Annotated in this window: 54 protein-coding genes (2 of these 54 cut by a window edge); 19 read left to right on the top strand and 35 right to left on the bottom strand. The window is 71.9% G+C overall.

Annotated features, from left to right (window positions below; all coding sequences use genetic code 11):
* A protein-coding gene (locus AB0C27_RS46010) for an MMPL family transporter (RefSeq protein ID WP_357859052.1) crosses the window boundary here: on the top strand, positions 1-1,343 show its 3' portion. Its footprint begins 658 nt before the window's first position; only the last 1,343 of its 2,001 coding nucleotides appear in the window; the start codon falls outside the window, past its left edge; the stop codon is at positions 1,341-1,343.
* On the opposite strand, the gene AB0C27_RS46005 is transcribed toward AB0C27_RS46010, so the two are convergent.
* On the bottom strand, positions 1,312-2,805 hold the full coding sequence (locus AB0C27_RS46005; protein ID WP_357859050.1) for a wax ester/triacylglycerol synthase domain-containing protein: 1,494 nt from the start codon (positions 2,803-2,805) through the stop codon (positions 1,312-1,314). The genes AB0C27_RS46010 and AB0C27_RS46005 overlap by 32 nt on opposite strands.
* Before the next feature lie 184 nt (positions 2,806-2,989).
* Between AB0C27_RS46005 and AB0C27_RS46000 the strand changes: the two genes are divergently transcribed.
* Complete coding sequence (locus AB0C27_RS46000; protein ID WP_357859047.1) at positions 2,990-3,835, top strand: phosphatase PAP2 family protein; 846 nt, start codon at positions 2,990-2,992, stop codon at positions 3,833-3,835.
* Positions 3,836-3,840: 5 nt separating this feature from the next.
* Here the strand turns inward: AB0C27_RS46000 and AB0C27_RS45995 are convergent, their stop codons facing one another.
* On the bottom strand, positions 3,841-4,227 hold the full coding sequence (locus AB0C27_RS45995) for a RidA family protein (RefSeq protein ID WP_357859044.1): 387 nt from the start codon (positions 4,225-4,227) through the stop codon (positions 3,841-3,843).
* A gap of 73 nt (positions 4,228-4,300) precedes the next feature.
* Between AB0C27_RS45995 and AB0C27_RS45990 the strand changes: the two genes are divergently transcribed.
* Complete coding sequence (locus AB0C27_RS45990) at positions 4,301-5,200, top strand: LysR family transcriptional regulator (RefSeq protein ID WP_357859041.1); 900 nt, start codon at positions 4,301-4,303, stop codon at positions 5,198-5,200.
* 85 nt (positions 5,201-5,285) lie between these two features.
* Here AB0C27_RS45990 and AB0C27_RS45985 read toward each other — a convergent pair whose 3' ends face one another.
* The 6 genes from AB0C27_RS45985 to AB0C27_RS45960 all read right to left on the bottom strand — a co-directional run bounded on the left by AB0C27_RS45985 (position 5,286) and on the right by AB0C27_RS45960 (position 9,778).
* Positions 5,286-5,672 carry a hypothetical protein gene (locus AB0C27_RS45985; RefSeq protein ID WP_357859038.1) on the bottom strand — a complete coding sequence of 129 codons (387 nt, stop codon included), beginning with the start codon at positions 5,670-5,672 and terminating at the stop codon, positions 5,286-5,288.
* An 84-nt stretch (positions 5,673-5,756) separates the two neighbouring features.
* Positions 5,757-6,014: a hypothetical protein gene (locus AB0C27_RS45980; protein ID WP_357859035.1), complete on the bottom strand. Its 258-nt coding sequence runs from the start codon at positions 6,012-6,014 to the stop codon at positions 5,757-5,759.
* Between the two features lie 109 nt (positions 6,015-6,123).
* Positions 6,124-6,975: a GNAT family N-acetyltransferase gene (locus AB0C27_RS45975; RefSeq protein ID WP_357859032.1), complete on the bottom strand. Its 852-nt coding sequence runs from the start codon at positions 6,973-6,975 to the stop codon at positions 6,124-6,126.
* Between the two features lie 82 nt (positions 6,976-7,057).
* Positions 7,058-8,230 carry a hypothetical protein gene (locus tag AB0C27_RS45970; protein ID WP_357859029.1) on the bottom strand — a complete coding sequence of 391 codons (1,173 nt, stop codon included), beginning with the start codon at positions 8,228-8,230 and terminating at the stop codon, positions 7,058-7,060.
* Complete coding sequence (locus AB0C27_RS45965) at positions 8,196-9,530, bottom strand: beta-ketoacyl-[acyl-carrier-protein] synthase family protein (RefSeq protein ID WP_357859026.1); 1,335 nt, start codon at positions 9,528-9,530, stop codon at positions 8,196-8,198. The genes AB0C27_RS45970 and AB0C27_RS45965 overlap by 35 nt, the downstream gene beginning before the upstream one ends.
* Positions 9,530-9,778: a phosphopantetheine-binding protein gene (locus tag AB0C27_RS45960; protein WP_346112972.1), complete on the bottom strand. Its 249-nt coding sequence runs from the start codon at positions 9,776-9,778 to the stop codon at positions 9,530-9,532. Before AB0C27_RS45960 ends, AB0C27_RS45965 begins: the two co-directional genes overlap by 1 nt.
* Before the next feature lie 280 nt (positions 9,779-10,058).
* On the opposite strand from AB0C27_RS45960, the gene AB0C27_RS45955 reads away from it, so the two are divergent.
* A complete protein-coding gene (locus AB0C27_RS45955; RefSeq protein ID WP_357859024.1) occupies positions 10,059-11,249 on the top strand; it encodes a pyridoxal phosphate-dependent aminotransferase family protein in 1,191 nt (396 codons plus the stop codon).
* A gap of 41 nt (positions 11,250-11,290) precedes the next feature.
* Here AB0C27_RS45955 and AB0C27_RS45950 read toward each other — a convergent pair whose 3' ends face one another.
* Positions 11,291-11,446, bottom strand: coding sequence for a hypothetical protein (locus AB0C27_RS45950; protein ID WP_357859021.1), 156 nt, complete (start codon positions 11,444-11,446; stop codon positions 11,291-11,293).
* Between the two features lie 65 nt (positions 11,447-11,511).
* On the opposite strand from AB0C27_RS45950, the gene AB0C27_RS45945 reads away from it, so the two are divergent.
* Positions 11,512-12,525, top strand: a complete 1,014-nt coding sequence (locus AB0C27_RS45945) for a nitronate monooxygenase (protein ID WP_357859018.1) — start codon at positions 11,512-11,514, stop codon at positions 12,523-12,525.
* Here AB0C27_RS45945 and AB0C27_RS45940 read toward each other — a convergent pair.
* Both AB0C27_RS45940 and AB0C27_RS45935 read right to left on the bottom strand, forming a co-directional pair.
* Positions 12,500-12,772, bottom strand: a complete 273-nt coding sequence (locus AB0C27_RS45940) for a hypothetical protein (RefSeq protein ID WP_357859015.1) — start codon at positions 12,770-12,772, stop codon at positions 12,500-12,502. The genes AB0C27_RS45945 and AB0C27_RS45940 overlap by 26 nt on opposite strands.
* Positions 12,751-12,984 carry a DUF1275 family protein gene (locus AB0C27_RS45935; RefSeq protein ID WP_357859012.1) on the bottom strand — a complete coding sequence of 78 codons (234 nt, stop codon included), beginning with the start codon at positions 12,982-12,984 and terminating at the stop codon, positions 12,751-12,753. Before AB0C27_RS45935 ends, AB0C27_RS45940 begins: the two co-directional genes overlap by 22 nt.
* Before the next feature lie 203 nt (positions 12,985-13,187).
* Between AB0C27_RS45935 and AB0C27_RS45930 the strand changes: the two genes are divergently transcribed.
* Complete coding sequence (locus tag AB0C27_RS45930) at positions 13,188-14,099, top strand: aldo/keto reductase (protein WP_357859009.1); 912 nt, start codon at positions 13,188-13,190, stop codon at positions 14,097-14,099.
* A gap of 106 nt (positions 14,100-14,205) precedes the next feature.
* On the opposite strand, the gene AB0C27_RS45925 is transcribed toward AB0C27_RS45930, so the two are convergent.
* The 4 genes from AB0C27_RS45925 to AB0C27_RS45910 form a co-directional block, all read right to left on the bottom strand.
* Positions 14,206-16,257 carry a hypothetical protein gene (locus AB0C27_RS45925; RefSeq protein WP_357859006.1) on the bottom strand — a complete coding sequence of 684 codons (2,052 nt, stop codon included), beginning with the start codon at positions 16,255-16,257 and terminating at the stop codon, positions 14,206-14,208.
* Entirely contained in the window at positions 16,254-17,543 is a 1,290-nt protein-coding gene (locus tag AB0C27_RS45920) for an extracellular solute-binding protein (RefSeq protein ID WP_357859003.1), read from the bottom strand. Before AB0C27_RS45920 ends, AB0C27_RS45925 begins: the two co-directional genes overlap by 4 nt.
* A 64-nt stretch (positions 17,544-17,607) precedes the next feature.
* Complete coding sequence (locus AB0C27_RS45915) at positions 17,608-18,378, bottom strand: carbohydrate ABC transporter permease (RefSeq protein ID WP_357859079.1); 771 nt, start codon at positions 18,376-18,378, stop codon at positions 17,608-17,610.
* A 70-nt stretch (positions 18,379-18,448) separates the two neighbouring features.
* Positions 18,449-19,267, bottom strand: coding sequence for a sugar ABC transporter permease (locus AB0C27_RS45910; protein WP_357859076.1), 819 nt, complete (start codon positions 19,265-19,267; stop codon positions 18,449-18,451).
* Between the two features lie 457 nt (positions 19,268-19,724).
* On the opposite strand from AB0C27_RS45910, the gene AB0C27_RS45905 reads away from it, so the two are divergent.
* Together AB0C27_RS45905 and AB0C27_RS45900 are read left to right on the top strand one after the other, a co-directional pair.
* Complete coding sequence (locus AB0C27_RS45905) at positions 19,725-20,819, top strand: LacI family DNA-binding transcriptional regulator (protein WP_357858999.1); 1,095 nt, start codon at positions 19,725-19,727, stop codon at positions 20,817-20,819.
* A gap of 138 nt (positions 20,820-20,957) precedes the next feature.
* Positions 20,958-21,923, top strand: a complete 966-nt coding sequence (locus AB0C27_RS45900) for an NlpC/P60 family protein (protein ID WP_357858996.1) — start codon at positions 20,958-20,960, stop codon at positions 21,921-21,923.
* 41 nt (positions 21,924-21,964) lie between these two features.
* Here AB0C27_RS45900 and AB0C27_RS45895 read toward each other — a convergent pair whose 3' ends face one another.
* Together AB0C27_RS45895 and AB0C27_RS45890 are read right to left on the bottom strand one after the other, a co-directional pair.
* Complete coding sequence (locus tag AB0C27_RS45895) at positions 21,965-23,020, bottom strand: ferritin-like protein (RefSeq protein WP_357858994.1); 1,056 nt, start codon at positions 23,018-23,020, stop codon at positions 21,965-21,967.
* Between the two features lie 3 nt (positions 23,021-23,023).
* On the bottom strand, positions 23,024-24,829 hold the full coding sequence (locus tag AB0C27_RS45890; protein ID WP_357858992.1) for a hypothetical protein: 1,806 nt from the start codon (positions 24,827-24,829) through the stop codon (positions 23,024-23,026).
* Positions 24,830-25,184: 355 nt separating this feature from the next.
* Here AB0C27_RS45890 and AB0C27_RS45885 point away from each other — a divergent pair, with 355 nt between their 5' ends.
* From AB0C27_RS45885 to AB0C27_RS45875, 3 genes are all read left to right on the top strand, one after another.
* Positions 25,185-26,018 (top strand): N-acetylmuramoyl-L-alanine amidase, encoded by an 834-nt coding sequence (locus AB0C27_RS45885; protein ID WP_357858989.1) that lies wholly within the window; start codon positions 25,185-25,187, stop codon positions 26,016-26,018.
* Between the two features lie 74 nt (positions 26,019-26,092).
* Complete coding sequence (locus AB0C27_RS45880; protein WP_357858986.1) at positions 26,093-27,391, top strand: alpha-glucosidase/alpha-galactosidase; 1,299 nt, start codon at positions 26,093-26,095, stop codon at positions 27,389-27,391.
* Complete coding sequence (locus AB0C27_RS45875; RefSeq protein ID WP_357858983.1) at positions 27,388-28,179, top strand: DeoR/GlpR family DNA-binding transcription regulator; 792 nt, start codon at positions 27,388-27,390, stop codon at positions 28,177-28,179. Before AB0C27_RS45880 ends, AB0C27_RS45875 begins: the two co-directional genes overlap by 4 nt.
* A gap of 9 nt (positions 28,180-28,188) precedes the next feature.
* On the opposite strand, the gene AB0C27_RS45870 is transcribed toward AB0C27_RS45875, so the two are convergent.
* On the bottom strand, positions 28,189-29,457 hold the full coding sequence (locus tag AB0C27_RS45870) for an alpha-glucosidase/alpha-galactosidase (protein WP_357858980.1): 1,269 nt from the start codon (positions 29,455-29,457) through the stop codon (positions 28,189-28,191).
* Positions 29,454-30,458, bottom strand: a complete 1,005-nt coding sequence (locus AB0C27_RS45865) for a carbohydrate kinase family protein (RefSeq protein ID WP_357858978.1) — start codon at positions 30,456-30,458, stop codon at positions 29,454-29,456. The genes AB0C27_RS45870 and AB0C27_RS45865 overlap by 4 nt, the downstream gene beginning before the upstream one ends.
* A 117-nt stretch (positions 30,459-30,575) precedes the next feature.
* Here AB0C27_RS45865 and AB0C27_RS45860 point away from each other — a divergent pair, with 117 nt between their 5' ends.
* The 3 genes from AB0C27_RS45860 to AB0C27_RS45850 are packed head-to-tail and all read left to right on the top strand — an operon-like array spanning position 30,576 to position 33,636.
* On the top strand, positions 30,576-31,874 hold the full coding sequence (locus AB0C27_RS45860) for an ABC transporter substrate-binding protein (RefSeq protein WP_357858975.1): 1,299 nt from the start codon (positions 30,576-30,578) through the stop codon (positions 31,872-31,874).
* Positions 31,875-31,876: 2 nt separating this feature from the next.
* Entirely contained in the window at positions 31,877-32,818 is a 942-nt protein-coding gene (locus tag AB0C27_RS45855) for a sugar ABC transporter permease (RefSeq protein WP_357858972.1), read from the top strand.
* A complete protein-coding gene (locus AB0C27_RS45850; protein WP_357858969.1) occupies positions 32,818-33,636 on the top strand; it encodes a carbohydrate ABC transporter permease in 819 nt (272 codons plus the stop codon). The genes AB0C27_RS45855 and AB0C27_RS45850 overlap by 1 nt, the downstream gene beginning before the upstream one ends.
* A 12-nt stretch (positions 33,637-33,648) precedes the next feature.
* Here the strand turns inward: AB0C27_RS45850 and AB0C27_RS45845 are convergent, their stop codons facing one another.
* Positions 33,649-34,785, bottom strand: coding sequence for an epoxide hydrolase family protein (locus tag AB0C27_RS45845; protein ID WP_357858966.1), 1,137 nt, complete (start codon positions 34,783-34,785; stop codon positions 33,649-33,651).
* Positions 34,786-34,847: 62 nt separating this feature from the next.
* Between AB0C27_RS45845 and AB0C27_RS45840 the strand changes: the two genes are divergently transcribed.
* The 4 genes from AB0C27_RS45840 to AB0C27_RS45825 all read left to right on the top strand — a co-directional run bounded on the left by AB0C27_RS45840 (position 34,848) and on the right by AB0C27_RS45825 (position 37,090).
* A complete protein-coding gene (locus tag AB0C27_RS45840) occupies positions 34,848-35,798 on the top strand; it encodes a transcriptional regulator (RefSeq protein WP_357858963.1) in 951 nt (316 codons plus the stop codon).
* 86 nt (positions 35,799-35,884) lie between these two features.
* Positions 35,885-36,235, top strand: a complete 351-nt coding sequence (locus tag AB0C27_RS45835) for a hypothetical protein (protein ID WP_357858961.1) — start codon at positions 35,885-35,887, stop codon at positions 36,233-36,235.
* Positions 36,232-36,600: a hypothetical protein gene (locus AB0C27_RS45830; RefSeq protein ID WP_357858958.1), complete on the top strand. Its 369-nt coding sequence runs from the start codon at positions 36,232-36,234 to the stop codon at positions 36,598-36,600. The genes AB0C27_RS45835 and AB0C27_RS45830 overlap by 4 nt, the downstream gene beginning before the upstream one ends.
* 46 nt (positions 36,601-36,646) lie before the next feature.
* Positions 36,647-37,090, top strand: a complete 444-nt coding sequence (locus tag AB0C27_RS45825; protein ID WP_357858955.1) for a DNA-binding protein — start codon at positions 36,647-36,649, stop codon at positions 37,088-37,090.
* A 104-nt stretch (positions 37,091-37,194) separates the two neighbouring features.
* Here the strand turns inward: AB0C27_RS45825 and AB0C27_RS45820 are convergent, their stop codons facing one another.
* The 12 genes from AB0C27_RS45820 to AB0C27_RS45765 all read right to left on the bottom strand — a co-directional run bounded on the left by AB0C27_RS45820 (position 37,195) and on the right by AB0C27_RS45765 (position 50,894).
* Positions 37,195-38,283, bottom strand: coding sequence for a Gfo/Idh/MocA family oxidoreductase (locus tag AB0C27_RS45820; RefSeq protein ID WP_357858952.1), 1,089 nt, complete (start codon positions 38,281-38,283; stop codon positions 37,195-37,197).
* Positions 38,268-38,975 carry a ThuA domain-containing protein gene (locus AB0C27_RS45815; RefSeq protein ID WP_346111904.1) on the bottom strand — a complete coding sequence of 236 codons (708 nt, stop codon included), beginning with the start codon at positions 38,973-38,975 and terminating at the stop codon, positions 38,268-38,270. The genes AB0C27_RS45820 and AB0C27_RS45815 overlap by 16 nt, the downstream gene beginning before the upstream one ends.
* A gap of 261 nt (positions 38,976-39,236) precedes the next feature.
* Positions 39,237-41,111: an ABC transporter ATP-binding protein gene (locus tag AB0C27_RS45810; protein WP_357858949.1), complete on the bottom strand. Its 1,875-nt coding sequence runs from the start codon at positions 41,109-41,111 to the stop codon at positions 39,237-39,239.
* Positions 41,108-41,998, bottom strand: a complete 891-nt coding sequence (locus AB0C27_RS45805; protein WP_357858947.1) for an ABC transporter permease — start codon at positions 41,996-41,998, stop codon at positions 41,108-41,110. Before AB0C27_RS45805 ends, AB0C27_RS45810 begins: the two co-directional genes overlap by 4 nt.
* Before the next feature lie 4 nt (positions 41,999-42,002).
* Positions 42,003-42,908 (bottom strand): ABC transporter permease, encoded by a 906-nt coding sequence (locus AB0C27_RS45800; RefSeq protein WP_357858944.1) that lies wholly within the window; start codon positions 42,906-42,908, stop codon positions 42,003-42,005.
* Positions 42,905-44,512, bottom strand: a complete 1,608-nt coding sequence (locus AB0C27_RS45795; protein WP_357858941.1) for an ABC transporter substrate-binding protein — start codon at positions 44,510-44,512, stop codon at positions 42,905-42,907. Before AB0C27_RS45795 ends, AB0C27_RS45800 begins: the two co-directional genes overlap by 4 nt.
* Positions 44,509-45,603 carry an MsnO8 family LLM class oxidoreductase gene (locus AB0C27_RS45790; RefSeq protein ID WP_357858939.1) on the bottom strand — a complete coding sequence of 365 codons (1,095 nt, stop codon included), beginning with the start codon at positions 45,601-45,603 and terminating at the stop codon, positions 44,509-44,511. The genes AB0C27_RS45795 and AB0C27_RS45790 overlap by 4 nt, the downstream gene beginning before the upstream one ends.
* Positions 45,600-46,640 (bottom strand): LLM class flavin-dependent oxidoreductase, encoded by a 1,041-nt coding sequence (locus AB0C27_RS45785; protein ID WP_357858936.1) that lies wholly within the window; start codon positions 46,638-46,640, stop codon positions 45,600-45,602. Before AB0C27_RS45785 ends, AB0C27_RS45790 begins: the two co-directional genes overlap by 4 nt.
* A complete protein-coding gene (locus AB0C27_RS45780; RefSeq protein WP_357858933.1) occupies positions 46,637-47,812 on the bottom strand; it encodes an LLM class flavin-dependent oxidoreductase in 1,176 nt (391 codons plus the stop codon). The genes AB0C27_RS45785 and AB0C27_RS45780 overlap by 4 nt, the downstream gene beginning before the upstream one ends.
* Entirely contained in the window at positions 47,809-49,128 is a 1,320-nt protein-coding gene (locus AB0C27_RS45775; RefSeq protein ID WP_357858930.1) for an NtaA/DmoA family FMN-dependent monooxygenase, read from the bottom strand. The genes AB0C27_RS45780 and AB0C27_RS45775 overlap by 4 nt, the downstream gene beginning before the upstream one ends.
* 43 nt (positions 49,129-49,171) lie before the next feature.
* Positions 49,172-49,684: a flavin reductase family protein gene (locus tag AB0C27_RS45770; protein ID WP_346111894.1), complete on the bottom strand. Its 513-nt coding sequence runs from the start codon at positions 49,682-49,684 to the stop codon at positions 49,172-49,174.
* Between the two features lie 355 nt (positions 49,685-50,039).
* Complete coding sequence (locus AB0C27_RS45765) at positions 50,040-50,894, bottom strand: amidohydrolase family protein (RefSeq protein ID WP_357858926.1); 855 nt, start codon at positions 50,892-50,894, stop codon at positions 50,040-50,042.
* Between the two features lie 70 nt (positions 50,895-50,964).
* On the opposite strand from AB0C27_RS45765, the gene AB0C27_RS45760 reads away from it, so the two are divergent.
* A complete protein-coding gene (locus AB0C27_RS45760; RefSeq protein ID WP_357858923.1) occupies positions 50,965-51,804 on the top strand; it encodes a PaaX family transcriptional regulator C-terminal domain-containing protein in 840 nt (279 codons plus the stop codon).
* A 61-nt stretch (positions 51,805-51,865) separates the two neighbouring features.
* Here the strand turns inward: AB0C27_RS45760 and AB0C27_RS45755 are convergent, their stop codons facing one another.
* The 3 genes in view from AB0C27_RS45755 to AB0C27_RS45745 are tightly spaced (at most 1 nt apart) and all read right to left on the bottom strand, a layout consistent with a single transcriptional unit that may run on beyond the window.
* Positions 51,866-52,762 (bottom strand): carbohydrate ABC transporter permease, encoded by an 897-nt coding sequence (locus tag AB0C27_RS45755; RefSeq protein ID WP_357858920.1) that lies wholly within the window; start codon positions 52,760-52,762, stop codon positions 51,866-51,868.
* Positions 52,759-53,715, bottom strand: coding sequence for a sugar ABC transporter permease (locus AB0C27_RS45750; RefSeq protein ID WP_357858917.1), 957 nt, complete (start codon positions 53,713-53,715; stop codon positions 52,759-52,761). The genes AB0C27_RS45755 and AB0C27_RS45750 overlap by 4 nt, the downstream gene beginning before the upstream one ends.
* 1 nt (position 53,716) lies before the next feature.
* Positions 53,717-55,013 carry the 3' portion of an extracellular solute-binding protein gene (locus AB0C27_RS45745; protein ID WP_357858914.1) on the bottom strand. 77 nt of this gene lie beyond the right edge of the window, so 1,297 of the gene's 1,374 nt are visible here — the last part of the coding sequence; its start codon lies beyond the right edge, outside the window; its stop codon occupies positions 53,717-53,719.

Below are 55,013 nucleotides of genomic sequence, written 5' to 3'. Positions count from 1 at the left end.
CCACGCCCGAGGTGTTCACCGTGCTGGTGTTCGGGGTGGCCACCGACTACGCGCTGCTGCTCGTGGCCCGCTACCGGGAGCGGCTGCGGGTGACGGCCGACGAGCGGGCCGCGCTGAAGGACGCGCTGTCGGGAGGCGTCCGCACGGTCGTCGCCTCGGCCCTCACGGTGGCGGGCGGCGTGGGCTGCCTGGTGGTGGCCGACACCAACGCGCTGCGCTCGATCGGCGCCGCCGCGGCCGTCGGCATCCTGATCACGATGGTGGTGATGGTGACGCTGCTGCCCGCGCTGATGCTGCTGGGCGGGCGGCGGGCGTTCTGGCCCAGCGTCCCGCGCCCCGGCGAGGCCGCCCGCGACGGATTGTGGCGGGGCGTCGCCGGTTTCGTCGGCCAGCGGCCCCGGCTGTCCTGGGCGGGCTCGGCGCTGCTGCTGACGCTGCTGTGCCTGGGGCTGACCACGCTGGACGCCTCGGGCATCCCGCCGTCGGCGCTGTTCACCATGCGTACCGACTCCGTGGCCGGCTACGACGCGCTGAAGCGACACTATCCCGCCAGCGCGCCCGTGGTGGTCCTGGCCAGGCAGGACAGGAGCGCCGCCGTGACCGAGGCCGCGCGGTGGTCGGAGGGGGTCGTCTCCGTGCGTCCTGGGCCGCCCGCGCGGTGGCGGAGCATCGACGTGGTGCTCGCCGCCGAACCGAACACGCCGGAGGCTCAGCGCCTGGTGGAGCAGTTGCGTGCGTCCGTCCACGGCGTCGCCGGCGGCGCGGCGCTGATCGGCGGGTTCACCAGCGAACTGCTCGACGTCAAGAACGCCGCCGTCGACGACGCCTACCTCGTCGTGCCGCTGATCCTGCTGGTCGTGGGGCTGATCCTGGTCGTCCTGCTGCGCTCGGTGGTGGCGCCGCTGCTGCTGATGGGCACGGTCGTGCTGTCGTTCGCCGCCACGCTGGGGCTCTGCTCGGCGCTGTTCACCCAGTTCCTCGGCTATCCCGTCATGGACGCCTCGTTCGCGCTGTACGCGTTCGTCTTCCTCATCGCCTTCGGCATCGACTACAACATCTTCCTGATGGCCCGCGTACGCGAGGAGTCCACCCGCCTCGACACCCGCGAGGCCACCCTGCACGCGCTGCGGGCGACCGGCGGGGTGATCACCGCGGCGGGCGTGGTGCTGGCGGCGGCGTTCTTCGTCCTGACCGTGCTGCCGCTGGTGCCGATCGTCCAGCTCGGGCTGCTGGTGGCGATCGGGGTCGTCATCGACACCGTGGTCGTGCGCTCGTTCCTGGTGCCCGCGCTCGCCCACCACATGGGGCGGGTCATCTGGTGGCCGGCGCGAGCGACTCCGTGAGCTCCCGCCGCAGCAGGCCGGGAAACTCGTCCGTACGGGCGACCCTGGGGTCGAACACCGCCGAGATCGCCACGTTCGCACCGGCGGGCATGATCACGACCATGCCGGCGAGGGCCGGCGGCAGGCCCGGGACCGCGAACACCTCGCCCTGACCGGCCAGCTCCCTGGGCACGGGCAGGGCGGTGGCGCCGAGCCGGCGGGGGGAGCTCTGGCCGAGCAGCGGCGACAGCAGCCGCAACATCGGCACGGCCACGGCGGCGGGCAGGCCGTACAGGCCGCGGGCGGAGCGGCGGGCGTGAGCGATCCGCCTGATCGTGGTCTGCTCGGCGATCCGTTCGAGCCTGGTCGCGGGGGACGGCTCGTCGCAGGGCAAGGTGATGGGGAGCAGCCCGGTGTGGTTGCCGAGCCCGGTGTGCGCCCGATGCCCGAGCAGCCCCACCGGCAACCCCACCGGCAGCCCCCTCCGCAATCCCGCAGGCCAGTCCCCTGGCGACCCCGCCCTCAGTCTCACGGCCAACTCGGCTGCCGGACCCGCCGTCGGCCCAGCGGGCATTCCGGCCGTCTGCCCAACCGGTGGTCCAGCCGTCTGCTCGGCTGAAGACTCGCCTCTCGGCCCGGCCGCCGGCTTCCCGGCTCCGTCCAGGGTCGGCCCGGCGTCCCAGGCCGGCTGGTTCCAGGCCGGCTGGTTCCAGGCCGGCTGGTTCCAGGCGCGGATCGCGCCGGTGACGAGGGCGAGGCCGATCTGCGCGATGCTGGCGCCGGTGGCGCGGGAGACGTCGTCGAACGCCGCCCTGTCCAGATTCGCCACCTCCAGCCGGAGACCGCCGCCGGCGCTCTCGCCGGGATCCAGGTGCATGGCGAACCAAGGGGGCGAGGCCGCCGCCAGCCGGCGCAGGTCGCCGAGAGCACTCCGGACCGGCCCCGGCGACCCCCGGTACACCGGCCCTCCGCCATCATCGCCCGCTTCCGTGGGTGGGGGCAGGGTGCCGGTGCTGAGCAGGGCGCGGGCGGCGGCCACGACGCCCATGCCGTCCTGGAACGCGTGGTGCGCCCGGTAGCAGACGACGTGCCCCTCCCCCGGCTCGCCGTACAGCACCATCAGACTCCACAGCGGCCGCTCCCAGGACAGCGGCCGCAACCGCATGGCGTCCACGACCGCCTGGTACGTCACGCGCGGCAGCCGATGGAACTCGACGTGGTGCGCGGCGTCGAACCCGGGGTCCGGCTCCCAGCACGCGTGCCGACCCCGCCCAGCCACCCGGTACGTCAGTGCGGGGGCCGCCACGCGCACCCGTTCGGCGACGAGTTCGCGCAGCGACTCCGGGTCGGGCGGCGGCCCCGGACGGCGGACGGCGAGGCCGCAGTGCATGCGGGAGTCGTGCACCGCCCCCGCGCCGAGGCGGATCGCGTAATGGTCGCCGAACGTCAGGGGCACCGCACCGGCGGCCGATTCGCCTTTCACGCTTGACCACGTTATCGCCGCCACTCACCCGGAAGAAGCAATTCGGAAAGGGCGAGCCGCGACTATATTGAGCCTCACTGAATGGCGCGCATTGGCGCGAAACGACGGCGGGACAGCGCGGGGGTCGCGGGTTATGGTCGAATTTCGACCGGTTGAAAAGCTAATGCTGGGCTATTTCGGAATTATGGCGGCAATTGTGGCCGTGGGCCGGAACCGCCTGGCCGACTGGCCGCTGCTACTCGCCGGATACGCACTCGCCGCGCTGCTCCTGCTCGCCCTGGCCACCAGCGCCCGCCGGCGGCCAGGCAACAGGCCGGTCGCCATCCTCCGGTTCGCCGCTCCGCTGCTGGTGCTCCCGTTCGTCTACTCCGCCGCCGCCGAGACGGTCCTCGTGCTGCACGGCCGCTTCGTCGACGACGTGGTGCTCGCCTGGGAGCGGGCGCTGTTCGGGGGCTCGCCGAACGTGGCCGCGGTCTCCGCCGGCAGCCCGCCGCTGACCGAGCTGCTGACGCTCTGCTACTTCTCCTACTACGGCTGCTTCCTGCTCCCGATCGTCCTCTACGTCCGCGGCCGGGAGCTCCTGGCCGAGCGTTACCTGTTCGCCGCGATGACGACGTTGCTGATCTGCTATCTCGGGTTCATCGCGGTCCCGCTGGCCGGCCCGGTGCTGGCCACGCCCGAGCTCGCCGCGGCGTACCGGCCGTCCGGCTACCTGATCACGTCGCTGCAGAACCAGATCATGGCCACGTTCGACCCGCCGGGCGCGTGCTTCCCCTCGCCGCACGTGGCGGGCGCGTGGATCACGCTGCTGTGCCTGCGGCGGCACATCTCCGCCCGCGCCCGCCTCGCGCTGGGAGCGCTGACCGCCGGTCTGACGGCGGCCGTCGTGTACGACTGGTACCACTACCTCTCCGACGTGGCCGCCGGGCTGGCGGTGGCGCTGACGGTCCACTTCGTCATCGAACGGTACGCGGCCCGGCGGCCGGCCCAGGCGGCACGGTCACGCGTCCTGCACGACGCGCACCGGTAGCCGCCTCACGCGGGCCGTCGTGCGTACACCTCGATCTCGAACTTCATCCGGGCGTCGGCCAGGCCGCACACGAGCATCGTCGCGGCCGGGCGGACGTCGCCGAAACGGCGGCGCAGGACCGGCCAGCACGGCGGGAAGTCCTCACGGTCGGGCAGCAGGTATCTGACCCGGACCACGTCGGCGAACGAGCAGCCCGCCTCGGCCAGCGCCGTCTCGACGTTGCGCAACGCCTGCTCGGCCTGCTCGACCACGTCGTCGGAGATCGTCATGGTCGCGTAGTCGAAGCCGGTCGTCCCGGACACGTGCGCCCAGTCACCGTCGATCACCGCCCGGGCGTAGCCGATCTCCTCTTCGAAGGTGGACCCACTCAAGATCGCGCGTCGTTCTGTCATGAAGCCACAAGGTAGACAACCAGCAGTGATATGTCCAAGACGCTTCCCCGAATCATCTGATATCTCTGAAGCTATGGACCGCCCTGAACTCAATCTCCAGCAGTTGCACGCTTTCGCGGTCCTCTCCGAGGAGCTCCACTTCGGGCGCGCTGCCGAGCGGCTGGGCATCGCGCAACCGCCGCTCAGCCAGCAGATCCGCCGGCTGGAGGCGAAGGTCGGGCACCCGCTGTTCACCCGTGGACCCGGCGCGGTCGCCCTCACGGCGGCGGGCCGGCAGCTCCTGCCCGCCGCCCGGCGCGCGCTCGACGAGGTCGCCGCCGGGCTGGACACGGCCAGGCGGGCGGGCAGCGGCGAGGCCGGTCTCATCCGGATCGGCTTCGCCGCCTCGCTCGCGCTGACCGTCCTGCCGCGATTGTTGCGCGCCTACCGTGATCGGTATCCCCTGGTGCGGATGGAGATCCGCGAGATGACCACGGCGCCGCAGGTGACCGCGCTGCACGAGCACGCGATCGACGTCGGGCTGCTGCGCGAGCCGCCGGACGAGCCGGGCCTGGCCGCCGAGGCGATCCTGGCCGAGGAGTTCATCGCGGTCCTGCCGGCCGCCCATCCCCTCGCGGCCCGGCGCGTCGTCCCGGTCGAGGCCCTCGCCGACGAGCCGTTCGTGCTGCTGCCGCGCGGTGCCGGGCCGATGTTCCACGACCGGATCCTCGGCCTGTGCCACAGCGCGGGTTTCGAGCCCCGCCTCGGCCAGCAGGCCGTCGAGTGGCAGACGGTCTGCGCGCTCGTCGAGGCCGGCCTGGGCGTCTCGCTCGCCCCGGCGAGCATCCGCCGGATCCGCCTGAACGGCGTCGCGTACCGCCGGATCAGCCCGAACGACACCCGCACCACCGTCGCGGTCGCCTGGCGCCGCGACGACCCCAACCCCCTGGTCGCCCGCTTCCTGGAGGCCGCCCGCCGCGAACTTCCCCGCTGATCGTCCCGCTCAGTTCCGCTCGACCACGGAGCAGGATGGTGGCCGGAGGCCGACAGACCGCGGGAGGGAGCCGACGGCGCGGTGGTCAGTCCGATGGGTGCAGGCGTAGCCACAATTCGGCACGTTCGGCATGAAGCTCTCGTCCGAGCTGCCGATATGCCTCGCCCATCAGGCGTACGGCCGCGCGATCATAACTCGTGAGCGACTTGAGCACGCACAGTGCCGAACCTGGATAGCCGTCGGCGAGGAATCGCTGGGCCAGCGGCCCGTACTCATCGGGGTCCCACGGGCGGTCCCCCCGTACGGTGCCGGGCGCGAACGCCGCCGCGCCGGCGAGCACGCCGATGCCGTCGCCGGTCGGCTCGTACCGCCATCCCCGAGGGACCGCCGGACGGATCGCCCGCTCCGAGCGGGCCCCTGCCGTGATCTGCGAGGAGCCGAGGTCGGGGCGCAGGTCGAGGGCACGGCACACCGCCGCTCAGCGCGCGTCCTCGGCAGGAGACTTCCGCCCTCGCCCAGGCCCGCCCCAGTTCACCACACTCGGAGCGAGCACCGCCTACCCGTAGTGCAGCGCGTCATCACCGTTCCAGCAGAAGGGGAGGATTTCGAGCGGCTGAAAGTGGTAGGCCAGTTCGCCGCACAGAGCCTGCGGATCGTCGCTGCCGGGCGGCTGGCCGAGGAGACTCGGGTCGATGTCCCCGCAGAAAAGGTCGCCACCCCGGTCGATCCACTCCGCATAGCGCCACACGTCCGGATCTTTCGGGTCCAGCCCGTCCATGAGGAACTCGACCAGCGCGACGAACGTGGCGGGCAAGCGGAACGTTCGATGCAGAGGGTGGTGCAAGACGACCTCCAGCCAGATCGTGATCTTGCGCGAAGCGTAGTGCGGCGCGCCTGGGCCGGCGAACCCCCTGGTGGTCGTCTCAGTTCCGCTCGACCACGTAGCAGGTCCTGCGGTGGAAGCCGGTCACCGTGGCGCCCTCCACCATCAGGCCGCCCAGCACGTCCCGTACGGCGTGCCGCCACGCCTTGGCGGCGCCGGCGTCCAGCCCGCGCAGCCGCGCGATGTCCTCAGGGATCGCGACCAGCACCACCCGCCCGTCGGTACGGCCCACGACCGGGCGGTCACCGTCGGCGGCCAGCCCGAGCACCGCGTCCTCGGGCACCTCCGGCAGGTGCGGCGCCCGCCGGACCGCCGCCTCGACCCGGGGATCGGTCAGCGGCCACGTGGCCAGGACCCGGTCGGACTCGTCGCCGTGGTTGACGGCGTCGGCCAGCGCGCCGTAGAAGTCCGGCAGGTACTCCGCCGGCCGCGCGCCCAGCTTGGCCAGGTTGAAGTGGGCGTTGCGGCGGACCAGCGGGTCGTAGGTCCAGGTGATCCGGGAGATCCCGCGCTCCAGTGCCCACAGCCGCTGGTGCCGCTTCAGCTCGAAGCCGACGCCCCGGCGGCCCGCCTCGACGCCCGTGTTCTGCGAGTGCAGGGTCGAGTCCTGCCCGAAGAAGGCCACCGACGCCCCGACCATGCGGTCGCCGTCGAAGGCGCCGGAGACGTAGTTGCCCGCGTGGGTCAGCGCCCGCATCAGCCCGGCGGTGATCGGCCTGCTGTCCGGCTCGAACCCCCAGACCCGCCCGAACAGCGCGTCGGCCTGCCCGAACTCCTCGTTCGTATGGAGGGTTCTGACCAGAAGGTCCGTGGTCGCCGACATGTTGGCACCGGCGTGCCCGATCTGTTCCCCGATGGTCGATCCGCTGCAGATCGTACGTCGCTCCGTCACCCGACGAACGCTAGGAGCTTCGGTAGTGATATGTCTAATAGGCCCCCCTATAGGAACTCATATCTCTGGAGATATGAGCTGCTCACAGGTCGCAGCCGTAGATGCGGTACGTCCTCGAGCGGGCACATCCGAGCCTGCGCAGGTAACCGTTGACAGCCTGGTTGTCCTCCAGCGTCCACCCGTACTCCGTGCCGCCGGTGTAGCCGCGCGCCGCGATGGCCTCCTGGCCCCTGGCGAACAGCACGGTCTCGACGCCGCGCCCGCGCGCGTGCGGCAGGACGCCGAACAGCACGCCCCTGACCCGGTCGATCCGGCGCACCGCCCGGACCAGGCGCACCATCCCGATCGGCAGGCCGAAGCGGGTCAGCCGGCCCCGCGCGGCGGTCAGCGCCTGGTTGAGGTCGGGCAGGGCGAGGGCGACCCCGGCGGGTTCGCCGGCCACCTCGGCGAGCTGGACGATCGCGGGATCGAGGTGCGCCTTCAGCCGCCGGGTGACGTCGGCGAACTCGGCGCCGGTCATCGGCGTGAAGCCCCAGTTGCCCTGCCAGGCCCGCTCGAAGACCTCCTGCACCACCCTCATGTCGGCGTCGTAGCGGGCGCCCAAGTCGAGGGGCCGCACGGTGACCTGGTGGCGCCGCTCGGCCAGCCGCGCGACCCGCAGCAGCCGCTCCATCGGCAGCCCGCCGGCCGTCTCCTCCCACGTCCACAGGTCCTTGGCCTTGGTCAGCCCGCAGGACTCCAGCAGCGGCGGGTAGTACTCCGGGTTGTACGGCATCATCACGCTCGGCGGCCGGCCGAACCCGTCGACCAGCACCCCGCACTCGTCGTTGGTGGTGAACCCGACGGGCCCCAGCATGGTGCGCAGCCCGCGCGCCCGCAGCCACGACGCCGCCGCGTCCAGCAGCTCGCGCGCCACCGACGGGTCGTCGGCGCAGGCGAACTGCCCGAAGAAGCCGTCGCGGGCGGCGCGGATCTCGTTGTGGCGCGGGTTGTGCACGGCGGCCACGCGCCCGGCCACCCGCCCGCCCCTGCGCACGGTGAACAGCTCGACGTCGCCGTACTCGAAGAACGGGTTGCGCCGGCGGTCGAGCAGGCGCCGGCAGTCTTCGCGCAGCGGCGGCACGAAGGATGGGTCGCGGCCGTGCAGCCGGTACGGGAGCTCGATGAACTCCCGCAGCTCGCGGCGGCCCCGCACGGGCTCGGCCGCCGTGGCCGGCCCGCTAGGGGCGTGCGGAGGTGAAGACGAGGCTCGCATTGTGGCCCCCGAAGGCGAACGAGTTGGACACGACGGCTCCCGGACCGAGCGGGCGCGGCCGGCGTACCACGTCGATCTCGCACTCGGGGTCCTGGACGTCGAGGTTGATCGTGGGATGGATGAGGCGTTCGTGCAGCGTGAGCACGCTGACCACGGCCTCGATCGCCCCGGCCGCGCCGATCGCGTGGCCGAGGATGCTCTTGGTGGAGGTGACGGGCACCTGACCCGGCCCGCACAGCCGGGCGATGACCTGGGCCTCGGTGATGTCGTTGAGCGGGGTGCCGCTGCCGTGGGCGTTGACGTGGGCGACGTCGCCGGTGCTCAGGCCCGAGTCGGCGAGCGCCTGCCGGACGCACCGCTCGGCGCCCTCCCCCTTGGGGTCGGGCGTGGTCAGGTGGTGGGCGTCGGAGGTGCGGCCGTACCCGGACAGTTCTGCATAGACGCGGGCACCTCGCCGCACGGCGTCCTCCAGCCGTTCGAGTACGACGAACGCCGCGCCCTCGGCCAGCACGAACCCGTCGCGGGCGATGTCGAACGGCCGCGAGGCGCACTCCGGCTCGTTCACCCGCTGCGAGAGCGCGCCGCAGCGGTGGAAGGCGAGCAGGATCGTGGGCGACACGCACGCCTCCGTGCCCCCGGCCACGACCAGGTCGGCCGAGCCGTCGCGGAGCAGGCGCAGGCCCTCCCCGATCGTGTGGCCGCCTGAGGCGCAGGCGGTGGAGACGGTCAGGCTGGGGCCGAGGATCTGGTGACGCATGCTGACGAACGCGGCGGAGGCGTTCGGCATGATCCTCGGGACGTAGAGCGCGCTCGGCTGCGCCCCGGACGGCCCGCTCGGTGGCCCAGCAGGTGGTACGGCGGGCTGCGAGCTGGGCGGCGCGGCGTACTCGGCGGCGGCGCCGAGCAGGGTGGTCTCGGCGGTCTCGTTGCCGCCGAGGGCGGTGCCTGTCACGACCGCCCGGCGCTCGGGCGGCACCGACGCGCCGTCCAGGCCGGCCAGGCCGCTCATGCCGCCAGGGCCGAGCAGCCCGGCGTCGGCGAGCGCGTCGTCGGCCGCGCACACGGCCAGCAGCGTCGCCCGGTCCATGCGGCGCGCCTGCTTGCCCGTCACGTAGGGGGCGGTGTCGAAGCCGGGGACCTGGCAGGCGAAGCCGACCGGCAGGGACGAGGCGTCGAAGGAGGTGATGGTGCGCGCGGTGGAGCGCCCGGCGATCAGGGTGTCCCAGAACGTCCGCAGATCGTTGCCGCCCGGTGTGCGCACGCCCAGGCCGGTGACGGCGACGCGGACCCGTTCCGCCATCAGCCGGCCTGGGCCCCGGCGCGGACCAGGGAGGTCACGTCGGCCAGGGTGCGGGCCTGCTTGGCGGTGTCGAGGTCCACGACGAGCTTGAAGCGATCCTCGCTCGCCGCGGCCAGCTCGGCCATGTCGAGGCTGTCGGCGTCCAGTTCCTCACGCAGGTCGGTGTCGGGGGCGATGCGCGCCGGATCCACCGAGAGGATCCTGGCGCAGATGGCGCGCAGCTGGTGGAAGATCTCTTCCTCGGTCATGCTCACGTCCTTGTTGACTCTCGGCTTGTCGGCTATCGGCTTGTCGGCTCTCGACGGTGGCCGCTCGGGTGCTGGTCGGGCATCGGATTGGTCGGGGCGGCGGCGGGCCTGGGCACCGTACGGTACGGAGCGCTCCCCCGGACCTGGGCACCGCGAAGCACGAGGCGCTTCCCCCGGACCTGGCCGGTTACTCTACTCTTACGCTTCGACACTGTCAGCTACGATCGCTGATGCGGAGCGAGTCGCCGGACCGCTCCGGACAAGGCGGAAAGTGAGTGCCGTGACGGACCCGTTCAGCAAGTGCCGGCTGCCCGACGAGATCGAGGCGCTCATCGCGCCGGGCGTCTACCCCTTCTACGTGCCGGTGGAGGAACGGCCGGGCGGCGGGGAGGCCGTGGTGGGCGGCCGTCGCGTGCTGATGGCCGGCTCCAACGACTACCTGGCGCTGTCCGGCGACCCCCGGTTGAAGGAGGCGGGCGTGCGGGCGCTGCGCCTGCTGGGCGCGGGCAACTCGGGCTCGCGCGCGCTCAACGGCACGCTGGCCCTGCACCAGCGGCTGGAGGCTGAGCTGGCCGCGTTCCTCGGTCATGAGGCGGCGATGGTGGTCTCCACCGGCTATCAGGCCAACCTCGCGCTCAGCGCGTTGTTCGGGCCGCGTGACCTCCTGCTCGCCGATCGCGACATCCACGCCTCGCTCATCGACGCCGCCCGGCTGGGCCTGGCCCCGCTGCGCCGCTTCCGGCACAACGACCTGGACCAGTTGGAGAAGCTGCTGGAGGAGGCCGATCCGGCGGCCGGGGTGCTCGTGCTCACCGAGGGCATGTTCTCGGTCGGGGGCGATCTGTGCGATCTGCCCGGCATCGTGAAGCTCGCCGAGCGCCACGGGGCGCGGGTGGTGCTCGACAGCGCGCACGACCTCGGGCTGCTGGGGCCGGGCGGGCGAGGGGTCGCCGAGCACTTCGGGCTGCAGTCGGCGGTGGACGTGCAGACGCTGACGTTCTCCAAGTGTTTCGGCACGCTCGGCGGGGCGGTCGCCGGGCCCGGGCACGTCATCGGCTACCTGCGGCACAGCGCGCGGGCCGCGCTGTTCTCGGCCTCCCTGCCGCCGGCCTGCACGGCGTCGGCGCTGGCCGCGCTCGACGTGGTCCGCACGGAGCCGGAGCGCCGCCTGGCCGTGCTGGCCTCGGCCGAACGGCTGCGTTCCGGGCTGGCCGCGCTCGGTTTCGCCATCCCGCCCGGCGGCACCCCGACCGTGTCGCTGCGGGTGGGCGACGCCATGACGTGCTGCCGGTTCTGGTCGGGGCTGCTGGAGGAGGGGGTGCTGGCCAACGCCATGCTGCCGCCGGGGGTGCCCGAGGGCAGGGCGCTGATCCGGCTGAGCGTCACGGCCGCCCACACCGGCGCGCAGGTGGACCGGATCCTGGACGCGGTCTCCACGGTCGCCACCCGCCTCGCCATCCCCACCACCTGACCGTCCCCGTTTGGGACTCAGTCCGGGGATCAAGCGAGGGCTCAGGCCGGAAGGGCGCGGGCGGTGACGATGCCGCCGAGCGACACGCCGGACGCTCCCGCCCGCTGCTCGGCTACGTGCACGAGGGCATCGCGGCGCTCGATCTCCGGCCCCAGCCCGCGCTCGGGAGCGCCGGATCGATACGTGGACGAGGGCATCGCATGGCTCGGCTCCTCTGATCCCGGCCCGCGCTCGGGGCCTCCGAACGGGATACGCTGGCGCGATGCCGGCGGGCGAGGGGGAGGGGCCGATGTTGCGTACCTGGCTGACCGAGCGGTTCGGGCTGGAGGTGCCGCTGGTCGGGGCGCCGATGGCGGGAGTGGCTGACGGGCGGCTGGCCGCTGCCGTGTCGGCGGCGGGCGGGCTGGGCATGTTCGGGGCGCCGGCGACCGCGACGGCCTCTTGGATCGCCGAGCAGGCCGCCGTCGCGGCCGCGAGTGGCCGGCCGTACGGGATCGGGCTGATGGCCTGGGCGCTGGAGGACCAGCCCGGCCAGCTGGACGCGGTGCTGGAGGCGCGTCCCGCCTTGGTGTCGGTGAGTTACGGGGACTTCGCGCGTTATGTGGAGCCGCTGCGCGCGGCCGGGATCGCCGTGGCCACCCAGGCGGGCGCCACCTGGGAGGCGCTGGCGGCCGAACGGGCCGGGGTGGACGTGGTCGTGGCGCGTGGCGGGGAGGGCGGCGGCCACGGCAGGGACGAGGTGGCCACGCTGCCGCTGCTGCAGAGCGTGCTGGACGCGGTGAGCGTCCCGGTGCTGGCCGCGGGTGGGATCGCGACGGCCCGCGGGCTGGCCGCCGTGCTGGCCGCGGGCGCGGAGGGCGGCTGGGTGGGCACGGCGTTCCTGGGCTGCGCCGAGACGACGCTGTCCGGGGCGGCGAGAGAGCGGGTCCTGGCCACGGAGGAGACGGGCACGGCCTACGGCCGGGTCTTCGACGTCGCGCAGCGGCTGGCCTGGCCGCCGGAGTTCGGGGGGCGGGCGCTGCGGAACGCGTTCTTCGACCGGTGGGAGGGGCGGGAGGAGGAGCTCGCCGTGGACGAGGCCGCTCGGGCCGAGCTGGAGACCGCGCGGGCGAAGGGCGACTTCGACGGCGCGTACGTCTACGCGGGCCAGGCGGTGGGCCTGGTGCGGCAGGAGCGCACGGCCGCGGACGTGGTGACCGGCTTCAAGAACGCACAGGCACTGCTCACCCGCCGCTTCGACGACCCGCCGTCTACTGCCGGGCTGGGCCCGGGATGACGTCGCGGACCACGTAGGCGATGAGGGCGAGCAGGACGAGGTCCGCCATCAGTGGTGCGGCCATGCCGGCGACCAGGTAGAGCGCGGCGCCCACGAGCCCGCCGGCGAACATGGCGGCGAACATGGCGGCGAACATGGCGGCGACCGCGCACGCCCGGCGCCGCCACGCCTGTGCGGGCGCCTGTGAGACCAGCCGGGTGACGATGCTCGTGACGACCGTGATGTTCACCAGGCCGGGCACCGCCATGCGGAGCGGGGCTCGCCGGCGATCGCGAAGCCGGAGAAGACCACGTTGCCGGTCATGTTGGCGACGAAGACGCGGTTCAGGCCGAGGAAGGTGCTGGCGTCGACGAGGCCGGACGAGACCATCAGCATGATGAGCGGCGCCGGCAGTGGGCCGTGCTCGTTCGTGCCCTGCGGGAACAGCGCATTGGAGAACCAGTGCGCCGGCCTGTTCACGGACGACCTCCCAGACGTACTCCCCCGATGCCGAGTACACGTACCCGGGCGGGCGGGCGATCGTCCCGCGAGGGAGCCGGGCCCCCGGTTGGCGCCGGTCAGGAGGACGGCGCATGAGAGAGCAGCTCCGCCTCTGAGCCGACCGGCACGGGATGCCATGGGATGATCGTGACGAAGAGGCGAAAAAGGAGAGGCAGGCCACGGTGCCAGAGCAGCAGGAGCGACGCGTACCCGGAATGTCAGGCCCCCTGGAGGCGGTGACCGTCGGCCTGTCGGCGCTCGGCCGCGAGCCGGGCGGCGAGAAGCTGGCGGACGCGCTCATGTCCGGCCGCTTCCGCCAGCTCGACACCTCCAACGAGTACGCGGGCGGCCGCAGCGAGACGCTGATCGGGCAGGCGCTCGCGGGCGCCAAGGACGCCGGGGTGACGATCTTCACGAAGGCGGACCGCGACCCGGAGACGGGGGTGTTCGACGGTGACCGGGTGATGCGCTCGTTCGAGGAGACGATCACCCGGCTGGGCGTCGAGCGGCTGCCGGTCTACCACCTGCACGACCCGTTCACGATCACGCTGGCGGAGGCGATGGCGCCCGGCGGGGCCGTGCCGGCTCTGGTGTCGCTGCGCGAGCAGGGGCTGGTCGGCGAGATCGGCATCGCGGCGGCGGGCGGCACGCTGGTGCAGGACTACATCCGTACGGACGCGTTCGACGCGGTCCTCACCCACAACCGCTACACGCTGGTGGACCGGCGCGGGGAGGACATCCTCGACCTGGCTACCGAGCGGAACATGACGGTCTTCAACGCCGCGCCGTTCGGCGGCGGCATCCTGGCCGGCTCCCCGCGCCGCGCCGGCCGGTACGGCTACCGGCCGATCTCGCCGGAGTTCGGGCAGTACGTGGAGCGGCTGCGGGAGCTGGCGGAGCGGTGGGGCATCGCGCTGGCCGCCGCCGCGCTGCATTTCTCGATGGCCGAGCCGCGAGTCCATTCAACGGTGGTGGGAGTGACGTCGGTGACGCGGCTGGAGGAGTTGGCGGCGCTGGTCGACACGGAGGTGCCGGGCGGGTTCTGGGACGAGGTGGCGGCCCTGGGCTCCCCACCGCCCTCGCCGGTGGACTGAGCCACAGCACCGCACCGGGTCCCGGCGTCGCACGACAGCCGCGCGGGGGCCCGGCGCGGCCTGACACCCACGCTGGGACCGCGCGCGGCCGGGCGGCCCGGCCGGTTCAGGGCAGAGGGGAAAGGCCCTCGTGGTGGACCGTCCACGAGCCGGGGAAGCCGGGCGTGGGCGGGCCGCCGTCCCACCCCCTGGCCATGAGCGCGACCGCCGCCAGCAGCCCGCCGTTGCCCGGCAGGTAGACGGGCAGCGTGGCGCTCTGCCGGTTGTGCCCGTTGGGCAGGTACGTGTTCTTCGTCTCCGGCCGCAGCAGCGCCGCCACGGCCAGGTCCGGCTCGCCCAGCCGGGTGGCGGTCATGGCGATGGCGGGGTAGTCCCAGCCCCACGTGCTCTCCCAGTTCCAGCGGTCGAGCACGTCGTCCAGGGTGCGGCGCATGGTGGCGGCGTCGATGACGGGCGTCGGGGGGACGACGCCGAGCGCGTACAGCATGGAGGGGTGGTCGTCGCGCACCGTGTACGGCGGCGCGTCCATGGCCGCGTACACCCCGTCGCGCACGAGGGGCCGGGCCATCCCGTCCGCCACCTCGGCCCAGCGCGGCTCGGGCGGCAGGCCCAGCAGCAGCCGCCAGCGCTGCGCCACGCGCAGCGCCCACGACCAGTAGGCCAGCTCGAACGTGGGATTCGCCGCCTCGGCCCGCACGTCCGCGTACGACTCCTGGGCCGGCACCAGCGGCGGCCCCAGCCCGTACCCCCTGGGCTCCTTGACGGCGAAGGCGGCCATGAAGGCGGCGGTGTCGAGCACGAGGTCGCCGTAGAGGGACAGGGCCCGGCGGGTGCCGGCGGCGCGGCGCACCAGCTCGGCCAGGTAGATCGGGTGGGGCTGCTGCCACACCAGGAACGGCCCGATCGGGCTCGGACTCTCCCGCCCGTCGGGGCCGGTCTGCTTGGGCCAGCGGGCTCCGGGGCAGCCCTGCGCGCGGGCGGTCTCGCGGGCGAGCGGCTGGATGGCGGCGTACCAGGACAGGCTGCGTTCCAGCAGCTCAGGGCGTCCCCACAGCGGGAAGTGCGCCGCGTGCCACCAGTGCATCTCCAGGTGGAAGTGGCCGCGCCAGCTGTTGGCGATCAGCCCGGTCTCGGCGGGTGGGGTGGCGCCGGCGCAGTGGATCGCCGTGAGGTACTGCGACAGGACGATCCGCCGCTCCAGCTCGGGGGCGCGCTCGTCGCGGCTGCCGGACAGGTCCACCGCCCCGCCCGTGCTCCAGAACCGGGGCCAGTGCCGTGCCGAGGCTCCGGCGACCTCCTCATGACAGGGCGGTTCCGTCTCCGCGTGGCCCGGCAGGAAGGCGAACGTCAGCTCGGCGACCGGCTCGCGGAAGGTGATCAGGAACTCGTGGAAGCCGACCGCGATCAGCTCGCTTCCGGCAGCCCGCACGCTCACCTGGTACGCGGTGCCGTCGAGCCGCCGCTCGACCGTGCCGCCGCCGGCGCGTGCGAGCAGGCGGGAGGTGTGCTCCCCCGGCCTGGTCCAGTCGGCCGCGTTCCCCCACGCCTCGGACCCGTACGGGAACGCCAGCCGCACCCCCGTCTCCACCAGCGCGGGCGACTCCAGCCGCACGCTGATCACGTCCCGATCGGGATGGCAGGCGGTGACGACATGGAACGGCGCGCCGCGCAGCAGGTAGCTGCTGGTCAGCGTGCCGGTCCACAGGTCGAGGCGCTGGCGGGCGCCGCTCACGTCCTCGGGGGCGAGGGGCGCTCCGGCGGCCGTGGCCAGCCCGATCCGGCCGAGGTCGAGCCGGTGCGGGTTGGCGCGCAGCCACGACTCGGCGGCCGAGGCGGGGTTCTCGCCGTCGCCGCTCAGGTCGCCGCGCATGTCCACGTACGGGACAGGCCCCCGGGCCGTCTCGTACGTGCGTGTCGTGTCGGCCAGCCGGTACGAGCCGGGCATGCTGTGCCAGCCCCACGACGCCATGGTGGCCAGCAGCGTCCCCGGCGCCGTACCCGTGCGGTCCTCGACCGGGTAGGAGCCGGGGAACGTCTGCAGCCCGGTGAGGTCCGCCGTGAAGCAGAGCTCCCCGTTGCCCACCGACAGAGGTGACTCGGGCAGGATCCGGGTCACCTCGACGGCGTGCCGTGCGGCCAGCGCGCGGCGGTCGATCACTGCTTGATCGCCGTCGCGACCTGCGAGACGAAGTCCGTCGCCGCGGCGGCGGGCTGCTGGCGGCCGAACAGCACCTCGGCGTTGACCCGGTCGAGGATCTTCGGCGTGTCGGTGGATCCGGCGGGCCCGATCACCAACGGAGGCCCGGCCTTCGGCGTGAGCGCGTCGATGAAGGTGGCCTGCGCCTTCTCCGGTTCGCCGAGCACGTCCTGGATGGCCGTGCGGACGTCGGAGTTGGCCGGGATGCCCCGGTCAGCCAAGATGATCTTGCCCGCGTCGGGGCTGTTGACCAGGAAGTCGAGGAACTTGGCGGCCTCCTTGGGATGTTCGGTCTTGGCGTTGATGCTGTAGATCTGCGAGGCCTGCAGCCACATGCCGGGCTGGGTGGCGCCGCTCTCGCCCGGCACCCGCATCAGCCGCAGCGGCTGCCCGGCGGCCTTGCTGAGCGCGCTGAGCTGGTTGCTCCAGTCGAACTGCATCGCCGCCTGGCCGCGGCCCATCAGCGACTGCTCGGGCGCGGGCTGGGTGATCAGTTCGGCCGTCTGCGAGGCCGGCGGGGTCGCCCCGGAGTTCATCAGCTCCAGCGTCATCGTCCACCAGTCCACCAGCGTCTTCTCGCCGATGCCGACCTTGCCGTCGGCGGTGTAGAGGGCCTCGCCGCGCTGGCGGGAGTAGACGTCCAGCATGTCGGTCCTGGTCGGGTCGGCCAGCGCGAACGTGCCCTTCGGCAGCTTCGGGACCAGCTCCTTGGTGATGCGCTTGAAGTCGTCCCAGGTCCAGGTGTCCTCCTCGGGCAGGGCCACGCCCGCCTTCTCGAACACGGACTCGTTGACGATCAGGGAGATGGCGTTGACGCCGGTCGGCACGCCGTACTGGACGCCGCCGAACTTGCCGTTGTCCAGCGCGGCGGCGCCGATCTTGTCGGTCTTCAGATCGGTCTTGGCGAGGTCGAGCAGGGCGCCGCGGTCGCCGTACTCGCGGGGGTAGGCGCCGCCGAGCGTGATGACGTCGGGCGCGCGCCCGCCCGCCACCTCGGTGGCCAGGCGGTCGAAGTAGGAGTTGAAGTCGGTGTAGCTGCCCTTGACCTTGATGCCGGGGTTCTTGGCCTGGAAGGCCTCGATGACCTTCTGGGTGGCGGCCGCCCTGTCGTTGTTGCCCCACCAGCCGAAGCGCAGCTCGACCGCGCCTCCGTCCGAGCCGCCGGACGAGCCGCCGCCGCACGCGGAGACCGCGAGCAGGACGCCGGTGAGACAGAGCGCCGCCAGGCCACTGGTTCTTCTCGGCATGGCCTTCTCCTTTAGTTGGTACGTGGTGACACTGGGGGGGTGACGCGGGGCGGGTGAGCCCGGATCAGCGGAAGCCGGTCGTGGAGATGCCCTGCGTCAGGTAGCGCTGCCCGGCCAGGAAGAACCCGAAGATCGGCGCCAGGCCCACGATGGACATGGCGAACAGCTGCCCCCAGGCCGTCTCGCCCTGCCCGTCCATGAACGAGCGCAGCGCCACGGGCATGGTCCACAGCTCGGGGTCGGTCAGGAAGATGAGCTGGCTGAAGAAGTCGTTCCAGGTCCAGATGAAGGTGAACAGCGCCGAGGTGGCCAGCGCCGGCACCGACAGCGGCATGATGATCCGCCAGTAGATCCTGAAGTGCCCGCAGCCGTCGATGCGGGCCGCCTCGTCCAGCTCCCTGGGCAGGCCGCGGATGAACTGCACCATCAGGAAGATGAAGAACGCGTCGTGCGCCAGGAACTTCGGCACGACCAGCGGCAGGTTCGTGTTGATCCAGTCGAGCTGGGAGAACAAGACGTACTGGGGGACGATCAGTACGTGGATGGGCAGCATCAGCGTCGCCAGCATCATGGCGAAGAAGACGTTCCTGCCCCGGAAGTTCAGCCGCGCGAAGGCGTAGGCGGCCAGCGAGCACGACATCAGGTTGCCGACCACGGCCAGCAGCGCGATCACGGCCGAGTTCAGCAGGTAGAAGTGGAACGGGTGCTCCAGCGCCGTCCAGCCGGCGGTGTAGTTGCTCAGGTCGAAGCTGGTCGGCCAGATGGAGGGGTCGCGGAAGATGGTCTCGGTCGGCTTGACCGAGCTGGACACCATCCACAGCAGCGGATAGAGCATCACCAGGCCGAAGCCGATGAGCAGCACGTGCTTCGACAGCCGGCGCGAGCGTCCGCCGGAGGCCTTGAGTTCAGCCACCATAGAACACCCACCGCCTGGCGAAGAGGAAGTTGATTCCGGTCAGCACGGCGATGATGGCCAGCAGGAACCACGCCATCGCGGAGGCGTAGCCCATGTCGAAGGAGCCGAAGCCGCGTTCGTACAGGTAGAGCGTGTAGAGCAGGGTGGAGTCCGACGGCCCGCCGCGCCCGCCGCTGATCACGAACGCCTGCGTGAAGCTCTGGAAGGCGCCGATGAGCTGCAGGACGAGGTTGAAGAAGATGATCGGGGTGAGCATCGGCAGCGTGATGTGGAAGAACCTCGTCACCGTGCCCGCGCCGTCCACCTGGGCCGCCTCGTAGTACGAGGTGGGGATCTGGCGCAGCCCGGCCAGGAAGATGACCATGGGCGCGCCGAAGGTCCAGGCGTTGAGCAGCACGAGTGTGCCGAGGGCGAAGTCGGGGTGTGACACCCAGCTGACGCCCTCCGTGCCGAATAAGGCCAGCACCTGGTTGACCAGGCCGTCCTTGCCGAAGATCTGCCGCCACAGGATGGCGATCGACACACTGCCCGCGAGCAGCGAGGGCAGGTAGTAGACGGACCGGTAGAAGCTCAGCCCGCGCACGCCGCGGTTGAGCAGGAGTGCCAGGGCCAGCGCCAGCACGAGCTGGATGGGCACCGACACGAACACGTAGATGAACGTGACCAGCAGCGACTTGTGCAGCCGCGGGTCGGCGAGCATCTCGCGGTAGTTGTCCAGTCCGAGCCATTCCGGCGGCTTGAGCAGGGTGTATTCGGTGAAGGACAGGTAGAGCGAGGCCAGGATCGGCCCCACGGTGAACAGCGCCATGCCGATGAACCACGGCGTGAGGAACAGGTAGCCGATCCGGTCGCGTGGCGGGCCGCTGATCTTTCTGTGACCGGCCCGGCGCCGGGTCAGAGACCGCGTCCGGGCTGGTGAGGCAGGGGTCGGCGAGACGGTCGTCTCGGGGCTGTCAGGGGGATGCAAACGTTCGCTCATCTATTACCCTTCGCGGTCGCGCTGAGCCGCACGCAACCGGGGACAATCAGGGACGCAAGCCGTGAGGCGCCTGTGAGTAACCAGTTTCTAACATTGCCCACATCGGGTGTCAACGCTTGGTTGGCCGAGCGATGACCTGCATCGACGGCGAAGCCGCCGGGACTTGCGCGTTTTCCAGCAAACGGTTGTAATACCCGAAGAAACCGGTATCTCAGCGTCGGCGCCCGGCCGGGGGTCAGTGTGATGTCATGCATGCGAGACGACGGCCGAGCGTGCGGGAGAGCGGATGAAGGCCAGCGCCCAGGACAGAGACGGAGACGATGAGCGGAAAGAGGCCGGCTCAGGCCGGGCACCAGGCCAGGCAGCGGGGCGGATAGCGGGGCGGCGGGGGCCGCGACCGGCCGGGCCGGCCACGATCAGCAGTGTCGCCGCGGCCGCCGGGGTCTCACGGGCCACGGTCTCGCGGGTCATGAACGGCTCGCCGAGCGTGCACCCCGAGCTGGCCGCCCGGGTCAGGGCCGCGGCCGAGGCGCTCGACTACGAGCCGAGCGCGGCCGCGCGCAGGCTCGCGCTCGGCCGCACGGGCACCGTCGCGCTGGTGGTCCCCGACCTGTCCAACCCGCTGTTCCAGAACGTGCTGCGCGGGCTCAGCCAGGCCGCGGGCAAGGCGGGCTGCCAGCTGCTGGTGGTCGAGTCGGACGAGGACCCGGAGGAGGAGGTGGTCCTGGCGCTGGAGGCGCGGCGCAACTGCGACGGGCTCGTGCTGGCCTCGCCCAGGGCGCCGGACGGGCGGCTGCGTGAGCTGAGCGAGCGGCTGGCGCCGTTCGTGCTGGTCTACCGGGAGGTCGCCGGGCTAGGCGCGCCGTCGCTGTCGATCGACAACCGCGCCGGCATCGGCGAGATCGTGGCCCACCTCACCGCGCTGGGCCATCGCCGCCTGGCCTACCTGGCCGGCCCGCCCGCCAGCGCGGGCAACGCCGAGCGGCTGGCCGCGCTGCGCGCCGCCCCCGGGCTGGAGCTGACCGTGCTGCCGTGCGGGTCGATGTTCGACCACGGCCACGCCGCCGCCGCGGCGGTGGTGGAGTGCGGGGCGAGCGCGGTCGTGGGGTTCAACGACATGGTGGCCTCGGGCGTGCTGACCGGCCTGCGCGAGCTGAACGTACGGGTGCCCGGCGAGGTGTCGGTCACCGGGTTCGACGACATCGCGTTCGCCCGCTACACCTCACCGCCGCTGACCACGGTGTCCATCCCGGCGAACGAGCTGGGCAGGCAGGCGTGGGAGCGGCTCTGGGCGCTGATGAACGGCGAGAGCGGCGGCTACAACGTGCGCTACCAGCCCCGTTTGCTCGTCCGCGACAGCACCGGCCCCGCGCCGTCCTAGACACCGCTCCCCCGGCGGCTGAACATCGGCGGAGCATCCTGCGTACCTCCTGACGAAGCGACCACAAGGCGACAGATGAGGCGACGCTGAGGAGGCGGGACGGTGACGATGGCCGGGCTCGGACGGATGGCGGGCGCCATGACCGTGACTCTGACGGTGGCCGTCGCGGTGGCGGTGACGGGCACAATAGCCGTGCCCGTCACCGCGCTGGCCGACCCCACCCCCGCCCAGGCCAGGGCCAAGCTGATCAAGCTGAACGAGCGGGCCGACCGGCTCGTCGAGCGCTTCAACCAGGCCACGGAGACCTACCGCAAGGCCAGGAAGAAGTACGAGACGCTGGACACCGAGTTGCGCGCCAAGCAGGCGCAGGCCGAGGCGCTGCGCGGCGAGGTGGCCGAGCTGGCGCTCAACGACTACCAGATGGGCGGCCCGCTCGGCTGGCAGCGGTACGTGGTCCAGGGCGACCCCACGGCGATGCTCGGCGGCATGGCCTCTCTGGAGCAGATCATGCTGGACCGGGCGGCCAAGGTGCGCGCCTTCCACAGCGCGACCGAGGACCTGCGCCGGCGGCGCGACGCGGCCAAGGGCGTGCTGGCCGAGGCGGAGAGCGCGCGCGACGACGTGCGCGAGGAGAAGTCGAAGGTGGAGAAGCTCGTCGGCGAGCAGACGAAGCTGCTGCGCAGGCTGGGCGCCTTCAAGACCGGCAATCCGCGCAGCACCGGCATCACCTACACCGGCCCCGCCTCAGGCAACGCCCGCGAGGCGCTGCAGTTCGCGTTCGGGCAGGTCGGCAAGCCGTACCGGTTCGGCGGCACGGGGCCGGACTCGTGGGACTGCTCGGGCCTGGCCCAGGCGGCCTGGCGCGCGGCCGGGGTGCAACTGCCCCGCACCACGTACACGCAGTGGAGCTGGGGCGCCGCCCGGCGTGTGCCGGTGAGCCAGGCGCAGCCCGGCGACCTGCTGTTCAGCAGAGGGCTCGGGCACATGGGCCTGTACGTGGGCGACGGCAAGATGGTGCACGCGCCGCAGACCGGGGACGTCGTCAAGGTGGTCGTGCTGGACGACTACTGGCGCAACCGCCTCCTCGGCGCGGTCCGCCCCTGAGGCCGCCGACCCCGGCCCCTGCCGCCTTGAGGACGTCCCCGCTACAGGTTGACGGGCGCGCGGGTGAACACCGGCCCGGCGTGCCGCCCGGTCGGGACGCCGGCGGCCAGCACGGGCATGGTGGCCAGCAGCTGCCCGGCCAGCTTCAGCTCGAACATGACGCCCATCGCCGCGTCGAGATGCCCGGGATCGCCGTCCACGCAGTGCTGCAGCGCGTCCAGCAACCGGGTGAACGTCACCCTGAACTGGTGCACGCGCCGCCACGCCTCGCTCTCCGGATCGAGGTCGGCGGGCCGCTGGTTCGGCGTGAGCGGCCACACGCCGTCGGCGTCGAAGGGGTACGGGTCGCCGCTGTAGGAGAACCCGTCCGGGGCCGAGGGGTCGCGCACCAGGCGGCGGCCCTTGGCGATGGCGGCGAAACGGTAGTAGTGGGCGATGTCACCGTCGGGATCGACCGGCGAGTCGGGCGTGCCCTCGCCCTCCTCCACGATGAGCCCGATGGCGCGGGCGGCGTCCTTGGTGGTCCTGATCGGGAAGAGCCGGTCGGCGCCGAACCACGCGGGCGCGACCACCTGCCGCCGCACGTCGCCGGGCAGAACCTCCTGAGGCAGGGCGAGCAGCGCGTCGGACAGCGTGCGGTAGAACTCGCCGATCGTGGCGAACTCCGGCGGCTCGGCCACCCCGTCCGTCTGCCGGAACACGAGCGGGTTCTCCGGCTCCTCGATCCGCATGAACACCGACTCCATGAGCCCGAGGGAGAACGGTTCGAGCCCGACGACGAGGTCATCGCCGATGCCGAGCGGCAGCGGCCCCGGATAATCGGCCACGAAGTCAGGGGCGTCGAGCGCGGGCCTGGCGCCGAGGGCGTTGAGCAGGTTGCACCCGATGAGCAGGTGCAGCATCTCGTCCACGACGACGTCGTGCACGGCCCACCAGATGTCGCGGTTGCGGCCCGGCTTGAGCGACAGCATGGCGGTGAGGTACGGCGGGATGGTGGCGAACTCCAGCCGGATGGCGTCCTGGACCCGCGGGACGAGGTCGGCGGGCTGCTGCGCCCTGGCCAGCTCGTCGACGGCGGCGCGATCGATCCTCAGCATAGGTCAGTCACTCCCCTCTGCGGCGCGGTCGGTCCTCGGCATCGGTCGGTCGCTGCCTTCGGCGGCCCGGTCGAACCGTCTTCTGACCCGCTCGGCACTCTCGTGCGCGGCGGCCGTCTTGGCGACGGACTCCTGCGCCGCCCGCCCCGGCACGGCGCGCCGCATCGCCCTGGGCCCGGTGGGCAGGCCGCGCAGCCAGCGCAGGATCGTGGCCCGCTTCGGCTCCGACAGGTCGCGGGTGACGGGCATGTGGTTGGGGTCGGTGATGTCACGCGACAGCGCCAGCAGCATGGCGGCCCGCCAAGGCTTGAGCGCCTCCAGGTCGCCGAGGTTCACCAGGTGCTCGCCCATGATCGGATAGTGCAGGGCGTAGGGGGCCAAGAGGCGCTGCACCTCGCGTTCGAGGTCCTCGTCCGCGGGCGGGACGTGGGCGTCGCGCACGTGGGCCACGATCACGTCGAAGCTCGGGTCGAGGCCGGAGCCGTCGAGGTCGAGCTCACCGTCCTCGGTGACGCGCGGGCTGTAGCCGACCCGCTCGACGACGCCGTCGAGCGCGCCGCGCGGGTTGCCCGGGTCACCGGCGGAGAACGTCACGGTGGCGGTGCCGCCGGGTCCGGTCTCGACGGTGGCGGGTCCCGTGAGCACGGCGCCGGGGCCCTGGGCGGAGGCGAGGTGAATGGTCAGGCCGGCGGCGGGCGCGCCGCGGCGCCGCGCGTGCAGGGTGGCCGTCGCCGAGGCGCCGGCCTCGACGCGGTGCACGAAGTCGTCGGCCCTGACGTACAGGCCGTCCGCGACCTCCCTGGAGACGACGAGCAGGCCGCCATCCGGTCTGGGTATGACCAGCGCGAGGGGACGCCGGGCGAGCGCTTGGGCGGCTTCGGGAGTGAGCGGGAGCGAGACGACGCCCGCGGGCGGGAGGTCCGGGAGCAGCGAGACCGTGCCGAGGCCGAGCCCGGCGCCCGGAGGGAGGACGTCGCCCGCCGCCACGTCCTCGCCGGGCAGGACGGCGACGCCGATCGCGGCCGCCTCGGGGTGCACGGTCCCGGTCGCGTCGGCGAGCGGGTAGGCGTTGCCGAGGTCGAGCACGAGCCGGTCGCCGGTCACGACGGCCACGGCCGCGCCGATCGGGACCTCCTCGGTCAGCAGGCCCCCGTCGAGGCGGCGGCCGGCGACGAACGACATCGGCTCCCCCGCCCGCCACGGCCCGATGCAGCCGGTGAGCCTGCCGGTCGCGAAGGTGACGCCACCGCGCCTGGCGTCGATCCCGAACACGTTGAGACCGATCGACAGCCGCTGCGGCGACGCCGCGCGCAGGGCGGCCAGCACGGGGACGGAGCCGGCGCCCGGGCCGTACTCGACATCCTCCAGGACGGAGATCCACGAGGCGCCCAGCCCGCCGAAGCCGTCGCCGGGGACGCGCTGCCACAGGTCACGGAAGGCCGCCGGCCGGTAGCGGCCGGACAGCAGCGTCTCGCCGCCGTGGCCGGTGAGGCGGACGGTCAGCCCCCAGATCTCGGTGGAGAACTGCCACTCGGGATCGAGGTCGGCGAGCTTGGCGGCGGCCCGGTCGCGGGTGGCGGCCACGACCAGCCCGAAAGCCGGGTCGTCCGCCGTCAGCGGCGCGCCTGGCGCGCCCTCCCCGCCGTCGACCACGCAGCCGAGCAGGTCGAACGTGCCGCCGCCGTACGGGTTCCAGCCCGGATCCGGCACGCCGCCCGAGCCGAAGGAGGACGGGTCGTTGTTCATGGTCGGCACGTCGCTGAGGAACCGGCCCGCGAAGGTGACGCGCGGGCTGTCGAGATGGCTCATCGTGGCGCTCCCCCTGTCCGTTCAGTATCGGATCGTGCGAAGGACGCTGAGATCGGGATCGGCCCCCGTCAACCCCCACCACACACTGATGCCGCACCGCCGGGCCGGGCACTGCCCTCAGGGATAGACCTCAGGGACCGCTTCCGGAGGCAGCGCTCCGCCGGAATCTTCACGACTTTTCCGGCTGCGCTCGGGTACGGCATGCTAATGATCTGTAAGCACCCGCCCGCGATCGCCGCGGGCCGAGGTCACGATCACGCGCACATCCAGCAGTGATCACATACCGCGATCGAGCGGCTGCCAATCGTCAATCGAAGGTTGTGAGACTCATCGAGACACATGACGGAGGTACCTGATGCCCTTCCTGACCCAGCTCGCCGACGTCGCCCGCCGCACCGGGCACCCCGTGACCGAGGTGGGCGGCTGGAGGACCCGCGGCCACGGGCCGCAGCCGGAGGTGCAGGGCATCGTCTGCCATCACACCGCCGGACCGGCCGGAGGCGGCGACTACCCCTCGCTCGCGGTGGTGCGCGACGGCCGCCCCGGGCTCGACGGGCCGCTGTCGCACTTCGGCCTGGGCAGGTCGGGGCACATCTACGTCATCGCGGCCGGGCGCTGCTGGCACAACGCCCCCTCGACCTCGCCGCGGCACGACAACTCCAGCTCGATCGGCATCGAGGCGGAGAACGACGGCTCCCAGCCGTGGCCGGAGGTCCAGCTGGACGCCTACCGGAAGCTCTGCGCCGAACTGTGCCGCGCGTTCGCGCTGCCCGCCTCGCGGGTCAAGGCGCACCGTGAGGTCAACACCTCCAAGCCCGACCCCCACTCCATCGACATGAACGCCTTCAGGGCGGCCGTCGCCGCCCTGATCAACGGCGGGCCCGTGCCCGCGCCCGGACCATCCACCCCCACCCCATCCTGGACGGAGGAGATCTTGAGAGAGCTCCCGCTGATCAAGCCCGGTGACGACAACTTCGACGTCAAGACCGTCAGAGGCTGCCTGTTCGCGCGGGGGCACGTGCCGCCGGCCGCGTACGCCGGCATCCAGGACGGCCTGGAGGGGTGGCTGAAGACCACGCAGTGCGACAACGGGCTGGTGGAGCTGGTCCGCGGCTTCCAGCGGGCCGAGGGCATCGACGAGGACGGCTTCGTCGGGCCCGCGACGTGGGGGCCGCTGCTGCGCGTGTAGCCGGCCCCGGAGCCTGAGCCCTGCCGGAAATGGGCGGGACGGGCCCGCGGCGGGGGGCGTGCCATACTTCGGGGATGGCGCGGATCGTCTTCATCGGGGTCGGTGACGTGGAGCTGACGCGCCGCGTCGCCTCCGCCCTGATGCTCACCCCCTCGCTGCACGGCGAGCTGGAAATCGTGCTGCACGACGACGACCCCGGCCGGCTGGCGACCACCGAGCGGTTGGTGCGCGCGCTCGACGCCGAGGCGCGGGCGGACGCGAAGATCCGCAGTGTGTTCGACCGCCGGCAGGCCCTCAAAGGCGCCGGGTTCGTCGTCGCCCACCTCGACGTCGGAGGGTTCGAGGCGACGCTGCGCGACTTCGAGATCCCCCACCGCTACGGCCTGCGCCAGACCATCGGCGACACGATCGGCATCGGCGGCGTCTTCCGCGGGCTGCGCACGATCCCCGTGCTGGTCGAGCTGGCCGCGCAGATGGCCGAGGAGTGCCCCGACGCGTGGCTGCTGAGCTGCAGCGACCCGATGGCGATGACCGGGTGGGCGGTGCACGAGGCGACGGGGTTCGAGCGGTTCGCCGGGCTCTGCCACTCGGTGTGCGACACGCACGCGTACCTGGCCGATCTGGTGGGCCGCGACGAGGACGAGGTGAGCTTCCTCAGCGCGGGCCTCAACCACCAGTCGTTCGTGCTGCGTTTCGAGGCCGGCGGGCGCTCGCTCTACCCGGAGCTCGACGCGGTGCTCGACGCCGACCCGCAGCTCAAGCGGCACGTCCGCGCCGAGCTCTACCGCACCTTCGGCTACTTCCCCACGCAGTCGAGCGAGCACGCCGCCGAATACGTGCCCTGGATCATGCGTCACCCCGACGAGACCGCCCGGCTCGGCGTGCCGGTCGAGGAATACCTGCGCCGGGTCGGCAAGAGCCTGCACCTGTACGAGGAGACACGGCGGGCCCTGTCCGCCGGCCACCCGCTGCTGATCCGCTGGCAGCACCAGGAGCCCGCCGCGGCGGCGATCCTGGCCATGCTGACCGGCGAGGAGAAGGAGATCTACGTCAACGTGGCCAACCGGGGGCTGATCGGCAACCTGCCCGAGGGCAGTTGTGTGGAGGTGCCGGCCGTCTTCGGCGCGGGCGGGGTGCGCCCCCGGGCCGTGGGCGAGCTGCCCGTGCAGCTGGCCGCGCTCAACCGGACCTTCCTCAACGTGGTCGAGCTGACCGTGCGTGCCGCCCTCGACGGCGAGCGCGCGCACGTCTACCACGCCGCGATGCTCGACCCGAACACGGCGGCCACGCTGCCGCTGCCCGCGATCGAGCGGCTGTGCGACGAGCTGATCGAGGCGCACGGCGACCTGCTGCCGCCGGCGGTCCGTGCATGAGTGAGTCGATGCCGACCGAGGTGCGGCGCGAGCGCATGCTGGCGCTGCTCACCGAGCAGGAGTTCGCCCGGGTCGCCGAGCTGGCCGAGGCGTTCGGGGTCTCCAGCGTGACCGTCCGCGCGGACCTCGACGCGCTGGAGGAGCAGGGCCGGGTGCGCCGGGTGCGCGGCGGCGCCGTGTCGGCCGGGCCCGCGCCGCACGTCGAGCCGTCGTTCGAGCTGTCGCTGGGCACGGCGGCGGTGGAGAAGTCGCTCATCGGGAAGATCGCCGCCCGGCTGGTCGGCTCGGGCGAGAGCGTGCTGATGGGGGCCGGCACCACGACCTCCTACGTGGCCAGGGAGCTGGTCGCGCGCTCCGACCTGACCGAGGTGACGGTGTTCACCAACGGGCTGCGCACGGCGCTGGAGCTGGAGCCCGCGCTGCCCAGGATCTCGGTCGTGGTGACCGGCGGCAGCCTGCGCCGCCAGCAGCACTCGCTGGTCGACCCGCTGGGCGGCAAGCTGCTGGAGGGCATCAGGGCCCACACCGTCATCCTGGGCTGCGGCGGCGTGGACGCCGCGGGCGGGGTGACCAACGTGAGCCTGCCCGACGCGGAGATGAAGCAGCGCATGTTGCGCGCCGCGGCCAGGAAGATCCTGGTCGCCGACGCGTCCAAGCTGGGCGTGGTGGAGATGGCGCCGATCTGCGCGATCGGCGACATCGACCTGCTGATCACCGGCGAGTCGGCCGACCCGGAGTGCGTGGCGGCGCTCAGGGACAAGGGCCTGGAGGTCGAGATCGCCCGCTGAGCGCCGAGCTCACCCGCGCAGGGCCTCGGGGAGGAGGTCGCCGTGGGCGCGGGTCAGTTCGTCCGCCATGTGCCAGATGTCCTCCAGCGGAAGTGACGCGGCGGTGTTGGGGTCGATCATCAGCGCGTGCCTGACGTGGCGGGGCTCTCCTTCCAGCGCGGCACGTACAGTGAGCTCATTGACGCTGACATAAGTCCTGTTCAGAGCGGCGAGTTGCGGGGGCAGAGCACCGACCGCGGTCGGCCTGACGCCGGTCGCGTCGACCGCGCAGGGCACCTCCACCACGCAGCCGTGCGGCAGGTTCGAGATGAGCCCGTCGTTGACGACGTTGCCGTAGACGACGCGGGGGGTGCCGGTGACGACGCTGTGGATGATCTGGGGGGCGTACTCGTCGGTGCCGGCGATGTCCAGCTCGCCGCCGTGCCGGACGAGGTCGCGGGTGCGCTTGTACTCGGCCAGGTTCTCCTCGCTGACCCGCAGGTACTCCCCCACCGGGATGCGCAGCCGGTCGATCTCGGAGTCGTGGTGCATCAGCCAGGGCACGTACTCGGCGGAGTGCTCGCTGGTCTCCGTCGGGTAGTAGCCGAGCCGCCGGTACATGTCCACCCGCACCCTGCGGCGCAGCTGCGGGTCGTCCACGTCGAGGAGCGGGTAGAGGTCCTGCCCGTCGCGCTCGAAGCGCAGCACCCACGCCTGGTGGTTGACTCCGGCCGCGAGGTAGGTGATCTCCTCGTACGGCACGTTCACCAGCTCAGCCAGGTCCCGCATGGTCCAGTAGACCGAGTGGCACAGGCCGACGACGTTCTTCACCTTGCCCGACAGGTACCAGACGTTCATGGCCATCGGGTTGGTGTAGTTGAGCAGGAGCGCGTCGGGGCAGACCGCGTTGATGTCCGCCGCCAGCGCGTCGAGCAGCGGGAACGTGCGCAGCGCGCGGAAGATGCCGCCCGCGCCGATGGTGTCGGCGATGGTCTGGCGCAGCCCGTACCTGGCGGGGATCTCGAAGTCGACGACAGTGGCGTCGTAGCCGCCGACCTGGACCATGTTGATCACGAAGTCGGCGCCGTCGAGCGCCTCGCGCCGGTCGAGGTGGGCGGTGACGGTGGCGGCGTCGCCGGTGATGCGGCGGGCCACGGCCTCGGCCACCTGGAGGCGCTCGGGGTCGATGTCGTGCAGGGCGATCCGCATGCCACGCAGCTCGGGGAACTTGACCAGATCGGCGAGCAGCCCGTGGGTGAAGACCACGCTTCCCGCGCCGACGAACACGATCTTCTTCATGCTGTTGCTTCCTCCCAGGTGGGCTGGGCCGCGGTGCCCCCGGCGGCGCGGGTGGAAAGGGTGCCGCAGGCCACGGCCACCGTCATGGCCTGGCGCAGCGGGCGGCCGCGCAGGAGCGCGGCGAGCAGGCCGGCGTCGAAGCTGTCTCCCGCGCCGACGGCGTCCACGACGGTGGCGGGCGGGGCCGGAATCTCGACGAGCTCACCGTCGGCGAAGGCGATTCCGCCTCGCTCGCCCCGCTTGACCACGGGCAGCGTGCCTCGGGCGGCCAGCTCCCTGACGGCCTGCTCCAGCGTGGTGATCCGCGGGCTGCCGGATCCGGCGCCCGTCGTGGCTCCCGTCGTGGCTCCCGTCGTGGCTCCCGTCGTGGCTCCCGTCGCCGCGACGGCGCGGGCGATGGCCAGGGCCTCAGGCTCGTTCGGCAGGAGCACGTCGGTGACGGGGAGGACGTCCTCCAGGCCCGCCCAGCGGCCCGCCGGGTCGTCGTTGGTGTCGAGCGAGGTGGACGCGCCCGCGGCCCTGGCCAGCCCGAACAGCCCGCCGAGCCCGGCCGCCAGCAGCGGCTGCAGGAAGTACGACGACACGTGGACGTGCGCGGCCCGCTCCAGCAGCCCCGGCGGTACGTCGGCCGCGCCGAGCCGGTCCAGGCAGCCGGGAGCGGTGAGGATGGCCCGGTCGTCGCCGTCCACCAGCGCCACCGTCATGGCGGTGGGCACCGCGGGGTCGACGACGCAGGCGGACACGTCCACACCGCCGGCGCGCAGGGCGTCCAGGACGAAGGCCCCCGCGGGATCGTCCCCCACCCGCCCGACGAACGCGGTGCGCAGACCGAGCCTGGCGGCGCCGTACGCGGTGATGGCGCCGGAGCCGCCGAGCACCAGGCCGGCGGCGGGGACGAGCTGCTCACGCTGGCCGAACTCGGGGTGGCGAGGCGAACCCGACACGATCACGTCCGGGTTGGCGTCGCCGACGACAAGAAGGTCGAAGGTCGTTCTGGACACCACGGCACGGTCCCAGGAGTTGTGAAACCTTGTCAAGCCTTGCGCTTTTTCGAAGGTATTGACAAGACTTCGAAAGTAACCATGATTGGCTCCAACATTCCGGGAGGAGCATCCACAGTGCGAAGAAGAACCGCGGTGGCCCTGGTCACGGCGATCATCCTGGCGGCCGCCGGCTGCGGGGGGTCGCCCCAGGAGGGCACCAAGACGGTGGACCCGCAGGCGAAGGTGAAGCTCACCTGGTGGACGGGCCAGACAGCCGACGCAGAGAAGATCCTGGAGGGTCTGGCGGCGGAGTTCACCAAGAAGCACCCCAACGTGACCATCGACGTCTCCTCGGGGGCGTCCACCACCGACGAGCTGCTGCAGAAGCTGTCCGCCGGTTTCGCCAGCGGCGTCTATCCCGATATTTCGTACTCTTTCGGGAACTGGGCGTCGCAGCTCCAGGAGTCGGGCAAGACCCTGGACCTGACGGAGAAGGTGAAGGACCCGGCGGTCAAGTGGGACGAGTTCGCCGCCTCCGCCCGTGCCACCGCGACGCCGAACGGCCAGGTCATCGGCTTCCCCGCGATCGTGGACAACCTCTCGCTGCTCTACAACAAGAAGCTCTTCGACGCCAAGAACGTGCCGTACCCGACCGACGAGTGGACGTGGGACGACTTCAGGGCGGCGGCCAAGAAGCTCACCGACCCGGCGGCGAAGATCTACGGGACCGCGTACTCGGTGAGCGGCTCGGAGGACACCACCTGGCACTTCTGGCCACTGCTGTGGCAGCGCGGCGGCGCCATCCTGTCGCAGGACCAGAAGCAGGCCGCGTTCAACGGCCAGGCCGGGGTGGACGCGCTGGAGTTCCTGCGGGCGATGGCGGTGGACGACAAGAGCGTCTACCTCGACCAGACCGACGAGCGCTACGCGCCGCTGTTCGGGGACGGCCGGATCGGGATGATCATCAACGGGCCGTGGACGCTGTTCGACCTGAAGCAGAAGAAGACCGACTACGGCGTGGCCTTCCTGCCCGGCACGAACGGCGACCACCAGACGGTCTCGGGCCCCGACCTGTGGACGCTGTTCGACAACGGTGACGCCAACCGGGCCTACTGGTCGTTCGAGCTGATCAAGTGGCTCACCTCGGCCGAGGGCGACTCCCAGTGGAACCTGGTCCAGGGCAACCTGCCGCTGCGTACCTCCGAGACGTCGCTGCCCGCGTACCAGGACTACGTCAAGGAATACCCGGGCGTGGAGAAGATGGTCGCGAACATGGCCAACGCGAAGCAGGCCCGGCCCACGGTCAGCGGATACGTGGAAATGTCGCGACATGTCGGGGAGGCCATCGCCAAGGTGCTGCAGGGCGCGTCCGCACCGAAGGCGGCGCTGGACGAGGCCGCGACCAAGTCGGCCCAGGCGCTGGCCGGAGGCTGACCATGTCGCTGCTGTTCGCCGGGCGGCGCCAGAGCGCCGCCCACCGCGCGGCGATCCCGTCCGGCAGGGTGCGGTGGCTGCACCGCACCCTGGTCGGCTGGGGGTTCGCGGGCCCCGCCACCGCGCTGGTGGTGGGCCTGTCGATCTTCCCCGCGGCGTGGGCGTTCCTCATCTCGCTGCAGAAGTGGAACGGCATCGCCCCGGCCAAGCCCATCGGCCTGCTCAACTACCAGTTCATGGCCCAGGACCCCGATCTGCTCGCGGCGGTCCAGCACACGCTGGTGTTCACCGTGCTGTTCGTGCCGTCGTCGATCTTCCTCGGGATGCTCGTCGCCGTCGCGCTCAACCGGCCGATCAAGCTGGTCGGCTTCTACCGTACGTGCATCTTCATCCCCTTCGTCGCCTCGGCGGCGGCGACCGGCATCCTGGCCAGCTTCGTCTTCAACCCCCAGTACGGCGCCGCCAACAGCGTCCTGCGCGTGCTCGGCCTGCCGCAGCAGCAGTTCCTGGAGAGCCAGTCGCAGGCGCTGGCCGTGATCTGCCTGATCGCGCTGTGGGGGCAGGTCGGTTTCACGGTGGTCGTCTACCTGGCCGCGCTGCAGGACATCCCCAAGGACGTGGTCGAGGCGGCCCGCATGGACGGCGCCAACCGCTGGCAGGTCTTCCGGCACGTCACGCTGCCCGCGCTCGGGCCGGTCACGGTGTTCACCTCCATCTGGCAGACGATCACCGCGCTGCAGCTCTTCGACCTGGTCTTCACCACGACCAGGGGCGGTCCGCTGGGGGCGACGCAGACGATCGTGTACTACGTCTACACCCAGGCGTTCAAGCTCACGAAGTTCGGCTACGGCTCGGCCGTCGCCTACGGGCTGTTCGCCGTGACCATGCTGATCACCGTCGGGATGATCCTCTACTCCCGGCGCAGCAAGATCGAGGCCTTCTGATGAGACGCCTGCCGTTCAGCCCCTGGCATCTGCTGCTGATGCCGCTGGCCCTGCTGTTCGCGCTGCCGCTGGTGCAGATGGTGCTGACCGCGTTCATGCCGGACGGCGACATCAACCGCTTCCCGCCCCGCTTCATCCCGAGCCGGCTGCAGCTCGACGGCTTCATCGGCCTGTTCAGCCAGTCGCAGGCGCTGCGCTGGCTGCTCAACACCGTCATCGTGTCCACCATCGCCGTGGTCGCGCATCTCGCGCTCTGCTCGATGGCCGGCTACGGCTTCGCCCGGCTGAAGTTCTTCGGCAAGAACGCCGGGTTCCTGATGATCCTGGCCACCATCATGATCCCGGCCCAGCTGCTGATGATCCCGACGTACGTGATGTTCACCCGGCTCGGCCTGATCGACACCCTGGCGGCGGCGTTCGTGCCGTGGCTGGCGTCGGCCTTCGGGATCTTCCTCATGCGGCAGTTCTTCCTGTCGCTGCCCGCCGAACTGGAGGACGCGGCCCGCATCGACGGCTGCACCACGTTCGGGGTGTTCTGGCGGGTGGTGCTGCCGCTGGCCAAGCCGGCCCTGGCCACGCTCACCGTGTTCACCCTGCTGGGCTCGTGGAACGACCTGATCTGGCCGCTGGTCGCGATCAGCGACGAGAGCATCTACACGATCCAGCTGGGCCTGGCCAACTTCCAGGGCACCCGGCACACGCAGTGGTCGCTGCTCATGGCCGGCAATGTGGTGGCGACGATGCCGCTCATCATCGCCTTCATCGTGGCGCAGCGGCAGTTCGTGGCCACGATGACGTTCAGCGGCCTGAAGGGGTGAGGCGGGCCGGGTTCAGCGGACCAGCCGGAAGAACGCGCGGACGTCGGCGACCAGCAGGTCCGGCGCCTCCATGGCGGCGAAGTGGCCGCCCCGGCCGAACTCCGACCAGTGGATCACGTTGTGCTCGCGCTCGGCGACGCGGCGGATCCCGGCGTCCCCGGGAAAGACCGCCACCCCGGTGGGGACGTCGGACTTGTCCACGGGCTGCCCCCAGTCGGTCGCGCCCTCCTTGTACAGGCGGGCCGACGACCCCGCGGTACCGGTGAACCAGTAGATGGAGACGTCGGTGAGCAGCTGGTCGCGGTCCACGGCGTCTTCGGGCAGGTCGCGGGCGGGGTCGGTCCACTCCTTGAACTTCTCGGCGATCCAGGCCATCTGACCCACGGGAGAGTCGTGCAGGCCGAAGGCCAGCGTCTGCGGGCGGGTCGACTGGATCATGGCGTAACCCGAGCGGTCGTGGTCGGTGTAGAGGGCCAGCCGGGCCCGCTCCGCCTCCGTCAGCCCCTCCGTCTCGCCGGGCTCGAACGACGGGAAGCCCAGGGCGCCGTTGACGTGGACGCCGGCGACGTTGCCCGGCGCGACCCGGCCGAGCTCGGGAGAGACCAGCGCGCCGGTGTCGCCGCCCTGGGCGCCGTAACGGTCGTAGCCGAGGCGGTGCATCAGCTCGGCCCAGGCGCGGGCCACCCGGCGCAGGTTCCAGCCGGTCTCGCGGGTGGGGCCGGAGAACCCGAAGCCCGGCAGGGAGGGCGCCACCAGGTGGAAGGCGTCGGCCGGGTCGCCGCCGTGGGCGCGCGGGTCGGTGAGCGGGCCGATGATCTGCATGAATTCGGCGATCGAACCGGGCCAGCCGTGCGTGAGGACCAGCGGGAGCGCGTCCGGCTCGGGTGAGCGCACGTGCATGAAATGCACTGTCTGACGGTCGATCTCGGTGGTGAACTGCGGGTAGGCGTTGAGCGCCGCCTCGTGCGCGCGCCAGTCGTACGTGGTCCGCCAGTACTCGGCCAGTTCCCTCGCGTACGAGGTCGGGACCCCGTAGGACCAGCCGGTGCCGGGCAGCTCGTCCGGCCAGCGGGTGCGGCCCAGCCGGTCGCGGAGGTCGTCCAGGTCGGCCTGGGGAATGTCGATGCGGAACGGGTCGATGGTCGTCATGCCTCAGACGTTAGAAGCCACCTAGGACGAATTCGGTCCTAGCTCGGAGGCAGAATGGGACCATGTTGGAGACCTCGGCCCGGCTGCTCAGACTGCTGTCCCTTCTGCAGACCCATCGTGACTGGTCCGGCGCGGAGCTGGCGGAGCGGCTGGGCGTCACCACGCGCACCGTGCGCCGCGATGTGGACCGGCTGCGCGAGCTGGGCTATCCCGTGCACGCCACGCCCGGCGCGCCGGGCTACCGGCTGGGCGCCGGGTCCGACCTGCCCCCGCTGCTGCTCGACGACGACGAGGCGGTCGCGATCGCGGTGGGGCTGCGCACGGCCGCCGGTGGCACGGTCGCCGGGATCGAGGAGACGTCCGTGCGGGCGCTGGCCAAGCTCGAACGCGTGCTGCCCGCGCGGCTGCGGCGGCGCGTGCACGCGCTCCAGTCGATGACGGTGCCCATGACGGGAGCCGCGGCGCCGGTCGACGCCGACGTGCTGACCGCCATCGCCACGGCCTGCCGGGATCACGAGGGACTGCGGTTCGACTACCGCTCGCACGACGGCAGGGACAGCGTTCGTTCGGCCGAGCCCCACCGGCTCGTGCACTCGGGGCGGCGGTGGTATCTCGTCGGCTGGGACGTCGACCGTCGCGGCTGGCGCACGTACCGGGTCGACCGGCTGCGGCTGCGGACGCCGAACGGGCCGCGTTTCGTCCCCCGCGACCCGCCCGACGACGACCTCGCCGCCTACCTGTCCCGCGCGATCTCCAGCGCTCCGTACCGGTACCGGGCGCGCGTCACCATGCACGCGCCGGCCGAGGTCGTGGCCGAGCACATGCCGCCGACGATGGGGACGGTGGAGGCCCTCGACGACCGCACCTGCCTCCTGCTGTGCGGCGCGAACACCCTCGACGAGATCGTCGTGTGGATCGCCCTGATGGACATCGGGTTCGAGGTGCGCGATCCGCCCGAGCTGGTCGAGCGGGTCGGCGCGCTGGCCGACCGCCTCCGGGCGGCGTCCCGGTGAGGCCGGCTCCGTTCGGCGGTGGCCTTGTCGAGCTCGATGCGGAGTTCCTGGCGCGGCCGGGGCGCGGGGATGACATGCTGAGGCGGGTGCGGTTGATCAAGATAGCGGTGGTGGTCCTGGCGGTCACGGCGCCGTTCGCCACCCTCGCCTACGGGGCCGCGGCGGTGACCTGGACGATGGCCGCACCGAGCGCGGGCCTGGTCGTGACGGTGACGGGCGTCCAGCCCGTACGGGACGCGCTGGCGGTGATGCGCCGCGAAGGCTGGCGGTTCGACGAGCCCGTCGGGGAGCCCGATCCGTTCGACCAGATTCCGGGGCTGACGAAGAAGCTCCCGCACGGCACCGTCGACGTGGTCGTGGATCTGCTGCCGGACACCGACCCCGCGTTCGGCGGTTCGGGCACGCCCACCTGGACCTTCGAGTTCACCTCCGCATGAGCGTCGGCGACCGGCGGTTCTCGATCAGGTGGCGGCGGCACCGCGGGCACGTCGCCGTGGCCGGGGCGGGCTCCCGCATGATGCTCCTGCTCTTCGGCAGTGGCGAGGTCGCGGTGTCCGGATTGTGCGGCGGGGGCACGTGCGCCACCGGGTGGTACGTCGATCTGCTGAAGGCGGCGCTCGTCCTGTCTCCCCTCGCCGCGCTGCTCCTCACCTGCTGCTGCTTCTTCTTCCGGACGGGGATGGCCGGCGGGCTGTTCCGGGCCCAGGTTCTGGCCTGCTCTGTGGTCGTGGTCGGATGGGTGGTCGCGTTGCAGGAGCTTCGGCACCTCCAGGAGATCGCCGCTCTTGAACACATTGTTTAAAACAACGAGTTGACAACATCATGTGTCGTACCGCATGGTTGGACGCATGTCGTCTTCCTCTGACCCCTTCGCCGCGCCGCAGCCCGAGCAGGCGCGGGCCCATCGGGTCTACGCGTCCCTGCACCGCATCTCCGAGCGGCACGCCGCCACCGACGAGCAGCGCGGCAGGCAGGTGCACCCCTCGGCCCTGGGCGCCCACGAGGCCGTCAGGCTCGTGTCGTTCCTGCTCAGCGGGGCCGCCCAGGTGCAGGACGGCGAGCCGGAGGTGGATCACGCCGACATCACCGCGGCGCTGAGCCTCGTTCCGCTGATGCGCGCGGAGATGGACGCGCTGGAGGCCGGGCTGCTGGAGATGGCCAGGGGGCGGGGCATGACCTGGCAGGACATCGCGTTCGGCCTGGGCCTGCGGACCGCGCAGGCGGCCAGGCAGCGTCACGAAAGACTGGCCGGCCGTACGACGGCCGACGAGGACCTGGTGGGGTCGGAGTAGAGACCGCCCAGGCCCCGATGTCCCGACCGGCCCCGCCCCGGCACCGGCTCCCCGGCTCACGTCAGGTGGCGCGGTGCCGGCCGGGCGGCACCGCGCCGGAGTCGTCAGCCGGCCGTGGCCGAGTTGCCCAGCGCCACCGGGGCGGGGCGTTCGCAGGTGCTCTCGACGTCCACCGATCGCCCGGACTCGGCCGAGGCGAGCAGCGATTCCATGATGTCGAGCACGTGGATGCCGAGCGTGCCGCCCGCCCTGGGCTCGCGGCCGAAGGCGAAGTCGATCAGGCCCACGCCGCGCCCGGCCTCCTCGTACCCGGCCGACACCGGAAGGGGACTGGCCTCCTGCTCCCCCAGCCGCGTCAGCAGCACGGTGCCGTCGAAGCGGTTGGGGTCGGGGACCACCAGCGAGCCTAGGTCCCCGTGCACCTCGATGTTGGGCGCCTTGGTCGCCACCGCGTCGAAGCTCATGACCAGCGTGGACAGCGCACCGGACTCGTGCACGAGCACGCCGGTGACGTGGGTGTCCACCAGGACCGGGATCTCCTCGCCCTGGCGCGGGCCCTTGCCGATCGTGCGCTTGGACCGCGTACGGCTGGCCGCCCCGATGACCGTGGCCACCGGGCCGAGCATGGTCACCAGGCTGGAGATGTAGTACGGGCCCATGTCGAGGAGCGGCCCGCCGCCCGGCACGTAGTAGAAGTCGGGATGGGGATGCCAGCGCTCGTGACCGGGCGTCAGCATCGTCGCCGTCGCCGCCACCGGACGGCCGATCAGCCCGTCGTCGATCGCCACGCGGGCCGTCTGCGTGCCCGTGCCGAGCACCGTGTCGGGCGCGCACCCGACCCGTACCCCGGCCTCGGCTGCGGCCTCCAGCACGCGCCGCGCGTCCGCGCCGGTCGCGGCGAGGGGCTTCTCGCAGTAGACGTGCTTGCCCGCCGCGATGGCCTGGAGCGCGATCTCGGCGTGGGCGGCCGGGATGGTGAGGTTGAGCACGGTGTCGATGCGCGCGTCCGCCATCAGGTCCGGCACGCTCAAGACCTCGACGCCCGCGTACGGCCGCACCGCCTCCCGCGCCCGGTCGAGGTCCAGGTCGGCCACCGCCACCAGGTTCACCTGCGGCAGCCGATCGATGGTCTGGAGGTACTGGGCCGAGATGGCCCCGACGCCCACGATGCCGAGGTTCACCGGCTGGCCCACAACATGCCCCTTTCGATGATCGTGCGCACGCTGTCGTTCTCCAGGACGTCGAGGCTGTGCCCGGGGGTGGCGACGAAGATCTTCCCGTTGCCCCATCGCCGGGTCCAGATCGCCGGCGAGGTCACCTCCCGGTGCCATGGGTCCCACGGGCGTACCTTCTGGGTCGTGGTGGCCAGCACGTCGATGTAGGCGTCGCTCAGCACCCAGTACTGCTCGGTGACGAGGTCGAAGTCGGCGATCCCCTGGGTGATGGGGTGGTCGGCCGCCTCGGGGAGCATGTTGACGGTGTAGGGGACGAAGTTGTGCCGTTCCGTGCCCGCGTCCTCGTCGTCGGGGTGCTTGCCGGGGTGGCAGGCGAACTGGCCGCCGATGAGGTGCAGGTAGTCGGAGGAGTTGCGGTAGGAGTCGGCGATCCCGCCGTGCCAGCCCGCCATCCCCGTGCCCGCCTCGATCGCGGCCCGCAGGCCCTTGAGCTCGGCCGGCTCGATCTTGCCCATGGTGTAGCACTGGACGATGAGGTCTACTCCGGACATGTACGCGGGGTCCGCGTAGGGCGCCGGGCTGTCGGACAGCCGTACCTCGAAACCGTTCTTCTCAAGGAAGGGTACGAAGAGGTCGGTGGCCGCCACCGGGGCGTGCCCTTCCCAGCCGCCCCGCACCACGAGGACCGTGCGCGTGTTCTCGCCCGCCATGCATTCGCCAATCGCTCGATGAACCATAAATCGGCCGTGGGCCGCCAAAGACATAGAAGCGGCACACTTCGCCAATTGTGTCTGAGTCTGGCGGAAAACTCCCGTTGATATTGCCGCCGATGACGCCGGGATTGTCGGGATTGCGGCACGACGCACAACGAGCTGGTCAGCGAGGTGATCGGCGGGGTGGGTGGTCGGGTGGAGTGGATGTGCGGGGCGGGCTCGGCGCAGGGTGGCCGGCTCTGGACAGGGTGGTGGCTGTTACGCCGGGCGGGCGGCGAGATCGGGCACCGCCTCGGTGGCGGCGGGCAGGCGGGGTACGGCGGCGACCAGGTCGCGGGTGTAGGGGTGGCGGGGGCGGGAGAACACCTCGTCCACGTCTCCCTCCTCCACCACCCTGCCGTCCTTCATGACCAGCACGCGATGGGCGAGGTGGTGGACGACGCCCAGGTCGTGCGAGATGAACAGCAGCGCCGTACCGTCCTCGGCCTGAAGGTCGGCGAGCAGGTCGAGCACCTGCGCCTGGATCGAGACGTCGAGCGCGGAGACGGGTTCGTCGCACACGAGCACGTCGGGGCGCGGGGCAAGGGCGCGGGCGATGGCGACGCGCTGGCGCTGCCCGCCGGACAGCTCCCTGGGGTGGCGGGCGGCCGTCTCGGGCGGCAGGCCGACGCGGGTCAGCAGCTCCAGTACGCGGGCACGCCGCTCGGCCCGCCCGCCCGTTCGCAGCGGCTCGGCGATCAGGCGTCCGGTGGTGTGGCGGGGGTCGAAGGAGTCGAGGGGGTTCTGCGAGATGAGCTGGATCCTGGGCCGGAACGGGCGCCGCCGGCGTTCCGGCAGGGCACTCCACGGCTGCTGGTGCAGGGTGACATCGCCTTCATCGGGAGTCAGCAGGCCGAGAGCCAGGCGGGCGAGCGTGGTCTTGCCCGAGCCCGACTCACCGACGATTCCCAGGGTCTCGGCGCGATGCAGGGTGAAGGAGACGTCGTCGACGACGCGGCGAGGACCGTACGAACGGGACAACCCGGTCGCCGCCAGCACCGGCGCGGGACCCGGACCTGGCGCCTGGACGGCGGACTCCGGCGTGGGAACGACGCGGCCCCTTTCGGTGGCGCGGGTGCGCTCGGTGCGGCCGGTGACGCCGGCCCTCTCAGCTACGCCGGACCCCTCGGCGACGTGACCTCCGGTCGCGCGGCGGGTGCCGGTGGTGAGGCGGGTGCCTCGGGAGGAGGCGGACGGGACGGCTGCCAGCAACGAGCGGGTGTAGGCGTGTGCCGGTGCCGCCAGCACGTCTCGGGCCGGGCCCTGTTCGACGACCTGGCCGTCCCGCATGACCAGGATGCGATCGGCGATCGACGCCACCACGGCCAGGTCGTGGCTGATCAGCAGCAACGCCGTGCCCGCCGCCTTCCGCCCGGCCAGCAGGCGCAGGATCCCGGCCTGTACGGTGACGTCGAGCGCGGTGGTGGGCTCGTCGGCGATGATCAGCTCGGGAGCGGCCGCGATGGCGGAGGCGATGAGCACGCGCTGCCGCAGCCCGCCCGACAGCTCGTGGGGACGCTGCTCCGCCCGCAGCGCCGGCTCCGGTACGCGTACCGACTCCAGCAGTTCCAGCACCCGCTCCGCCCGGTGCGCCCGGGGCACCACGTCGTGGGTGGTCAGCACTTCGGCGATCTCCGCGCCCACCGTCCTGAGGGGGTCGAGAGAGACCAGCGCGTCCTGGAGGACCAGCCCGGCGAAGCCGCCGCGCAGCCGCCGCCAGTCCCCCGGCCGGAAGCGGAGCGCGTCCCTGCCCGAGATCGTGAACGCGGACGCCCGCACGCGGGATCCCGGACCCGCCAGGCCCAGCAGGCTGCGGGCGGTGACGCTCTTTCCTGAGCCCGACTCCCCCACGATCGCCACGCACTCGCCTGGGGCGATCGAGAGTGCCACGCCCCGCACCACCTCGGCCGCCCCGAAGCTCACCCGAAGGTCCTCGACGGCCACGAGCGGGGACGACGAGACGAGCGCGCTCGTGGAGGCGGGCGTCTCCCCCGCCGTCGGCGCGGCGGGGGACTCCACCTCCGGTGGGAGCGCGCGAGTGGGATGCGCTCCGGTGCCGGCGGCCCGGGCGTTCGCGTTGTGGGTGGTGGTCATGCGGGCGGGGTCCTTCCTTCGAAGCGGCGCTGGAGACGGCGGCCGGCGACCGTGAGGCAGGCGACGGTCAGCGTGATCGCCAGGCCAGGGAACAGCGCCTCCCACCAGGCCACCCGCAGGTAGTTGCGGGCCTCCGAGAGCATCGCGCCCCACTCGGCGGCCGGGGGCTGCGGGCCCATCCCGAGGAAGCTCAGCCCCGAGCTGGCGATGACGGCCCCGCCGAGCCCGATCGTGGCCAGTACGGGGATCGGCCCGAGCACGTTGGGCAGCACGTGCCCGGCAGTGATCGCCAGGCGGGAGCGGCCGAAGGTGAGGGCTTGTTCGACGTAGCCGGAGCGGCGGACGACGAAGGTCTGCGCGCGGATCACGCGGGCGTAGTTCGGGATCTGGGCGACGGCGATGGCGAAGATGACGTTCCCGGTACCGGGGCCGATGATCGCCACGATGAGCAGGGCCAGCAGCAGCTCGGGCAGGGTGGACAGGACGTCGAACGAGCGGGCCAGGGCCTCGTCCAGCCACTTGGGGGACAGCCCGGCGGCCAGGCCGAGCAGCACGCCGGCGGTGACGGCCAGGACCGTGGCCGCCACGCCGATGCTGATGGAGTGCCGGGCTCCGTACACGACCCTGGACAGCACGTCGCGGCCGAGGTGGTCGCTGCCGAACCAGTGCTCACCGCCCGGAGGCGCGAGAGCGCGCAGCGGGTCGGCGGCCAGGGGGTCCGCGGAGGCGAGCAGGCTCGGCGCCGCCACGGCGACGGCGAGCAGCACGAGGACGGCGACCGGGAGCAGCACGCCCAGCGACGGGACCACCCCGCCCGGCCACCGCCCCTCCCCCAGCGGCAGCCGCCGGGCCGCTTCTGGTCCGTGGGTCGAGGTGGGTGCGGTCATGGGGTCAGCCTCGGATTCGGGGGTCGATGGCGCGGTAGGCCAGGTCCAGAAGGGTGCTAATGGCCACGTACACGACCGCCGACAGCAACACCACCGCCATCACCACCGGCATGTCCCGCCCGGTGACCGCGTCCATCGCCACCCGCCCGAGCCCCGGCCGCCCGAACAGCACCTCGGTGATCACCGCGCCCCCGAGCAGGGTGCCGGTGAACCAGCCGGCCAGCGTGACGGCGGGGATCAGCGCGTGCCGGAGCGCGTGCCGGGCCACGAGCGCGCGTTCGGTGAGCCCGCGCGCCCTGGCGGTGACCGCGAACGGCTGCTCCAGCGCCCGTTCGAGACCACCCCGCAGCACTTGGCCGAGCACCCCGGCGATGGGCAGCCCGAGTGCGAGCGCCGGCAGCACGAGCGCCCGCGGCCCCGCGGCTCCTGAGACGGGGAACCAGCCGAGCGTGAACGAGAACACCGACAGCAGCACGATCCCGATGAGGAACGGCGGCACCGACACCGCCACCAGCTCGGTCGCCGACGCCGCGCCACGCGCCGCCCGCCCCCTACCGGCGGTGAGGAGGGCGATGAGGCCGGCCAGCGTCACGCCGGTCCCCGCGGCGGCGAGGGTGAGTTGCGCGGTGGGCCCGACCTGGGTGGCCAGGATCTCGCCGACGCCCCGCTGCAGTTGGTACGACCGCCCGAGGTCCCCCTGGACGAGCCGCCACAGGTAGGACAGGTACTGGACGATCTCGGGCCGGTCGAGCCCCCATTCGCGGACGATGGCGGCCCTGATCTCGGGCGTGTCGGCCCCGTCGCCGACCAGGATGTCCACGGTGTCGCCCGGCGCGAGCAACAGGGCCACGTACGAGGCGGTGGCGGCGGCCCACAGGACGGCCAGCCCGGTGCCGAGCCGTTTGATCACGTCTCGATCCGCACGTCGTACGCGGACGCGGGGGTGCCGGAGGCGGGGTCGAACCCGAGCCCGCGCACGCTCTTCCTGGCCGCGATCTGGTCGGCGGGCACGTAGATCGGGAAGACGATCGCCTTGTCCCGCACCACGACCCGCTGCACCTCGGCGTAGAGCTTCGCGCGCCGCGCCTGGTCGGAGCTGGAGCCGGCCTCGGCGATGGCCTTCTCCACGCTCGCGTCCGAGTAGTGGGTGCGGTTGAGCGCGCCCTTGCCCGGCAGGAGGAGGTTGAGCGCGGCGCCGGCGTCGGAGTCGCCGCGGGAGTTCTCGAAGATCTCGTACGCGTCGTCCTCGACCGCCTTCTGCGCCGTGCCCGTGTCGACGATCTTGACCTGGAAGTCGATGCCGGCGTTCTGCTTGACCTGGGCCTGGATGGCCTGGGCGAGGACGTCGCGCCGGTCGCGTACGTAGGCGGAGGCGGCGACCGTGCGCACGCTCAGCCGCCGGCCGTCCTTGACCCGGTAGCCCTCGGCGTCGCGCTGCCGCCAGCCGGCCTGGTCGAGCAGCGTGTTGGCCTTGGCCACGTCGCCGCCGAACGAGCCTTCGAGCCCGGCGTCGTAGAAGGGGCCGGCCTTGCCGATGACGCTCCAGGCCCTGGTGGCGGTGTCCTGGTAGACCGATTTCAGTACCGCGTCCACGTCCACGGCCTCGCGGAACGCCTCTCGTACGCGCTGGTCGTCGAACGGGGGATGCGAGGTGTTGAAGTAGTAGGTGAAGGCGGTGCCGGAGTTGAGCGCGGTCCGCAGGGTGAGGTCGGGGTCGCTCTTGATCAGCCCGGCCTCGGTGGCGGGGACGCCCTCGATGACCTGCACCTGGCCGGAGGTGAGCGCGCCGACCCGCACGGCCGCCTCGGGCAGGAACCGGTAGGTGACTTCCGCCAGGTGGGCGGGGCCCTGGTGGGCGGCGCCGGCGGGCGGCCACTTGTAGGCGGGGTTGCGGCGGTAGTGGATCTCCTGGCCGGGCACGTAGCGGTCCAGGATGAACGGCCCGGTGCCGACCAGGTCGGGCCCGCCGAACTTCAGGTCCTTGGCGCCTTTCAGCGACTTCGGGGAGATCTGCCCGGCGTAGGGCGAGGCGAGGAAGTCGAGGAAGAGGCCGTCCGGCTCCTTGAGGGTGATCCGCAGCGTGGTCGGCGAGACCACCTCGGCCTCCTCGAACGCCCGTAGCTGGATGGCGGCCACGGCGGCGTTGTAGCCCTCGACCTTGAACTGGTCGAGGTTGGCCTTCACCGCGGCGGCGTCGAACCGGGTGCCGTCGTGGAAGGTCACGTCGTCCCGTAATTCGAGGGTGTAGGTCAGCTCGTCGTCCGACACCTGCCACGACTTGGCCAGCCATGGCTGGAAGGAGCCGTCCTTGGCCCGTGACAGCAACGCGTCGAACTGGTTGAAGACGAGCAGCCTGACCTTGTTCTGCGACCACTGCTGGGGGTTGAGCGTGATCGGCTGGGTCTCGACGGCCCAGGTCAGGCCGGTGGGCGCGGCTTCCTCGGCGGCCGGCGCCGAGCCGCAGGCGGCCAGCGTCACGGACGCGAGGAGCAGGGCGGTGGTCAGGCGCTTCACGGGCGGTCCCAGGCTTCGGCGAGCAGCTCGTACGAGCGCACCCGATCGTCGTGGTCGTGGGTGATGGTGGTGACGAGCAGTTCGTCGGCCCCGGTCACGCGGCGCAGCGTGCGCAGTCGCTGCACGACCTGGCCGGGGGTGCCGGTGAACTGGGTGTCGACGCGGTCCTTGACCAGCTCGACGTCCTCCCGGCTCCACTCGTGGGCGGCGGCCTCGGCCGGGGTGGGGAAGCGCATGGCGCCGGCGCCGGTCCTGATGCTGCGCACCCACAGGGCGTACGGGGAGGCGAGTTCGCGGGCCTTGGCCTCGGTCTCGGCCACGACGGCGTCGGCGGAGACGATGACGTACGGCTCGGCCAGGTCGTCCGACGGTTTGAACGCCTCCCGGTACGCCTCGACGGCCTCCAGCACACTGGACGGGCTGACGTGGTAGTTGGCCGCGAACGGCAGTCCGTGCTCCCCCGCCACCTGCGCGCTCTGGCCGCCGCTGCTGCCGAGGATCCACACCTCGACGTCGGCGCCCTCGCCGGGGACGGCGTGCGCCTCGTGCGTGCCGGCCAGGAAGGCGAGCACGTCGTCGATCTGCGCGGCGAAGTCGGGCGTCTGCGCGCCCGGCTGCTGGAGCAGAGTGGCGTAGTGGGCGAGGTGCGGGTGCTTGGCCAGCCGGGAGAAGTCGAACGGGGGCGGGATGAGCAGCCCGTCCACCGTCCTCGCCTGGGGTGGCTCCGCAGGAGGGGTCGCCGCGGCGAGTTCGGCGCGGCGCTGGCCCGAGCGGCCGATCCCCAGGTCGATCCGCCCCGGGTGCAGCGCGTCGATGAGGCCGAACTGCTCGACCACCGACAGCGGCGTCTGGTGCCCGAGCTGCACGGCCCCCGACCCGACCCGGATCGTCGAGGTGGCGGCCGCGATGAGCGCGATGAGTACGGCGGGCGCCGAGCTGGCGACGCCGGGCGCGAAGTGGTGCTCGGCCAGCCAGTAGCGGCGGTAACCTGCCGCCTCGGCGCGCCGGGCCAGATCGATGGAGTTGCGCAGCGCGTCGGCGGCGCTCTTCCCCGAGGAGATGGGGGCGAGGTCGAGGATAGACAGCGTCATGAGGCTCCTCGGGCTTCGGGGAACGGCCGGCTCGGGATCTCGGCGCGCAGCACGGGCGCGATCTCGGCCTGGAACAGCTCCAGCGTGGCTCGGTGCTGGGCGGGGGTGAGCCCGTCGGCGTCGGCGTGCAGGTGCATGACCTCGTGCCCGAACCGCTTGTGGTAGCGCAGGACCTTGTCGATGATCTGCTGCGGGCTGCCGACGAGGATCGAGCTGCGCTCGATCGCGTCCTCCAGGGTGGGGAAGACGATCGGCAGGCCCAGCCTGCGCTGCAGCGCCACGCGGGCGTCGAAGATCGGCCGGTACGCGGCCACGGCCTCCTGCGAGGTCGGGGCCGCGTAGAAGCCGGCGGACCCGGCGCCGACCAGCGCATCGGCCGGGTCGTGGCCGTAGTAGGCCCAGCGTTCGCGGTAGTGCTCGATCAGCTCGGCGTACGGCTCGATCGGGTTGGTGACGTTGGCGGAGAACAGCGGGTCGCCGTAGCGGGCGGCCAGGTCGACGGACTCCTTGCTGGTGGCGCTGCCGTGCCAGACGCGGATGGGGCGTTGCAGGGGGCGCGGCCAGGTCTCGGCGTCGGTGAGCGAGGGCCGGAACCGGCCGCTCCAGGTGACCTTGTCCTCCCGCCACAGGCGGCGGAACAGCTCGTACGACTCCCGGTTGCGCTCCCACTGGTCCTCGGCGGTGACGTGGAACAACTGGGCCTGGGCCGCGCCGTTGCCCTTGCCGATGATGAGGTCGAGCCGCCCGTCCGACAGGTGGTCGAGGGTGGCGTAGTCCTCGTAGGCGCGGACCGGGTCGAGCAGGCTCAGCGTGGTCACGGCGGTGAACAGGCGGATCCTGGACGTCTTGGCCGCGATGTGGCTGAGCACGACGGGCGGCGAGGAGGAGATGAAGGGGCGCTCGTGCCGCTCCCCCACGCCGTAGCCGTCGAAGCCCAGCTCCTCGGCCAGCACCGCGTTCTGGACGACCTCGCGGAAGCGTTCCGTGGCAGAGCGTTCGCCGGTGTGCGTGATCAGGGTGATGAGCAGGAACTTCATCGTGCCTCCGCGTAACGGCCGGCCGGGCGGGGCAGGCCGAGCAGCCCGCGCAGCGTGCCGGCCTCGTACCGGCTCCTGAACGCCCCCCGCTCGCGCAGCTCGGCGGTCAGGCCGGAGGCGATCTGCCACAGGTCGTACGGCACCGCCCCCGGCCGCAGCCGGAAGCCCTCGATGCCGGCCCGCCGCCACTCCAGCAGTTGATCGGCCAGTTTCCGCACGGTGCCGGTGAAGATCGCGGCGTCGGAGACGAACTCGGCCCCGTCCAGCTCGTCGAGGCGGGCCTTGCGGGCGGCCGCGTCGTCGCCGAGGAAGACGACGAGGTCGGCGAAGATCTTCAGCTCGCCGGACAGCCCCCTGACCTCGTCCACGATGGCGCGGGCGTGCTCGGCCGAGTGCGGGGTGACGAAGACGACGTCCGCGCTGGAGGCGGCGAACTCGTACGGCAGCCGCGCGTGCGCGAGCGCGGTCACCACTGGCTGTCCCTGCGGCGACCTGGGCGTGATGGAGGGCCCTCGGACCGAGAAGAACGGCCCGTCGAAGTCGATGTGGTGGAGTTTGTCCCGGTCGATGAAGCGGCCGGTGGGCACGTCCCTGATCTCGGCGTCGTCCTCCCAGCTGTCCCAGAGCCGCCGGGCCACCTCGACCGCGTCGGCGGCCTCGGCGAACAGGGCGCGCACGTGCGGGTCGGCGGACAGGTCCGCACCGCCGGGCCGGTTCAGCACCTGGTCGAGCGGCGGGAACTCCCTGCGGCCGAAGTGGCGGGCGTCGGAGGCGCGCACGGAGACCTGCGGGCGCCATCCGGCCCGCCCGCCGCTGACGTGGTCGAGGGTGGCGATGCCGATGGCGACGTGGAACGGCTCGGTGTGCGTGGTGGTGGCGGTCGGCACCAGGCCGATCCCCCGGGTGAGCGGGGCCAGGCGGGCGGCGAGCAGCACGGCGTCGAAGCGCCCGCGTACCTGGTCGGTGCGGTCGTCGTCGCCGTCGGGCAGGCTCGACTGGAGGCCGAGCGCGTCCTCGATCGTGACGAAGTCGAGCAGCCCGCGCTCGGCCTCGGCGACGAGTCCGGCCCAGTAGCGGGCCGAGAACAGCGCGCGCGGCGCGGCGCTCGCCTCGCGCCAGGCGGCCGGGTGCCAGCCCGCGCCGTCCAGGGCGGCGGCCAGGTGCAACGTCATGCCAGCTCCAGGTGTTCGCGCAGGGTGGTGCCGGTGTAGTCGGAACGGAACGAGCCGCGCTCCTGCAGCAGCGGCACGACGCGGTCGACGAAGTCGTCGAGGCCGCCCGGCGTCAGGTGGGGGACGAGGATGAACCCGTCGGCGGCGTCCCCCTGCACGTGCTCGTCGATCTGCCGGGCCACGGACTCGGGGGTGCCGATGAACGTCTGGCGGCCGGTCACCTCGATGACCAGCTCGCGGATGCTCAGCCCCTTCTCCTCGGCCAGCGCCCGCCACTTGGCGGCCACGGCCGCGCGGTCCTTGATCGGCACCCGTCCCTGGGAGACGCCCTCGTCCAGGTCGGGCTCGATGTCCGGCAGCGGGCCTTCCGGGTCGAAGGCGGACATGTCGCGGCCCCACACCTGCTCCAGGAAGGCGATCGCGGTCTGCGGCCCGACCTGCTGCCGCCGGATCGTGGCGGCGTTCTCGGCGGCCTCCGCCTCGGTGTCGCCGAGCGCGTACGTGACGCCGGGCATGATCTTGAGCTGGTGCGGCTCGCGGCCGTGCCCGGCCAGGCGGCCCTTGACGTCGGCGTAGAAACGTTTGCCCTCCTCCAGCGTGCCGTGCCTGGAGAAGATCACGTCAGCGGTGGCGGCGGCGAACTCCCTGCCCTCGTCGGAGTCGCCGGCCTGGATGATGACCGGGTGGCCCTGCGGGGCGCGGGGCAGGGTGAAGCGGCCCTCGATCGAGAAGTGCTCGCCCTCGTGCTGGACCGTGCCGACGGCGCCCTCCCGGACGAACCGCCCCGCGGCCTGGTCGGCGAGCACGGCGTCCGGCCGCCAGGAGCCCCACAGCTCGCGCGACAGGCGCACGAACTCCGCGGCCCGGGTGTAGCGGTCGGCGCGGTCGAGGTAGCCGCCGCGGCGGAAGTTCTCGCCGGTGAAGGCGTCGGAGGTGGTCACCACGTTCCAGGCGGCCCGGCCGCCGCTCAGGTGGTCGAGCGTGGCCAGGCGCCGGGCCAGCTCGTACGGCTCGTTGAAGGTGGCGTTGACCGTGCCGGCCAGGCCGAGCCGGCCGGTGACGGCGGCCAGGGCGCTGAGCAGGGTGAGCGACTCGGGCCGCCCGACCACGTCCAGGTCGTGGATGCGGCCCTTGAGCTCGCGCAGCCGCAGCCCCTCGGCCAGGAAGAAGAAGTCGAACTTGCCCCGCTCGGCCGTCCTGGCCAGGTGGGCGAAGGAGGCGAAGTCGATCTGGCTGCCGGAGCGGGGGTCGGCCCAGACGGTGGTGTTGTTCACGCCGGGGAAGTGGGCGGCCAGATGGATCTGCTTGCGGCTCATCGCAGCCGCTCCATGGGTCGGGTCACGCTTGGCTCCGGGGTGCTCAGTCTTCTGGATGCGGGAGGAACCGGCCGAAGCGGCCCTGGTGGTAGAGCAGCGGACGGCCTGGGTTGTGCGTGGTCACCTCGGCGACCAGCCCGACCACGAGGATGTGGTCGCCGACCTCGGCCGTCTCGTACGGCAGGCAGACCAGGTGCGCGGAAACGTCCTGGAGCAGGGGCGCGCCGAGCGGCCCCGGCCGCCAGCGGGTGGGCGGCGCGAACCTGTCGATGTTCTTGCGCGCGAACCGGGAGGCCACCTCGGCCTGGTCGCTGGCCAGGATGTTGACCGCGAAGTGGTCGGCGGTGCGCAGCCAGGGCCAGGTGGAGGAGGACTGGTCGACGTAGAAGGAGACCAGCGGGGGTTCGAGGCTGACCGAGGAGAAGGAGGTGGCGGTCAGCCCGACGGGGACGCCGTCGTTCTGGGCGGTGATGACCACGACGCCGCTGGCGTGCACGGCCAGCGCCCTCCTGAAGTGCTCGGCTTCGACGGCGCGGTCGGGCAGGGTGTCCGTCATGCCCGGCCCCTCCTCTCGGATGCGTAGCGGGCGGCCATGAACCTGGTTGAGATCACGGAGTCTGTTCCTCACGAAGAAGTGCGCGCTCAAGCGGCGCTGCGCGAGCGCGGGCGAGCGCGGGCGGAAGGGTTCGTCAGCGGAGCGTGGACGGCGTCGGCCACGCCGGAGCACGAGGGTGAAGGGCGGGCGGGGGCCGCGCCGCCGGCTACTGGTCCGTGATCAACGACACTGGGCGCTGGCGACGTGGCAGCAGTCCACGTGCGGGCGTCCGGTCAGGAGGAATCCCTGGCTCATGTCAACGACGCTAAGCCGCGATCCTCGATAAGTCAATATTTCCTACTGGTTTTGAGGGAAATCACAGAGGGAGTCCGGCGTACACCCTCGTCGCGTTGCCCGCGAGCACGGCGGCGGCCACCTCATCCGGCAGCAGCCCGGCCACCGCGCGGGCGTTGGCGGCGGTGCCGGGGACGCCCGGCCAGTCGGTGCCGAAGACGCACTTCCTGGCCAGCCGGGCCAGGTCGAAGCGGGCATAGTACTCGGGCAGCCGCTTGGGCGGCAGGCCGGACAGCTCCAGCCAGACCGTCTCGTTGGACAGGGCCAGGAAGGCGGCCGCGTCGTACCACCAGCCGCGCCCGCCGTGGGCGAGCACCACGTTGAGCCCGGGGAAGTCGCGCACGACCGGGATGAGGAAGGCCGGATCGGCGTTCTCGTTGGCCGAGCCGGGGAAGGTGCTGGTGCCGCAGTGCACGACCAGCGGCACGCCCTGCTCCTCCAGCACGCGGTAGGCCGGGTAGAGCGCCGCGTCGTCGCAGCGGAAGCCGCCGTGGACGGGATGCAGTTTCAGCGCGGCGGCGCCGAGGGCGAGCTGCCTGCGCACCTCGGCGGCGAGCGGGAAGTGCAGGTGCGGGTTGACGTTCGCGACCGGGCGGAACCGGGACGGGTTGTGCTCGACGATCGGCAGCAGATCCTCGAACGCCTGCGTGCCGGTGGCCTTCGGGCTGTATTCGCACAGCAGCAGCGCCACGTCCACGCCCTCGGCGGCGAACAGCTCGTCCAGGCGGGCCGGACGGGGGCGGCCCTCGGCGTCCCAGACGTCCTCGATCAAGCCCTCGGGGCCGAAGTCGCGGGCCCAGCGCAGCCAGGCGGGCTTGAGGGTGCCGAGCACCGGCACGTGGACGTGGGCGTCGATGAGCGGCGTGCCGTCGAGCATGCCCCGTACATTACGCTCTACACAGCCGCCATGGACCGGCGGTGGTTTGTAGCACGTGAACGGAGCCCACATGACCCAGGGCGAGACGCGGGACAGAGCGTCGGCGGGAGCGCGTTCGCTGCTGCTGACCGTGCTCGGCGAGTTCGTCCTGCCGCGCGGCGGCGAGGTCTGGACGGGCACCCTGGTCACCGCGCTGGGCGCGCTCGGCGTCGAGGAGAAGTCCGCCCGCCAGGCCCTGTCGCGCACGGCCGCCGAAGGGCTGCTCGGCTCCGCCCGCCACGGCCGCAGGGTGCGCTGGAGCCTGACCCCGGCCGGCGACCGGCTGCTGCGCGAGGGCACCGAGCGCATCTACGGCTTCATGCGCGGGCCGCACGACTGGGACGGCCGCTGGCTCGTGCTCACCGCCGGCGTGCCGGAGTCGCAGCGGCGGCTGCGTCACCGCCTGCGCACCCGGCTCACCTGGCTCGGGCTCGGCTCCCCCTCCCCCGGACTGTGGGTGATCCCCGACGCCTCCAAGGAGGCCGCCGTCCGCGAGGTCGTGCGCGAACTCGACCTAGGCGACCGCGTCTTCGCCTGGACGGGCCCGTCGGCCGGGATCGGCGACCCGGCCAGGCTGATCACGGCCGCGTGGGACCTCGGCGACGTGGAGAAACGCTACCTGGCCTTCATCGAGCGCTTCGCGGGCGTCACGGCGGCCACCGGCCGGGAGGCGTTCGTCAACCAGGTGCGCATCGTCCAGGAGTGGCGCCGCTTCCCGTTCCTCGACCCCGACCTGCCCGCCGAGCTGCTGGAGCACGACTGGCCAGGACCGAGGGCCGCGGCCGTCTTCCACGACCTGCGCAACCGCTGGCACCGCAGGGCGCAGGCGGAGTGGGACACCATGGACGGCGAGGCGGGCGCGCGCCCGTAGGACACTCTACGGCTACTCGACGCCGCGCCGGCCGTCTGTCGCCGGTCCTCAGGACCGCTTCTCAGTTCTTGATGCCGGTGAGCGTGACCCCCTCGATGAAGTAGCGCTGCAGGAAGAAGAACAGGGCGATGATGGGCGCGATCACGGCGGCGGAGGCGGCCATCAGGTATCCCCACTGGGTGAGGTACGTGCTCTGGAAGGAGGCCAGGCCGAGGGAGAGCGTGTACTTCTCCTCGTCGTTGAGATAGAGCAGCGGCCCGAGGAAGTCGTTCCACGTGCCGATGAAGGTGAAGATCGTCACCACCACGATCGCGGGCTTCGACAGCGGCATGACGATCGTCCAGAAGACCCGCCACGGCGAGGCCCCGTCGATGTAGGCGGCCTCGTCCAGCTCGAACGGGATCGTCAGGAAGAACTGCCGCAGCAGGAACACGTTGAACACCCCGCCGCCCGCGCCGGCGAACCAGCTCGGCACCGTGAGCGGGACGAACGTGTCGAGCGCGCCCAGCTCCTGCCACATCACGAACGTCGGGATGAGCGTCACCGCGTACGGCAGCATGACCCCGCTCAGCAGCACCGCGAACGCCACGTTCCGGCCCCGCCAGCGCAGCCGGGAGAAGCTGAAGGCGGCCACCGAGCAGGTCAGCACCGTGCCCAGCACGCTGATCACCGCGATGATCACCGTGTTGACGAAGTACAGCCAGAACGGCTGCGCCGTGAGCGCCTCGGTGAAGTTGTCCCACTGGAACGGCGACGGGATCCACTCGGGCGGCGCGATGAACATCTGCGCGTCCTGCATGAGCGCGCTGCGCACCAGCCACACGAACGGCAGCAGTGTGGGCACGGCCCCGGCCACGAGCGCCACGTACAGCAGCGGCTTGCCGAACCTGCGCGGCCGGCGCGGGCCGGCGACCGGGGCGACCCGCGCGGTGCGCGGCGGCGTTTCCAGCGCGGTCATCGGGCTCCCGCCATCTCGTAGTAGACCCAGCGGCGGGCGTTTCTGAACAGCAGGAACGTGATTACCACGATGATCATGAACAGGACCCAGGCGAGCGCACTGGCGTAACCCATCTCGCTCTCCTTGAACGCCATCCTGAACAGGTAGTAGACGTAGAACAGCGTGGCGTTGTTGGGGCCACCCTCGGTCATCACGTACGCCTGGTTGAACACCTGGAAGGTGCCGACCACGCCCACCACGAGGTTGTAGAAGATGGTGGGCGTCATCATCGGCAGCGTCACGTGCCAGAAGCGCCGCCATGGGCCGCCGCCGTCGATCGAGACCGCCTCGTACAGGTGCCGCGGCACCCCTTGCAGGCCGGCCAGGAAGATGACCATCGTGTTGCCGAAGCCCCAGGTGCTCATCACGATCAGCGACGGGATCGCCATCGCCTCGTCGTAGATCCACTGCCCGGCCGGCAGCCCGGCCTGGCGCAGCAGCGAGTTGAGCAGCCCGAAGTCCGGGTTGAAGATCCAGATCCAGAGGACCACGTTGGCGATGGCGGGCACGAGCGTGGGCAGGTAGAAGATGGTCCGCCAGATCGGCAGCCCGCGTACCTTCTGGTTGAGCAGCATGGCGACGGCGAAGGAGACGATCAGGACGAGCGGGACCGCGCCGAGCGTGTAGTACGTGGTCGCGCTCAGCGACGTCCAGAACAGCTCGTCGTCCACCAGCTCGGTGTAGTTGCCGAGCCCGATGAACGACGGCGAGCCGCCCACCTGCCAGTCCGTGAGGCTGAACACGAGCGAGGCCACCATCGGGCCCGCCGTGAAGATCACGAACCCGAGGATCGCCGGGAGCGCCATGAGCAGCCCCCAGCGCCGCTCCATGCGGCGCTGGCCTGACAGGCGCTTGTTCGGCGGGCGTTCGTTCGGCGGGCGCGGGCCCGAGGGGCTCCGCTGGGTGTCCGGCATGTCACGGCTCCTGGACGTGCTGCCAGCCCTGCAGCATGCCGGTGATCTTCGGGCTGACCGCCTTGAGCACCTCCGCCGCGGGCCGCTTGCCCGACTCGATCTCCTGCAGCGCGGGGGTGAGCACGTCGCTGGAGATGGCGGACAGGTTCTTGACCCGGTTGCGCAGGTCGGGCACGCCGTGGTCGCGGGCGTAGTCGACGACCGCCGTGCGGAACTCCGGCGGGTGGCCGTCGTTCTTGGTCCAGGAGTCGATGGCGGCCTGGTCCTCGTAGTACTTCTTCTCCTGGGGCATCCACAGGCCCTGCTCGTACAGGTCCACATACTGCGGGTCGATGTGGAAAGCGAACAGCTCGACCGCCTCCTCCACGTGCTTGGTCGTGCTGAACACCGAGGAGGCGCCGGCGACCTGGGAGGTGGTGAACGGCTCGGCGTACTTGGGCAGCACGCCGATGCCGTAGTCGACCTTGCTCTCGTTCATGTCGAGCAGGCTCCAGTGGCCGTCCACCACCATCGCCACCCGCTTGGTCTTGAGCAGGATGTTCGTGCCGGGCACGTCGTCGCCGGTGGCCGCGAGCTGGCCGGGGCCGGGGGCGACGCGGTGCTTGTAGACGAGGTCCTGGAGGTTCTGGAAGACCTGGATCGCCTCGGGGGTGTCCAGCAGGCACTTCTTGCCGGCCTCGTCGGCGAAGTCGGCGCCGTTACTGCGCAGGAAGCCGTACCAGGCGGCGGCGTAGGTGAGGCTGATGGAGATGCCGAACTGCCTGACCTGCTTGGGGTCGAAGCCGGACTCGTCCGGGTGCTTGCCGTTCTGGTCCACGGTGAGCTTGTAGGCGTTCTCCACCAGCTGGTCCCACGTCCAGGCCGAGGAGGCCACGGCGGGCGGGGTGGCGGCGCCGGCCGCCGCGATGGCCGACTTGCTGTACCAGAGCAGCTCGATCTCGTTGGCGGTGGCCACGCCGTGCAGCTTGTCCTGGCCGTACCAGAGGTAGGCGTCCGGCAGGTAGCCGGCCAGCTGCGGATATTTCTGCAGGTACGGGAACAGGTTGACCAGGTTGCCCTGCTCGGCCAGGCGGAACGACATCGACATCGGCACGTACCCGAGGTCCGGGGTGTTGCCGCCGGCGACCAGGCTGTTGAGCTTGACGTCGTACTCGTCGGGGGTGAAGACCGGCTTGACCTTGATGTCCTGGTTCTTCTGCTCGAAGGACTTGAGCATCTTCTCGACGGCGGCCTTCTCGAACGTCGAGCCCCAGTACATGAACTGCAGCTGCGTCGATCCGGCCGCGCCCGTCCCTCCG

The sequence above is a fragment of the Nonomuraea sp. NPDC048882 genome (assembly GCF_040649755.1).
Taxonomy (GTDB): domain Bacteria; phylum Actinomycetota; class Actinomycetes; order Streptosporangiales; family Streptosporangiaceae; genus Nonomuraea; species Nonomuraea maheshkhaliensis.
The sequence above is the reverse complement of the archived record's forward strand: the minus strand, read 5'-3'. Positions and strand labels throughout refer to the sequence as shown.

Coding starts and splice junctions, on each gene's coding strand:
- AB0C27_RS46000 (WP_357859047.1), top strand. CDS start 2,990: ATGGCGGCAATTGTGGCCGTGGGCCGGAACCGCCTGGCCGACTGGCCG.
- AB0C27_RS45995 (WP_357859044.1), bottom strand. CDS start 4,227: ATGACAGAACGACGCGCGATCTTGAGTGGGTCCACCTTCGAAGAGGAG.
- AB0C27_RS45990 (WP_357859041.1), top strand. CDS start 4,301: ATGGACCGCCCTGAACTCAATCTCCAGCAGTTGCACGCTTTCGCGGTC.
- AB0C27_RS45970 (WP_357859029.1), bottom strand. CDS start 8,230: ATGCGAGCCTCGTCTTCACCTCCGCACGCCCCTAGCGGGCCGGCCACG.
- AB0C27_RS45965 (WP_357859026.1), bottom strand. CDS start 9,530: ATGGCGGAACGGGTCCGCGTCGCCGTCACCGGCCTGGGCGTGCGCACA.
- AB0C27_RS45960 (WP_346112972.1), bottom strand. CDS start 9,778: ATGACCGAGGAAGAGATCTTCCACCAGCTGCGCGCCATCTGCGCCAGG.
- AB0C27_RS45950 (WP_357859021.1), bottom strand. CDS start 11,446: ATGCCCTCGTCCACGTATCGATCCGGCGCTCCCGAGCGCGGGCTGGGG.
- AB0C27_RS45945 (WP_357859018.1), top strand. CDS start 11,512: ATGCCGGCGGGCGAGGGGGAGGGGCCGATGTTGCGTACCTGGCTGACC.
- AB0C27_RS45940 (WP_357859015.1), bottom strand. CDS start 12,772: ATGGCGGTGCCCGGCCTGGTGAACATCACGGTCGTCACGAGCATCGTC.
- AB0C27_RS45920 (WP_357859003.1), bottom strand. CDS start 17,543: ATGCCGAGAAGAACCAGTGGCCTGGCGGCGCTCTGTCTCACCGGCGTC.
- AB0C27_RS45915 (WP_357859079.1), bottom strand. CDS start 18,378: ATGCTCTATCCGCTGCTGTGGATGGTGTCCAGCTCGGTCAAGCCGACC.
- AB0C27_RS45910 (WP_357859076.1), bottom strand. CDS start 19,267: ATGGCGCTGTTCACCGTGGGGCCGATCCTGGCCTCGCTCTACCTGTCC.
- AB0C27_RS45905 (WP_357858999.1), top strand. CDS start 19,725: ATGAAGGCCAGCGCCCAGGACAGAGACGGAGACGATGAGCGGAAAGAG.
- AB0C27_RS45900 (WP_357858996.1), top strand. CDS start 20,958: ATGACCGTGACTCTGACGGTGGCCGTCGCGGTGGCGGTGACGGGCACA.
- AB0C27_RS45895 (WP_357858994.1), bottom strand. CDS start 23,020: ATGCTGAGGATCGATCGCGCCGCCGTCGACGAGCTGGCCAGGGCGCAG.
- AB0C27_RS45890 (WP_357858992.1), bottom strand. CDS start 24,829: ATGAGCCATCTCGACAGCCCGCGCGTCACCTTCGCGGGCCGGTTCCTC.
- AB0C27_RS45885 (WP_357858989.1), top strand. CDS start 25,185: ATGCCCTTCCTGACCCAGCTCGCCGACGTCGCCCGCCGCACCGGGCAC.
- AB0C27_RS45880 (WP_357858986.1), top strand. CDS start 26,093: ATGGCGCGGATCGTCTTCATCGGGGTCGGTGACGTGGAGCTGACGCGC.
- AB0C27_RS45875 (WP_357858983.1), top strand. CDS start 27,388: ATGAGTGAGTCGATGCCGACCGAGGTGCGGCGCGAGCGCATGCTGGCG.
- AB0C27_RS45870 (WP_357858980.1), bottom strand. CDS start 29,457: ATGAAGAAGATCGTGTTCGTCGGCGCGGGAAGCGTGGTCTTCACCCAC.
- AB0C27_RS45855 (WP_357858972.1), top strand. CDS start 31,877: ATGTCGCTGCTGTTCGCCGGGCGGCGCCAGAGCGCCGCCCACCGCGCG.
- AB0C27_RS45850 (WP_357858969.1), top strand. CDS start 32,818: ATGAGACGCCTGCCGTTCAGCCCCTGGCATCTGCTGCTGATGCCGCTG.
- AB0C27_RS45845 (WP_357858966.1), bottom strand. CDS start 34,785: ATGACGACCATCGACCCGTTCCGCATCGACATTCCCCAGGCCGACCTG.
- AB0C27_RS45840 (WP_357858963.1), top strand. CDS start 34,848: ATGTTGGAGACCTCGGCCCGGCTGCTCAGACTGCTGTCCCTTCTGCAG.
- AB0C27_RS45830 (WP_357858958.1), top strand. CDS start 36,232: ATGAGCGTCGGCGACCGGCGGTTCTCGATCAGGTGGCGGCGGCACCGC.
- AB0C27_RS45825 (WP_357858955.1), top strand. CDS start 36,647: ATGTCGTCTTCCTCTGACCCCTTCGCCGCGCCGCAGCCCGAGCAGGCG.
- AB0C27_RS45815 (WP_346111904.1), bottom strand. CDS start 38,975: ATGGCGGGCGAGAACACGCGCACGGTCCTCGTGGTGCGGGGCGGCTGG.
- AB0C27_RS45810 (WP_357858949.1), bottom strand. CDS start 41,111: ATGACCACCACCCACAACGCGAACGCCCGGGCCGCCGGCACCGGAGCG.
- AB0C27_RS45805 (WP_357858947.1), bottom strand. CDS start 41,998: ATGACCGCACCCACCTCGACCCACGGACCAGAAGCGGCCCGGCGGCTG.
- AB0C27_RS45790 (WP_357858939.1), bottom strand. CDS start 45,603: ATGACGCTGTCTATCCTCGACCTCGCCCCCATCTCCTCGGGGAAGAGC.
- AB0C27_RS45785 (WP_357858936.1), bottom strand. CDS start 46,640: ATGAAGTTCCTGCTCATCACCCTGATCACGCACACCGGCGAACGCTCT.
- AB0C27_RS45780 (WP_357858933.1), bottom strand. CDS start 47,812: ATGACGTTGCACCTGGCCGCCGCCCTGGACGGCGCGGGCTGGCACCCG.
- AB0C27_RS45775 (WP_357858930.1), bottom strand. CDS start 49,128: ATGAGCCGCAAGCAGATCCATCTGGCCGCCCACTTCCCCGGCGTGAAC.
- AB0C27_RS45770 (WP_346111894.1), bottom strand. CDS start 49,684: ATGACGGACACCCTGCCCGACCGCGCCGTCGAAGCCGAGCACTTCAGG.
- AB0C27_RS45765 (WP_357858926.1), bottom strand. CDS start 50,894: ATGCTCGACGGCACGCCGCTCATCGACGCCCACGTCCACGTGCCGGTG.
- AB0C27_RS45760 (WP_357858923.1), top strand. CDS start 50,965: ATGACCCAGGGCGAGACGCGGGACAGAGCGTCGGCGGGAGCGCGTTCG.
- AB0C27_RS45755 (WP_357858920.1), bottom strand. CDS start 52,762: ATGACCGCGCTGGAAACGCCGCCGCGCACCGCGCGGGTCGCCCCGGTC.
- AB0C27_RS45750 (WP_357858917.1), bottom strand. CDS start 53,715: ATGCCGGACACCCAGCGGAGCCCCTCGGGCCCGCGCCCGCCGAACGAA.